General features: G+C 63.6%; 50 protein-coding genes, 1 tRNA gene and 1 pseudogene (2 of these 52 only partly in view). 29 read left to right on the top strand and 23 right to left on the bottom strand.

The annotated features are described in order from the left end of the window. From ACIPK7_RS25335 to cyoE, 8 genes are all read left to right on the top strand, one after another. Positions 1–7 carry the 3' portion of a type I secretion system permease/ATPase gene (locus ACIPK7_RS25335; protein WP_401090927.1) on the top strand. It extends 2,183 nt beyond the left edge of the window, so 7 of the gene's 2,190 nt are visible here — the last part of the coding sequence; the start codon falls outside the window, past its left edge; its stop codon occupies positions 5–7. 7 nt (positions 8–14) lie between these two features. Then, complete coding sequence (locus tag ACIPK7_RS25330; RefSeq protein WP_192431668.1) at positions 15–1,319, top strand: HlyD family type I secretion periplasmic adaptor subunit; 1,305 nt, start codon at positions 15–17, stop codon at positions 1,317–1,319. A 5-nt stretch (positions 1,320–1,324) separates the two neighbouring features. Further along, complete coding sequence (locus tag ACIPK7_RS25325) at positions 1,325–2,905, top strand: TolC family protein (RefSeq protein ID WP_192431667.1); 1,581 nt, start codon at positions 1,325–1,327, stop codon at positions 2,903–2,905. A 929-nt stretch (positions 2,906–3,834) separates the two neighbouring features. Continuing rightward, positions 3,835–4,830, top strand: a complete 996-nt coding sequence (gene cyoA / locus ACIPK7_RS25320) for a ubiquinol oxidase subunit II (protein ID WP_192431666.1) — start codon at positions 3,835–3,837, stop codon at positions 4,828–4,830. 6 nt (positions 4,831–4,836) lie between these two features. After that, positions 4,837–6,819 carry a cytochrome o ubiquinol oxidase subunit I gene (cyoB, locus tag ACIPK7_RS25315; RefSeq protein ID WP_081517363.1) on the top strand — a complete coding sequence of 661 codons (1,983 nt, stop codon included), beginning with the start codon at positions 4,837–4,839 and terminating at the stop codon, positions 6,817–6,819. 4 nt (positions 6,820–6,823) lie between these two features. Further along, complete coding sequence (cyoC, locus tag ACIPK7_RS25310) at positions 6,824–7,453, top strand: cytochrome o ubiquinol oxidase subunit III (protein WP_015475724.1); 630 nt, start codon at positions 6,824–6,826, stop codon at positions 7,451–7,453. After that, on the top strand, positions 7,453–7,815 hold the full coding sequence (gene cyoD / locus ACIPK7_RS25305) for a cytochrome o ubiquinol oxidase subunit IV (protein ID WP_081517365.1): 363 nt from the start codon (positions 7,453–7,455) through the stop codon (positions 7,813–7,815). The genes cyoC and cyoD overlap by 1 nt, the downstream gene beginning before the upstream one ends. 11 nt (positions 7,816–7,826) lie before the next feature. Continuing rightward, on the top strand, positions 7,827–8,714 hold the full coding sequence (gene cyoE, locus ACIPK7_RS25300) for a heme o synthase (RefSeq protein ID WP_192431665.1): 888 nt from the start codon (positions 7,827–7,829) through the stop codon (positions 8,712–8,714). A 132-nt stretch (positions 8,715–8,846) separates the two neighbouring features. On the opposite strand, the gene ACIPK7_RS25295 is transcribed toward cyoE, so the two are convergent. From ACIPK7_RS25295 to ACIPK7_RS25285, 3 genes are all read right to left on the bottom strand, one after another. Next, a complete protein-coding gene (locus tag ACIPK7_RS25295; RefSeq protein ID WP_401090924.1) occupies positions 8,847–10,145 on the bottom strand; it encodes an NAD(P)/FAD-dependent oxidoreductase in 1,299 nt (432 codons plus the stop codon). A gap of 53 nt (positions 10,146–10,198) precedes the next feature. Next, complete coding sequence (locus ACIPK7_RS25290) at positions 10,199–10,369, bottom strand: DUF3094 domain-containing protein (RefSeq protein WP_017516731.1); 171 nt, start codon at positions 10,367–10,369, stop codon at positions 10,199–10,201. A 94-nt stretch (positions 10,370–10,463) separates the two neighbouring features. Then, entirely contained in the window at positions 10,464–11,093 is a 630-nt protein-coding gene (locus ACIPK7_RS25285; protein WP_401090922.1) for a DUF1780 domain-containing protein, read from the bottom strand. 91 nt (positions 11,094–11,184) lie between these two features. Here ACIPK7_RS25285 and ACIPK7_RS25280 point away from each other — a divergent pair, with 91 nt between their 5' ends. The 3 genes from ACIPK7_RS25280 (at position 11,185) to ACIPK7_RS25270 (ending at position 12,657) form a co-directional block, all read left to right on the top strand. Beyond that, complete coding sequence (locus ACIPK7_RS25280) at positions 11,185–11,649, top strand: FAD/FMN-containing dehydrogenase (protein WP_401090920.1); 465 nt, start codon at positions 11,185–11,187, stop codon at positions 11,647–11,649. Then, complete coding sequence (locus ACIPK7_RS25275) at positions 11,646–12,335, top strand: energy-coupling factor ABC transporter permease (RefSeq protein ID WP_192431663.1); 690 nt, start codon at positions 11,646–11,648, stop codon at positions 12,333–12,335. Before ACIPK7_RS25280 ends, ACIPK7_RS25275 begins: the two co-directional genes overlap by 4 nt. A gap of 106 nt (positions 12,336–12,441) precedes the next feature. Beyond that, complete coding sequence (locus tag ACIPK7_RS25270; RefSeq protein WP_401090918.1) at positions 12,442–12,657, top strand: hypothetical protein; 216 nt, start codon at positions 12,442–12,444, stop codon at positions 12,655–12,657. 44 nt (positions 12,658–12,701) lie between these two features. On the opposite strand, the gene ACIPK7_RS25265 is transcribed toward ACIPK7_RS25270, so the two are convergent. The 6 genes from ACIPK7_RS25265 to pilB form a co-directional block, all read right to left on the bottom strand. Next, positions 12,702–14,642, bottom strand: coding sequence for a sulfatase-like hydrolase/transferase (locus tag ACIPK7_RS25265; RefSeq protein ID WP_401090916.1), 1,941 nt, complete (start codon positions 14,640–14,642; stop codon positions 12,702–12,704). Positions 14,643–14,851: 209 nt separating this feature from the next. Beyond that, positions 14,852–15,061 carry a DNA gyrase inhibitor YacG gene (yacG, locus tag ACIPK7_RS25260; RefSeq protein WP_401090914.1) on the bottom strand — a complete coding sequence of 70 codons (210 nt, stop codon included), beginning with the start codon at positions 15,059–15,061 and terminating at the stop codon, positions 14,852–14,854. Next, positions 15,058–15,666 carry a dephospho-CoA kinase gene (gene coaE, locus ACIPK7_RS25255; protein WP_401090912.1) on the bottom strand — a complete coding sequence of 203 codons (609 nt, stop codon included), beginning with the start codon at positions 15,664–15,666 and terminating at the stop codon, positions 15,058–15,060. Before coaE ends, yacG begins: the two co-directional genes overlap by 4 nt. A 65-nt stretch (positions 15,667–15,731) precedes the next feature. After that, positions 15,732–16,604, bottom strand: coding sequence for a prepilin peptidase (locus ACIPK7_RS25250; protein WP_401090910.1), 873 nt, complete (start codon positions 16,602–16,604; stop codon positions 15,732–15,734). 3 nt (positions 16,605–16,607) lie between these two features. Next, positions 16,608–17,825: a type II secretion system F family protein gene (locus ACIPK7_RS25245; RefSeq protein WP_401090908.1), complete on the bottom strand. Its 1,218-nt coding sequence runs from the start codon at positions 17,823–17,825 to the stop codon at positions 16,608–16,610. A 3-nt stretch (positions 17,826–17,828) separates the two neighbouring features. Further along, positions 17,829–19,532 carry a type IV-A pilus assembly ATPase PilB gene (gene pilB / locus ACIPK7_RS25240; protein ID WP_401090906.1) on the bottom strand — a complete coding sequence of 568 codons (1,704 nt, stop codon included), beginning with the start codon at positions 19,530–19,532 and terminating at the stop codon, positions 17,829–17,831. A 228-nt stretch (positions 19,533–19,760) separates the two neighbouring features. Here pilB and ACIPK7_RS25235 point away from each other — a divergent pair, with 228 nt between their 5' ends. The 5 genes from ACIPK7_RS25235 (at position 19,761) to ACIPK7_RS25215 (ending at position 24,230) form a co-directional block, all read left to right on the top strand. Continuing rightward, the gene (locus tag ACIPK7_RS25235) at positions 19,761–20,159 is read left to right on the top strand and encodes a prepilin-type N-terminal cleavage/methylation domain-containing protein (RefSeq protein ID WP_401090904.1); all 399 of its coding nucleotides are present in this window, start codon (positions 19,761–19,763) and stop codon (positions 20,157–20,159) included. 72 nt (positions 20,160–20,231) lie between these two features. Next, positions 20,232–22,109, top strand: coding sequence for a hypothetical protein (locus ACIPK7_RS25230; RefSeq protein WP_401090902.1), 1,878 nt, complete (start codon positions 20,232–20,234; stop codon positions 22,107–22,109). Positions 22,110–22,123: 14 nt separating this feature from the next. Continuing rightward, positions 22,124–22,552: a GtrA family protein gene (locus tag ACIPK7_RS25225; protein WP_401090900.1), complete on the top strand. Its 429-nt coding sequence runs from the start codon at positions 22,124–22,126 to the stop codon at positions 22,550–22,552. After that, on the top strand, positions 22,549–24,099 hold the full coding sequence (locus ACIPK7_RS25220) for an NAD(P)/FAD-dependent oxidoreductase (RefSeq protein WP_401090898.1): 1,551 nt from the start codon (positions 22,549–22,551) through the stop codon (positions 24,097–24,099). The genes ACIPK7_RS25225 and ACIPK7_RS25220 overlap by 4 nt, the downstream gene beginning before the upstream one ends. Before the next feature lie 55 nt (positions 24,100–24,154). Continuing rightward, a tRNA-Thr gene (locus ACIPK7_RS25215) sits at positions 24,155–24,230 on the top strand. Positions 24,231–24,289: 59 nt separating this feature from the next. Here ACIPK7_RS25215 and galE read toward each other — a convergent pair. Both galE and nadC read right to left on the bottom strand, forming a co-directional pair. Further along, positions 24,290–25,306 (bottom strand): UDP-glucose 4-epimerase GalE, encoded by a 1,017-nt coding sequence (galE, locus tag ACIPK7_RS25210; RefSeq protein WP_401090896.1) that lies wholly within the window; start codon positions 25,304–25,306, stop codon positions 24,290–24,292. 108 nt (positions 25,307–25,414) lie between these two features. Next, positions 25,415–26,263, bottom strand: coding sequence for a carboxylating nicotinate-nucleotide diphosphorylase (gene nadC / locus ACIPK7_RS25205; RefSeq protein WP_401090894.1), 849 nt, complete (start codon positions 26,261–26,263; stop codon positions 25,415–25,417). Positions 26,264–26,541: 278 nt separating this feature from the next. On the opposite strand from nadC, the gene ACIPK7_RS25200 reads away from it, so the two are divergent. The 5 genes and pseudogenes from ACIPK7_RS25200 (at position 26,542) to ACIPK7_RS25180 (ending at position 32,669) form a co-directional block, all read left to right on the top strand. Next, positions 26,542–28,836: a DUF1631 domain-containing protein gene (locus ACIPK7_RS25200; RefSeq protein WP_401090892.1), complete on the top strand. Its 2,295-nt coding sequence runs from the start codon at positions 26,542–26,544 to the stop codon at positions 28,834–28,836. A 164-nt stretch (positions 28,837–29,000) separates the two neighbouring features. Continuing rightward, a complete protein-coding gene (gene ampD / locus ACIPK7_RS25195; RefSeq protein WP_192431645.1) occupies positions 29,001–29,573 on the top strand; it encodes a 1,6-anhydro-N-acetylmuramyl-L-alanine amidase AmpD in 573 nt (190 codons plus the stop codon). Beyond that, positions 29,570–30,412, top strand: a complete 843-nt coding sequence (gene ampE, locus ACIPK7_RS25190; protein WP_192431644.1) for a regulatory signaling modulator protein AmpE — start codon at positions 29,570–29,572, stop codon at positions 30,410–30,412. Before ampD ends, ampE begins: the two co-directional genes overlap by 4 nt. Positions 30,413–30,671: 259 nt before the next feature. Then, positions 30,672–31,811: pseudogene (locus ACIPK7_RS25185) on the top strand (HAMP domain-containing protein); the annotation flags it as partial. Between the two features lie 144 nt (positions 31,812–31,955). Continuing rightward, positions 31,956–32,669 (top strand): methyl-accepting chemotaxis protein, encoded by a 714-nt coding sequence (locus ACIPK7_RS25180; protein WP_401091001.1) that lies wholly within the window; start codon positions 31,956–31,958, stop codon positions 32,667–32,669. Between the two features lie 156 nt (positions 32,670–32,825). On the opposite strand, the gene ACIPK7_RS25175 is transcribed toward ACIPK7_RS25180, so the two are convergent. Then, a complete protein-coding gene (locus ACIPK7_RS25175; RefSeq protein WP_401090890.1) occupies positions 32,826–33,605 on the bottom strand; it encodes a TatD family hydrolase in 780 nt (259 codons plus the stop codon). A gap of 4 nt (positions 33,606–33,609) precedes the next feature. Next, positions 33,610–34,602 carry a catabolite repressor/activator gene (cra, locus tag ACIPK7_RS25170; RefSeq protein ID WP_192431641.1) on the bottom strand — a complete coding sequence of 331 codons (993 nt, stop codon included), beginning with the start codon at positions 34,600–34,602 and terminating at the stop codon, positions 33,610–33,612. A 204-nt stretch (positions 34,603–34,806) separates the two neighbouring features. Between cra and ptsP the strand changes: the two genes are divergently transcribed. The 3 genes from ptsP to ACIPK7_RS25155 are packed head-to-tail and all read left to right on the top strand — an operon-like array spanning position 34,807 to position 40,414. After that, a complete protein-coding gene (gene ptsP, locus ACIPK7_RS25165; RefSeq protein WP_401090888.1) occupies positions 34,807–37,701 on the top strand; it encodes a phosphoenolpyruvate--protein phosphotransferase in 2,895 nt (964 codons plus the stop codon). Continuing rightward, entirely contained in the window at positions 37,701–38,648 is a 948-nt protein-coding gene (gene pfkB / locus ACIPK7_RS25160; protein ID WP_401090886.1) for a 1-phosphofructokinase, read from the top strand. The genes ptsP and pfkB overlap by 1 nt, the downstream gene beginning before the upstream one ends. Before the next feature lie 26 nt (positions 38,649–38,674). Further along, the gene (locus tag ACIPK7_RS25155; protein ID WP_192431638.1) at positions 38,675–40,414 is read left to right on the top strand and encodes a PTS fructose-like transporter subunit IIB; all 1,740 of its coding nucleotides are present in this window, start codon (positions 38,675–38,677) and stop codon (positions 40,412–40,414) included. 57 nt (positions 40,415–40,471) lie between these two features. Here the strand turns inward: ACIPK7_RS25155 and ACIPK7_RS25150 are convergent, their stop codons facing one another. The 8 genes from ACIPK7_RS25150 to arnB are packed head-to-tail and all read right to left on the bottom strand — an operon-like array spanning position 40,472 to position 49,354. Continuing rightward, complete coding sequence (locus ACIPK7_RS25150; RefSeq protein ID WP_401090884.1) at positions 40,472–41,854, bottom strand: UDP-glucose dehydrogenase family protein; 1,383 nt, start codon at positions 41,852–41,854, stop codon at positions 40,472–40,474. Positions 41,855–41,894: 40 nt separating this feature from the next. Continuing rightward, positions 41,895–42,323: a 4-amino-4-deoxy-L-arabinose-phosphoundecaprenol flippase subunit ArnF gene (gene arnF / locus ACIPK7_RS25145; protein WP_192431636.1), complete on the bottom strand. Its 429-nt coding sequence runs from the start codon at positions 42,321–42,323 to the stop codon at positions 41,895–41,897. Further along, positions 42,320–42,664 (bottom strand): 4-amino-4-deoxy-L-arabinose-phosphoundecaprenol flippase subunit ArnE, encoded by a 345-nt coding sequence (arnE, locus tag ACIPK7_RS25140; RefSeq protein ID WP_192431635.1) that lies wholly within the window; start codon positions 42,662–42,664, stop codon positions 42,320–42,322. Before arnE ends, arnF begins: the two co-directional genes overlap by 4 nt. Continuing rightward, positions 42,661–44,307 (bottom strand): lipid IV(A) 4-amino-4-deoxy-L-arabinosyltransferase, encoded by a 1,647-nt coding sequence (arnT, locus tag ACIPK7_RS25135; protein ID WP_401090882.1) that lies wholly within the window; start codon positions 44,305–44,307, stop codon positions 42,661–42,663. Before arnT ends, arnE begins: the two co-directional genes overlap by 4 nt. Beyond that, a complete protein-coding gene (gene arnD, locus ACIPK7_RS25130) occupies positions 44,304–45,191 on the bottom strand; it encodes a 4-deoxy-4-formamido-L-arabinose-phosphoundecaprenol deformylase (protein WP_401091000.1) in 888 nt (295 codons plus the stop codon). The genes arnT and arnD overlap by 4 nt, the downstream gene beginning before the upstream one ends. Next, a complete protein-coding gene (gene arnA / locus ACIPK7_RS25125) occupies positions 45,188–47,206 on the bottom strand; it encodes a bifunctional UDP-4-amino-4-deoxy-L-arabinose formyltransferase/UDP-glucuronic acid oxidase ArnA (RefSeq protein ID WP_401090880.1) in 2,019 nt (672 codons plus the stop codon). The genes arnD and arnA overlap by 4 nt, the downstream gene beginning before the upstream one ends. Continuing rightward, on the bottom strand, positions 47,203–48,207 hold the full coding sequence (arnC, locus tag ACIPK7_RS25120) for an undecaprenyl-phosphate 4-deoxy-4-formamido-L-arabinose transferase (RefSeq protein WP_192431631.1): 1,005 nt from the start codon (positions 48,205–48,207) through the stop codon (positions 47,203–47,205). The genes arnA and arnC overlap by 4 nt, the downstream gene beginning before the upstream one ends. A gap of 7 nt (positions 48,208–48,214) precedes the next feature. After that, on the bottom strand, positions 48,215–49,354 hold the full coding sequence (gene arnB / locus ACIPK7_RS25115; protein ID WP_192431630.1) for a UDP-4-amino-4-deoxy-L-arabinose aminotransferase: 1,140 nt from the start codon (positions 49,352–49,354) through the stop codon (positions 48,215–48,217). Between the two features lie 279 nt (positions 49,355–49,633). Between arnB and ACIPK7_RS25110 the strand changes: the two genes are divergently transcribed. The 4 genes from ACIPK7_RS25110 to ACIPK7_RS25095 all read left to right on the top strand — a co-directional run bounded on the left by ACIPK7_RS25110 (position 49,634) and on the right by ACIPK7_RS25095 (position 54,075). Next, on the top strand, positions 49,634–51,673 hold the full coding sequence (locus tag ACIPK7_RS25110) for an aminotransferase class I/II-fold pyridoxal phosphate-dependent enzyme (protein ID WP_401090878.1): 2,040 nt from the start codon (positions 49,634–49,636) through the stop codon (positions 51,671–51,673). A 70-nt stretch (positions 51,674–51,743) separates the two neighbouring features. Continuing rightward, positions 51,744–52,529, top strand: coding sequence for a transporter substrate-binding domain-containing protein (locus ACIPK7_RS25105; protein ID WP_401090876.1), 786 nt, complete (start codon positions 51,744–51,746; stop codon positions 52,527–52,529). Positions 52,530–52,601: 72 nt separating this feature from the next. Beyond that, on the top strand, positions 52,602–53,312 hold the full coding sequence (locus tag ACIPK7_RS25100) for an ABC transporter permease (protein ID WP_401090874.1): 711 nt from the start codon (positions 52,602–52,604) through the stop codon (positions 53,310–53,312). A 13-nt stretch (positions 53,313–53,325) separates the two neighbouring features. After that, entirely contained in the window at positions 53,326–54,075 is a 750-nt protein-coding gene (locus tag ACIPK7_RS25095) for an ABC transporter permease (RefSeq protein ID WP_401090872.1), read from the top strand. Between the two features lie 57 nt (positions 54,076–54,132). Here ACIPK7_RS25095 and ACIPK7_RS25090 read toward each other — a convergent pair whose 3' ends face one another. After that, a complete protein-coding gene (locus tag ACIPK7_RS25090; RefSeq protein WP_192431625.1) occupies positions 54,133–54,756 on the bottom strand; it encodes a TetR/AcrR family transcriptional regulator in 624 nt (207 codons plus the stop codon). A gap of 128 nt (positions 54,757–54,884) precedes the next feature. On the opposite strand from ACIPK7_RS25090, the gene ACIPK7_RS25085 reads away from it, so the two are divergent. Further along, positions 54,885–55,898 (top strand): succinylglutamate desuccinylase/aspartoacylase family protein, encoded by a 1,014-nt coding sequence (locus tag ACIPK7_RS25085; protein ID WP_401090870.1) that lies wholly within the window; start codon positions 54,885–54,887, stop codon positions 55,896–55,898. 80 nt (positions 55,899–55,978) lie between these two features. Here the strand turns inward: ACIPK7_RS25085 and ACIPK7_RS25080 are convergent, their stop codons facing one another. Continuing rightward, positions 55,979–56,044 carry the end of a peptide chain release factor 3 gene (locus tag ACIPK7_RS25080; RefSeq protein WP_017517575.1) on the bottom strand. The gene runs 1,518 nt beyond the window's last position, so 66 of the gene's 1,584 nt are visible here — the last part of the coding sequence; the start codon falls outside the window, past its right edge; its stop codon occupies positions 55,979–55,981.

The following is a 56,044-nucleotide window of genomic DNA, read 5'->3' as shown; positions in this document are numbered from 1 at the left end:
TTGGTGAGTAGGTCATGACTGATACCCCCAACCCGCAGGCGGCTGTCCCCGCCGTCGTCGAGCCCTCGAAGGCGCCGGCGCCTCAGGTCTCGCCCTATGCGAAGGAAGTGGCGCGGCTGCGCGACAATGACATTGCCTATGTCTCGGACCTTCAGGCTGCGCTGATTTCCCAGAAAACCACGGCGAGCACGGTGGTGCTGCTGCTGATCGCGGCGGTGTTCTCCGGCCTCATCGTCTGGGCCTACTTTGCCCGAGTCGAAGAGATCACCAAGGGAGAGGGCAAGGTGATTCCCTCCAGCCGCGAGCAGGTCATCCAGAGTCTGGAGGGCGGCATCCTCGAGCAGATGAACGTCAAGGAAGGCGACGTGGTGGAGGCGGGGCAGGTTCTCCTGAAGATCGATCCGACCCGCGCTGGCGCCAGTTTCCGTGAGGCGCAGTCCAAGACGCTGGCGCTCAAGGGCCAGTTGGTGCGCCTTCGTTCGGAGGCGTATGGCAAACCGCTGGTGTTCCCACCGGATGTGCTCGCCGTGGAATCGATCGTGGAGGCCGAGACCGAGGCCTACAACGCCCGCAAGCATGCGCTGGACGAAGGTGTTGCCGGGCTGCAGAAGAGCCTGTCGCTGGCCCAGGGCGAGCTGAATGTATCGGAGCGACTGGCCAAGCAAGGATTGATCTCGGACGTCGAGATCCTTCGCATGCGCCGCCAGGCAAACGAATTCAACCTGCAGATCAGTGAGCGCCGCAACAAGTATCGGTCGGAAGCCAACGCCGAGCTGACGCGGGTCGAGAGCGAGCTTGCGCAGGCGTTGGAAAGCGCGGCGGGTCGCGAGGATGTGATGAAACGCACCATCATCACTGCACCGCTAAAGGGCATCGTGAAGAACGTGCGGGCCAACACCATCGGTGGGGTCATCCAGCAAGGCCAGGACATCATGGAGATCGTCCCGCTGGAGGATCAGTTGCTGGTGGAGGCGAAGATCCGCCCGGCTGACGTGGCGTTCCTGCGCCCCGGTCTTGCCGCCACCGTGAAGATTTCGGCCTATGACTTCGCTATTTACGGCGGCTTGAAAGGCAGGATCGAGCTCATCAGCCCCGACACTATCAAGGACGACGAGATGGCTCGCCAGGGCCGCCCGGATACCTCCTTCTACCGCGTGCTGATTCGTACCGACCAGGCCGATCTGACCATGGGCGACAAGCATTTCCCGATCATTCCCGGTATGACCGCGACCGCCGAGATCCGCACCGGGGAAAAAACCATTCTGGATTACATACTCAAGCCCGCGCTGAAAGCGCGTGAAGCGTTCCGTGAGAGATAATTGAAATGAAAAACCGTAAGCCTTACGCAACTAGCAAACGTTGGCGCTTCGGCCATTCGGCCATGGTGCTGACGATGGCTTCACTCAGTTCCTTGGCCAAGGCGAATGACCTTGGCAGTTCACTGAGCTTCTACTCCAAGCCCCAACAGACCGCTGTCGACGTGGCCGCTCCAATGCCTCGTGACGCTCAAGCTACCTCCATGAACCAGGACCGGCCGTCAGCGGCCCCGCAAGCCGAACTCGGATTGCGTGCTACCACAGCCAGCGCCGTGCCGGTCGCCAAGCCACAACCGGCCAAGCGGTCTTCCGGGCTAGATCTGAGCCTGCCGGCGGAGCTGAAAACGGAGGTGTCGGCGTCGAGCCTGGGGCAGGGGCAGTCGTCGCTGGCCTATCTGCGTGAACTGGTGGGCACAGCGCTGAACATCAGCCCCGAGCTGAAGCAGGCGGATGCCGGTTGGCAGGCTGCCAAGGGTGATGTGGAACAGGCCAAGGGCGCGCGCTGGCCGCAAGTTCAGATCAGCGCCAACTCGAAGCAGTTGCAGAGCGGCGGCAGTAAGTATGACAACGGTGGCACTACCTCCGTGCAGGTGGTGACGCCGGTCTATGACTTCGGTGCGATCCGGCACACGATCGACAGCCGCAGCAAAACTGCCAATGCGCAGGAAGAGGCGAAAGGGCAGACCGAGGTGACGGTTGCCTACAACACCGCTTCGGGGGTGCTGGAACTGGCTCACCAGCAGGAAGCGTTGGACATCAGCGATCGCTATGTCATGCGCATGCGTGAGCTGGTGAATATGCTCGGGCAGATCGCTGAGACCGACCCGGGTCGCCGTAGCGAGCTCGTTCAGGCTCGAGCTCGTTTGTTGCAGGCGGAAACTGCCCGCGATCTGGTGCAGTCGAAGCTGCAGGAGCAGAAGACCACCCTGGCCAAGCTCGTGGGGAAGGACGTGAGTGTGCCGGCGAACGCCAAGTGGGACTGGGCACCGATGCCTTTGGATCGGGCGCTGGAGCTCATGGGCGATCAGCCCGCTCTGCGCCAGGCGCGCTGGGAGAAAGACGCCGCACTGGCCAATGCCGAATCCGTGAAGTCTTCGCGCATGCCGAAGTTGAACTGGGTCGTCGGTCGTAATACAGGCGACAATATGTTCGACAACGAAGAGCCATGGTCGACCGGCCTCGCTGTGCAGTGGGCGGCGTTTTCCGGTGGTTCCGCATCGGCCGCGCAACGCGCCGCCTATGCCCGAGCTGATGCGGCGGAGCAGAAAATGGAAGCTACCCGTCGTGAGTCGGAGTATCGCATTCGCAACCTGGTCGAGCAGCGCGACCTGTCGACTGCCCGTGTTGGCGATTACACCGCCCTGTTGGCGGAGTCTGATCGGGTACGCAAGATGTTCTATGACCAGTGGTACCACCTGGGTAAGCGTACCCTTCTGGACGTGTTGATTGCCGAGAACGACTACTACTCGCAGCAGATCGCGGCAGCCGATACCTACTACAGCGCCAAGGCGTCCGATTTGCGCATCCGAGCGGAAGCTAGCGATCTGATGGCGTGGCTGTCGAACTCTGGCGAAGCGGCCAGCTTCTGATCCTTGCGGGCAGCGTAACTAGCGTCCCGCCACTCTTGTCTCTTTCTTCCCGGCATGCCCGCTTCGGTGGTCGTGAAAACCATGCTCGCCTGTTCATCGAGGCGAGCATGCCGCGGAAAGCTTCCCCTGTGCACTCTGCACGATCGTCATAATTTGAATGACTTTGCCTCTTGCCAAAGTCACTGTGCGTCGATGTGTCGCAGGGTGCGCAGGGGGAATACGCGACTTTCGCAAAGGATCTTGATCGCCATCATGGCAAGGACTTTGCCGAAGGCGTTGAGGTCGCTTTTCGGATCTGGGGAAGCGCGCTGAAAGCCCCGTCGTTCATGGTTCTGACACATTCCCATGGCGCGCCTGTGCAAGCCCCTGGCAGGGAGGGAATAACCCTGCACAATTCCTGTGAATTGGTTGTTTTGTGAGCGAATTTGCACGGGACTGTTTCTCTGACTGAGAAAATATCTTGTTAAAAATGGGCGGAATGGGCCTTGAAAGGGGTTTCTGAAATGCTTTGTAATACCCGCCGTCCATTTCCTACCCCCAAATCGCTGAGTCGCACTGACGTAGATCAAAGCCAGTGCTCACCCTTCGGTGCAGCGGCATAACAACAGGGGGCTGCCATCGGTGGGCTCCTGTCATCAAGACGAGTCGGGCAATCCGCTCGTGCATCCGGTGTGCGACGCGCGCGCTTCAACGAGCCGCCAGTCCAGACACCACACGCTGAATAACACGGAACGAATCAGCTGACGAAATCGGTTTCGCATCGCGAAGACCGGGCGACCTCCCTTTGCCTGGAATCCGTGCGGCCGCGTTCGTGAATCCATGACAGCCCTGGCAGGCGGCTTGGAAAAGTCGCGGGTAACGAGTCGTCGAGCAGTGCGTGGCGAAGGCTCGTGGGCGGTGAAGCGATTTTCATCCACTAAGGCCGCAAGATGAAAAAAGAGCAGTACACAGGAATTTTGAAGAGACTTGCGTGGCTGCCGATGCTGATGCTCGGTGGTTGCAACATGGCGCTGTTCGACCCGAAAGGGCAGGTCGGCGCTGACGAGAAGTCCCTGATCATCACGGCAACCCTGCTGATGCTGATCGTGGTGGTGCCGGTCATCCTGATGACCTTCGGGTTCGCTTGGAAATACCGGGCTTCGAACACCAAGGCCACCTACATGCCGGACTGGTCTCACTCGACCAAGATCGAGCTGGTGGTATGGCTGGTTCCCTGCCTGATCATCGCCGTGCTCGGCTGGATCACCTGGGAGAGCACTCACAAGCTGGACCCGTACCGTCCGCTGGACTCCGAGGTCAAGCCGGTGACCATCCAGGCCATCTCGCTGGACTGGAAGTGGCTGTTCATCTACCCGGAACAGGGTATCGCCACCGTCAACGAAATCGCCTTCCCGAAAGACACCCCGGTGAACTTCCAGATCACCTCGGATTCGGTGATGAACTCCTTCTTCATTCCGCAGCTGGGTAGCCAGATCTACTCCATGGCCGGAATGATGACCAAGCTGCATCTGATCGCCAACGAAGAAGGCGTGTTCGACGGCATCTCCGCGAACTACAGCGGCGGCGGCTTCTCGGGCATGAAGTTCAAGGCCATCTCCACCTCCGAGCAGGGCTTCCAGGATTGGGTCGCGAAGGTCAAGGCCTCGCAGCAGACCCTGAACCTGGATCAGTACCCGGAGCTGGTCAAGCCGACCGAGAACGTCCCGGCGACTTACTTCGCAACCGTCAGCCCCGAGCTGTTCTCTCACGTGCTGAACAAGTGGGAACACGCTGGCCACGCGATGGCCAAGGCCCACGAAGCCAAAGAACAGGCCGAGAAGGGCGAGCACGGCGAAGCAGCGCATGACGAGACCGCCATGGCGGGCCACGACATGAGCAACATGCAAGGCATGCCTGGCATGCAAACGAATCCGAGCCAGGAGTAACCGCAGATGTTCGGGAAACTGACACTGTCGGCCGTGCCGTATCACGAGCCGATCATCGTCATCACGCTGGCCGTCGTCGCCCTGTTGGGCCTCGGTGTGTTCGGCGCGATCACCTACTACCGTAAGTGGACCTACCTGTGGACCGAATGGCTGACGTCCATCGACCACAAGAAAATCGGCGTGATGTACATCATCGTCGCCCTGGTCATGCTCCTGCGCGGCTTCGCCGACGCCATCATGATGCGCGGCCAGCTCGCGCTGGCTGAAGGCGCCAACCACGGCTACCTGCCGCCGGAACACTACGACCAGATATTCACCGCTCACGGCGTGATCATGATCATCTTCATGGCCATGCCCTTCATGACCGGTCTGATGAACCTGGCCGTGCCGCTGCAGATCGGCGCGCGCGACGTGGCGTTCCCCTTCCTGAACTCCCTGAGCTTCTGGCTGCTGGTCGTCAGCGCCATGCTGGTGAACGTCTCGCTGGGCCTGGGTGAGTTCGCCCGTACCGGCTGGGTCGCTTACCCGCCGCTGTCCGAGCTGGCCTACAGCCCGGGCGTGGGTGTGGACTACTACATCTGGGCACTACAGATATCGGGTATGGGTACCTTGCTCACGGGTATCAACTTCCTGGTGACCGTGTTCAAGATGCGCACTCCCGGCATGAAGCTGATGCAGATGCCGATCTTCACCTGGACCTGCACCTTCGCCAACATCCTGATCGTTGCGTCGTTCCCGATCCTGACCGCGGCCCTGGGCCTGCTGTCGCTGGACCGTTACTTCGACATGCACTTCTTCACCAACGAGCTGGGCGGCAACGCCATGATGTACATCAACCTCTTCTGGGCCTGGGGCCATCCTGAGGTGTACATCCTGATCCTGCCGGCTTTCGGTATCTTCTCCGAAGTCACCGCGACCTTCGCCGGCAAGCGCATGTTCGGCTACACCTCGATGGTGTGGGCGAGCGCCGCGATCACCTTCCTCGGCTTCACCGTGTGGCTGCACCACTTCTTCACCATGGGTTCGGGCGGCGACGTCAACGGCTTCTTCGGCGTTGCGACCATGCTGATCTCCATCCCGACCGGGGTGAAACTGTTCAACTGGCTGTTCACCATCTACCGTGGCCGCCTGCGCTTCGACACCCCGATCCTGTGGACCCTGGGCTTCATCGTCACCTTCACCATCGGTGGCATGACCGGCGTTCTGCTGGCCATTCCGGGTGCTGACTACCTGCTGCACAACAGCCTGTTCCTGATCGCTCACTTCCACAACACCATCATCGGTGGTGCGGTGTTCGGCTACCTGGCCGGCTTCGTCTTCTGGTTCCCGAAAGCCTTCGGCTTCAAGCTGGACGAGAAGTGGGGCAAGCGTTCCTTCTGGTGCTGGCTGGTCGGCTTCTACATGGCCTTCATGCCGCTGTACATCCTCGGCTTCATGGGCATGACCCGTCGCCTGAACCACTACGAAAACCCGATGTGGCAGCCGTACATGGTGGTGGCGTTCTGCGGCGCCGTGCTGATCTTCTTCGGTATCGCCTGTCAGCTGATCCAGCTGTTCGTGTCGATCAAGAACCGCGAGAAGCTGGCCGACCTGACTGGCGACCCGTGGGGTGGCCGTACCCTGGAATGGTCTACTTCCTCGCCGCCGCCGTACTACAACTTCGCCGAACTGCCGAAGGTCAACGACATCGACGCGTTCCACGACATGAAGCAGACCGGTACCGCGTACCGCAAGCTGCCGGCCTATGCGCCGATCCACATGCCGAAGAACACCGCCGCTGGCTTCTCCATCGCCGTGTTCGCCTTCCTCTTCGGCTTCGCCGCCATCTGGCACATCTGGTGGCTGGTGGGTGTTGGCTTCGTCGGCATGATTGCTTCGGTCATCGTGCGCAGCTACGTCACCGACCTGGACTACTACGTCCAGCCGGATGAGATCGAGCGCATCGAAAACGCCAACTTCCAGAAACTCGCCACCGCGCAGCAGGTATAAAACCATGTCGACGGCAGTACTGAATCAACACCTGGTCGATACGCACGAAGCGGCGCATGACCATGACCACGCCCACGACAGCGGCGGTATGACGGTCTTCGGCTTCTGGCTGTACCTGATGACCGACTGCATCCTGTTCGCGAGCGTCTTCGCCACCTACGCCGTGCTGGTCAACCACACGGCCGGCGGCCCGAGCGGCAAGGACATCTTCGAACTGCCCTACGTGGCCGTCGAAACCGCGATCCTGCTGATCTCCTCCTGCACCTACGGCCTGGCCATGCTGGCTGCGCACAAAGGTGCCAAGGGCAAGGCCATCGCCTGGCTGGGCGTGACCTTCCTCTGCGGTGCCGCGTTCATCGGCATGGAACTCAACGAGTTCCATCACCTGATCGTCGAAGGCTTCGGCCCGAGCCGCAGCGCCTTCCTGTCGTCCTTCTTCACCCTGGTCGGCATGCACGGCCTGCACGTAAGTGCCGGCCTGCTGTGGATGCTGGTGCTGATGGCGCAGATCGGCACCCGTGGCCTGACCGCGCAGAACAACACCCGCATGATGTGCCTGAGCCTGTTCTGGCACTTCCTGGACATCGTCTGGATCTGCGTATTCACCGTCGTCTACCTGATGGGGGCTCTGTAATGACCGCTGCTGCACATCATCACGACTCCCACGGTGCCGGCCACGGCGACCACGGCGCCGGTCACGGCAGCCTGGGTTCGTACGCCATCGGCTTCGTGCTCTCGGTGATCCTGACCGCGATCCCGTTCTACATGGTCATCGACGGTGGCTTCTCGCGTCACGCCACCCTGCTGACCATGGTGATCCTGGGCCTGGTTCAGGTCGTCGTGCACCTGATCTGCTTCCTGCACATGAACTTCAGCTCCGAAGGCCGCTGGAACGTCATGGCATTCATCTTCACCGCCATCATCATCCTGCTGGTGGTCGGTCTGTCGCTGTGGATCATCTACACCGCAGACACCCTGATGATGCCGATGCCCTGAGGGCCGATGCCGTGAAACTCAAGCGTTATCTCCTGGTCGCCAAGCCGGGCATCATCTTCGGAAACCTGATCGCGGTGGCGGGAGGATACTTCCTCGCCGCTCGCGGCAGCGTTGACCCGATGCTGCTGCTGGCCACCGTGATCGGCCTGTCCCTGGTCGTTGCCAGCGGTTGTGTGTTCAACAACTGCATCGACCGCGACATCGATCGCTTCATGGAGCGTACCCGCAGCCGTGTCACCGTGACCGGGCAGATCTCGCTGAAGGCCGCCCTGGCCCACGGCCTGGTCCTTGGCGCGGCGGGCTTCGGCCTGTTGGCATGGAAGACCAATGTGCAGGCGACCCTGCTCGCCGCGTTCGGCTTCTTCGTCTACGTCGTGCTCTACAGCCTCTGGCTCAAGCGCAGTTCGGTCTACGGCACGCTGGTCGGCAGCCTCTCCGGAGCCATGCCGCCGGTGGTGGGCTACTGCGCCGCCAGCGGTCACTTCGACATGGGCGCGGCGGTGCTGCTGCTGATCTTCTGCCTCTGGCAGATGCCGCACAGCTACGCCATCGCGATCTTCCGCCTCAACGACTACCGCGCCGCCGGGATTCCCGTGCTGCCGGTGGAGCGGGGCATCGACGCGACCAAGAAGCAGATCCTGTACTACGTCGTGGCCTTCGGCCTGGCGACCCTGCTGCTGACCGTGACCGGCTTCGCCGGCTACGGTTACCTGGTGGTGGCGCTGGCCGTCAGCGCCTGGTGGCTGTTCATCGCGGTGAAAGGCTTCAGTGCCGAAGATGACCGCCGCTGGGCCCGCCAGCTGTTCGCCTTCTCCATCATCGCGATCAGCGTGCTGAGCCTGATGATGTCCATCGACTTCCAGGCCCTCCCGGCCCAGTCGATGCTGGCGGCGCTGTAAGGCTGCTTTGCTGCAACGAAAAAGCCGCCCCTCGGGGCGGCTTTTTTGTGCCTGGTATTTATCGGCGATACAGCTCGCTCCTACAAGGGGCAATTCCCGCAGGAGCGGACCTAACCCGCCATTGCTACCCGATCAATGCAGCTTCAAGCGCGGCTCGGTACTGCGGCCGATGCGGTCCGCGATCATCAGCAGCGCGGTGCGGAACGGTCCGTACAGCGCCATCTGGTGCATGCGGTACAGCGACACGTAGAACATCCGCGCCAGCCAGCCTTCGAGCTTCACGCTGCCCATCAGGTTACCCATCAGGTTGCCCACCGCGCTGAAGCGCGACAGCGAGATCAGCGAGCCGTAGTCGGTGTAGCGATACTCCGGCAGCGGCTTGCCCTCCAGCCGCGCGACAATGGCCTTGGCCAGCAGCGAGGCCTGCTGGTGCGCAGCCTGGGCGCGCGGCGGTACGGTGCGTTCGCTGCCATCGCCCATGGGGCAGGCGGCGCAGTCACCGAAGGCGAAGATGTCGTCGTCGCGGGTGGTCTGCAGGGTAGGGCGGACCACCAGCTGGTTGATGCGGTTGGTCTCCAGGCCGTCGATCTCCTTGAGCAGGCTCGGCGCGCGGATGCCCGCCGCCCAGACCTTCAGGCTCGCCGGAATGAACTCGCCCACCGCCGTGCGCAGGCCTTCTGCGGTCACTTCCTGCACCGCCGAACCGGTGAGCACGCGCACGCCGAGCTTCTCCAGCGTCTGGTGCACCGGGCGGCTGATGCGCTCGGGTAGCGCCGGCAGCACGCGCGGGCCGGCCTCGATCAGGGTGATGCGCATGTTCTGCGGCTGGATGCCGGTCAGGCCGTAGGCCGACAGTTCCTGCGCGGCGTGATGCAGCTCGGCGGACAGCTCGACGCCCGTGGCGCCGGCGCCAACGATGGCGACGCTGATCTGGTCGTCCTTGTCCTGCCCGGCATGGGCTCGCAGGTAGTGGGTCAGCAACTGCTTGTGGAAGCGCTCGGCCTGCTCGCGGGTATCCAGGAAGATGCAGTGGTCCGCGGCGCCCTGGGTGCCGAAGTCATTGGTGGTGCTGCCGATGGCCAGGACCAGGCTGTCGTATTCGAGTCCACGCGCCGGCACCAGTTCTTCGCCCTGCTCATCAAGCGTGGCGGCGAGCTGGATGCGTTTGCTCGCGCGGTCCAGGCCGCAGAGGCGGCCGAGCTGGAATTCGAAGTGGTTCCATTTCGCCTGGGCGACGTAGTTCAGCTCATCCTCGGAGGAGTTGAGCGAGCCAGCGGCGACTTCGTGCAGCAGGGGTTTCCATATGTGGGTGAGGTTGGCGTCGACGAGCGTAATGCGCGCCTTGCCCTTTTTACCCAGGGTGCGGCCGAGACGGGTCGCGAGCTCCAGCCCGCCGGCGCCGCCGCCGACGATCACGATACGATGGGACATGGTGCATTCTCATAGCTTAAGGAATCCTGTATCGGCCCGTGGCGGCACGGCGCTCACGCAAGGTAGGCCAGGAGGCGGCTCAGCAAACCCAGGGCGATGACCACAGCGAGCAAGGCTCCCATCATCAGCCAGGGTTTGAACGGCGCGCGTTGGACCTGGTGGACGGGAGAGCTGAGGTACTGATCGACCTTCTGCTGGTCTTCGGGGCTCAGGCGACTGGGCATGGGCGGCCTCCGTTTATAATGTCGAGCATTCTAGTAGGGCTTGGGCGGCCTCTCAATGCGCCGCCGATCAATGCAGCTTTGCGCCGGCGCCTATTTACAGGCCGACGCCCATGTCGAAAAGGATGCTGCGGCCCAGGCTGCCGCGCAGGAAGTCCGGCGCATCGCTATGGGCGAAAAGCACGCGGGCGAAGGTCGGCCCGACCACTGACAGCGAGCGCCAACCCTGGCGCAGGTACTCGGTGGGTGGCGGAAACGGTGTATTGAAGTCAGGCGTCTCGCGCTTGAGGCTGACGAAGGCGAGCAGGTCCAGCTCGCGCGGGTCGATGCCGCGCTCGGTGTAGTTGTGCGCCTTCTTGCGCAGCGTCGGTGCCAGGCGCGCCTGCAGTTCGGCGCAGGGAATCCGTCGCGGCCGCTGCTCGCGGCGGATCAACTGATTCAGGCTCTGGGCCATGCGCCGGCGCAGCAGTTCTTCCTTCCATTCCTCGTTGAGCCGGCGGCCCTGGTCGAGCACGAAGAACACCTCGAAGGTGGCGTCGCGGAACAGCACATCCGGCGGCTGCTGCGTGGGCGCAACGAAGTCTTCCTGGCGATACGGCACCTTCAGCGCCTGCAGCAGCCGCTGGCAGGCCCAGCACTCCCGCTCCCACTTGCGGGAGTTGGAGAGAAAGTCGTTGGCTTGTTCCGCCTGGCGCGTCAGCAGGCGCAGATAGTCGGACTCGTTCATGCCTCAAGCATAGTTGCTGGCAACCGCGGGCGGGCGACGGCGGCGGTGTAGACTGTTGCCAATCATTGGCGGTTCCGGGCAAGGGGGAAGCGTGAGACGAGTGCTGAGCGGGATGCTGTTGATGGTGCTGGCGAGCGTGGCGTTGGCGCAGGAGTCACCGGCCACTGGCTGGACGCTGCTGGATCAGTTCGACAAGCCCTATACGGCGGAAACTGATCTGAAAGTCCTGCTGGTCGCCCACGACATGGCCGGCTCGAAGCTGGTGAAAACGGTTCTGACCGAGCGCCCGACAGGCTATCTGGAGGCGCGCCATGCGGCCTTCGTCGCCGACATCAGCCGCATGCCCCCGCCCATCTCGAAGCTGTTCGCAATTCCCGCCATGCGCGACTACTCATACCGCGTGCTGCTCGACCGCGAGCCACGCGTGGCCAACCGCTTCCCGGCCCAGGCCGATGCGGTGACCTGGCTGCAACTCGAGCAGGGCAAGGTTGTCTCGACTCATCAGTTCGATTCCGTTGAGGCTTTGCGTCAGGCGCTGGAGCGGGGCGCGCCGTGATCGCCTCGCAGCTGCTGTCCGCGGAAACCCTGGAGCTTGGCTGGGCGATCTACTTGCCCGTCGTCGCCTGGGCCATCTGGCGCGCGCCGTGGCTGGAGCTCGTCAGCGACTTCCGCCGCCAGCACCTGGTGTTTGGCACCATGCTCGGGCTGTTCCTGCTCTGGTTGGTGCGGCGCGACTTCGCCTCCGGGGTGTCCTTCCACTTCATCGGCATGACCGCCGTGACCCTGCTGCTGGACTGGCCGCTGGCGGTGCTGGTCGGCCTCGTCGCGCAACTGGGACTGTGCGCCATTGGCCGGCAGGACTGGGCGGCCATCGGCGTCAACGGCATCCTGCTGGTGCTGATTCCGGTGGTCATCACCGAACTGGCGGCGATCTTCGTCGAGCGACGGCAGCCGCGGAACCTGTTCGTCTACATCTTCTGCTCGGGCTTCTTCCCGGCGGCGCTGGCGGCGGTCTGCAGCCTGCTGCTGGGCCTCGGCCTGCTGTGGATGGACGGGCTGTTCCCGATGCCGCCGTGGATCGAGGACTTCATCGGCTACCTCTGGCTGATCATGTTCCCCGAGGCCTTCATCAACGGCACCATCGTCACCGGGCTGGTGGTCTTCTATCCCGACTGGCTGGAAACCTTCAATCGCACGCGCTATCTGCAGGCGCCGTGGAAGGATGACGATGAACCACGCTGATGTTCGGCCATCTGCGAGGCCCATGGCCCCGGCGGTTTGATCCAGGTCAGTTCGGAAGACTCCCGGGATCAGGGAAGCTTGGCCCCCATTCGCAAGGAGACTGCAGATGAGCATTCACAGCTGGGCCGAACAACGCCTCCACGAACTGCTGATCGAAGCTGAAGCGGGCGGGCAGGACCCGCAACTGGTCGTGCGCGCGCTGCTCAGCGCGGTTGTGCAGGCCAACGCGCAGGTGCGCATGCAGGAAGACCTGGGGCATGAACTGCATTTCCTCGCCGACAACCTGGATGAGGAACGGGACTACGCCTTCATGCGTCCCTGAATGAAAAAGGCCCGCAGATGCGGGCCTTTGGGGCGTCGGTATCTCTATTGTGTCGGATTGACCGTTTTGGAGATCAACAAGTCGGCTCTGTCAAAAGCTGGAGGACGTTGAACCCTGTATCGGGAGTCCGAATAGTAGCGTTGCTGGCTCTCCCTCCAGAAGTCCCCGGTGGCGCGCATCTTTCTCAGGATGTCGGGGGACGCGGGGGCCAGATCAAGCATCTCCGCTTCGTCCTGGCTGAGGTTGTAGAGCTCTTCTTTCTTCACCGGATGCTCGGTTGCCAGATACTTCCACGGCCAATCGACAACCCCGAACTGTCTAACCATCGCGTTGGAATACATCAGTACCGGCCGATTAGGAAGTGGCGCGTTGAGCACTGGACGTCCCTGAAAGGAGTCCGGAGCCTCGATGCCGGCGAGCTGCGCGACCGTAGCTGCCAGATCGATATGGCTGATGGGTTTATCAATCTGTTGAGCGGGAATGTGAAGCGATTTGGGCGTCTTGATGATCGCCAATGTACGAACTGCTTCGTCGTACATAGGGCCGGAGTGATTTCCGAATCCATGTTCGTAAAAGCCTTCGCCGTTGTCACCCAGAACGACCAGCAGACATTCATCCCACAAGCCCTTTCGCTGCAAATCCTCGGCAAAGTCTGCGAGCAGCCTGTCAACGTTGGTAACTGCATTCAGGTATCGATTTCTGACCTGTGCTGCCTTTTCCTTGGGCCAGGAGTAATAGATGGCCTGAAAGCCAAGGTTAGCGGGTTGATGCGGTTCGATTCCACCTGCTGGGATGACGTAGCTGTAGTGGGTGTTCTGAAGGTTCATTCCCAAGAAGAAAGCCCGACCGTCTGTGTAATCGCGAATCCAGTCTCTGGCTATTTCGAGCGTCTGGCTATCCTCGACTTTCCCTGCGGTGGTGATACCCCTCTTGATCAGTGATGCAAGGCCGGGTTTATCGTCATGGTTTTCCCAGGTTGAGCCGCCAAAGTTCTCGGAATGGAAGAAGTAATCCAGGTCTGGAGTATCCAACCAGTTGATCATTTCTCCCCAGCGCTCGTTCTGGGACGAGATATAGGCGGTACCGTACCCTGCGTCTTTGAATGCGCCGAAGAGCGAATCTCCCCTCCAGGGGGCATCAATCGGATAGGACTCCTTTCCCGGACCGCGCAATGGGTACTGCGAATACCAGAACGCCAGATCAGTCAGATTCGAGTGCGATGCGGTGGCGTAGGCCCGATTGAAAGTTACGTTTTCATTTGCCAGTTTTTGCAGGAAGGGAATGTCCTGCGCGTAGGTGGTCAGTAGATCGTGGCGCAAGGACTCCACAAGAATCACAACTACGGGATACTTCCTTTCCGGCTTTATCGCTGAGGAGACGACCCGTGAGGGAAGGCGTTCCAGATAGTTGGTGACGGCCGGGTTCAGAAGTGGGGCGGCCGGCTCCGAGGCGCTCCATGGATAGTACCGGATCATTGCCAGCGCCAAGCTGAGAGTTGCTGCGCCTATGACGACAGCTTGGGCAGTGTGGAAATTCGTCACCTTGGCCAGGCGCTGTTTCATCCGGCTCATGATAAAGAAGGCAGCGGCACTCGATATCAAGACCGAGGTGATGCTCAACAGTGGAGCTGTCTGCAGTACATGTGCGGGGATCAGTTCGAGGTTGTGGCGCACGAAGGCCATTACTTCGGGGCTGGGCAGGCCGCCAAACTTTATGTAGGAGGCGCTGAGTGATATTGCAGTCAGAACTGCAACGGAAAGTGATGCGGTGCAAGCTAAGAGCAGTGGCACTCGAAGAAGGCTTGGAGCTTTGCGAGAGCCAATCAGAAATATTCCGAGTGCGGAAAAAAGCGCGACAATCGAGAGCATTCCCACGGCTAGGTGATATATGGCCTGGGGCTCACTGAGTACTCCCAAGAGAGTGAGGGGGATCAGGATCAGCGCTAGAAAGACCGGCCGGGTTTTTCTCTGTTTGTTGTTGTGCATTTCTACCCTTGTCTTCGTTGAGCTGTTTTCAAACAGGTACCGTGTCCTTTCCTGTTAGCACGATGTGACGCAGGGGGAGAATATTATTGAAGAGGGCTCAGGAGCGCCACGGTCCAGTGGTACCAGCCTTTCCGGATTGCATCACCGAGCGAGCTACGACATGAGGGGCCAGCAGAGTTTCTCTGCTGGCTCTGTCCGAGCCACAGGGATTACTGCTTGTGCAAGGAGGAGGCGTCCAGCTCAGTGGAGAAAACGTCATTTTCCAGCTCATCGCCAGGGATGGCGTGATCTTCCGCGGCCCAGGCACCGAGGTCGATCAGCTTGCAGCGGTGCGAACAGAAGGGACGGAACTCGCTCTTGGCGCTCCACTCCACGGGTGCGCCGCAGGTGGGGCATTCCACTGTCAGGGGTTGGCTCATGGTTGTCCTCCACGCAGGCCTAGATAGAACTGATGCAGGCGCTCGACCTGCTGGTGCAGGTGGGCGAGGTCGCCATCGTTGAGCAGCACGTCATCCGCGTGCTTGAGTCGGGCGTCGCGCAAAGCCTGGGCCTTTAGAATCGAGCGGACCTGTTCTTCGGACACCTGGTCGCGGCGCATGGTGCGCTCCAGTTGCAGGTGTTCGGGGGTATCCACCACCAGCACCCGCTGGGTCAGACGGTGCTGCCCGGACTCCACCAGTAGCGGCGAGACCAGGATGGCGTAGGGTGATTGCGCCTGCGCCAGGTTGCTGGCGATTTCCTGGCCGATCAGCGGGTGCAGCAGCTGTTCCAGCCAGCGGCGCTCGTCTTCGGCCTTGAAGATGCGCTCGCGCAGGGCGGCACGGTTGAGCTGGCCGTCCGGCAGCAGCATGGCCTCGCCGAAGCGCTCGACGATCTTCGCCAGGGCAGGGCGGCCGGGTTCCACTACCCAGCGCGCGGCGTGGTCGGCGTCAACCATGTGTATGCCCAGCGAAGCGAAATGCTCGGCGGCGGCACTCTTGCCGCTGCCAATGCCGCCGGTGAGGCCCAGGATCCAGGGTTTCATGGTTCTCCTTTCAGCCGGCCCGGTGGCCGTCCAGATGCGCCGACGAGACTCGGCGCAGGAGAAGGCTAGCGGAAACCGGCAAACTGCAGATAGGTCGCGGTTATTTGATCACCCCAGAGCAACGCAATCCAGCCGGCGATGGCCAGATAGGGGCCAAAGGGGATGGGCGTACTGGTTTCGGCGTTGCGAAGGCGCAGCATGATCACGCCCAACACCGCGCCCACCAGCGACGAGAACAGGATGGTCAGCGGCAGCACCTGCCAGCCGCCCCAGGCACCGAGCATGGCCAGCAGCTTGAAGTCGCCGTAACCCATGCCTTCCTTGCCGGTGATCAGCTTGAACAGCCAGTACACCGACCACAGGCTCAGGTAACCGAACACCGCGCCCCAGAGCGCGTCGCCCAGGCTGGTGAACAGCCCGAAGTAATTGACGATCAGCCCCAGCCAGAGCAGCGGCAGCACCAGCGCGTCCGGCAGCAGCTGATGATCGACGTCGATCATGCTCATCGCCAGCAGGCCCCAGGTCAGCAGCAGCATCGCGCCGGCCTGCCAGCCGAAGCCGTAATGCCAGGCGATGAAGGCCGACAGTACGCCACAGGTCAGCTCGATCAGCGGGTAACGCTTGCTGATCGGCGCCTTGCAGGACGAGCACTTGCCGCCCAGCGCCAGCCAGCTGACCACCGGGATGTTCTCCCAGGGCTTGATCTCGTGGGCGCACTGCGGGCACTGGGAGTTGGGCAGGACCAGGTTGTAGGTCGGGAGCTTCTCGCCCTCCGGCAGGCCCAGGGTTTCCCGCGCCTGCTGCTGCCAATCGAGTTCCATCATCCGTGGCAGGCGATGGATCACCACGTTGAGGAAGCTGCCGACCAGCAGGCCGAGGAGGGTGACGCATAAAACAAAGGCCAGCGGGGTGCTGGCCAGGAAGTCGAGAACAGGCATGGGTTATACGACGTTGCCCAGTTGGAAGATCGGTAGGTACATGGCGATGATAAGACCGCCTACGAGAACACCCAGGACCGCCATGATCATGGGCTCCATGAGGGTGGTGAGGTTGTCGACGGCGTTGTCGACTTCTTCCTCGTAGTAGGTCGCAACCTTGTCGAGCATGTTGTCCAGTGAGCCGGACTCTTCGCCGATGGCAGCCATCTGGATCGCCATGCTGGGGAATACGCCTGTGGTACGCATGGAAAAGTTTAGTTGCGTACCCGACGAGACATCTTGCTTGATCTTTCCGACGGCATTGCGGAACACAACGTTACCCGTGGCGCCGGATACCGAGTCCAGGGCTTCTACCAGCGGCACGCCAGCGGCAAATGTTGTCGAGAGTGTGCGGGCATAACGCGCAACGGCGGATTTATAAATGATGTCGCCAACAATCGGAGTTTTCAGCACGGCGCGATCTACGTTGTCGCGGAATCTCTCCGAACGACGATGAAACTCTCGAAGCGCGAAGGCTGCGGCGAAGAGCGCTATCAGTACGATCAACCACCACTCCTGCAGCACCTCCGACAGCGAAATGACCATTCGGGTGAAAGCTGGAAGCTCCGCGCCGAAGCTGGCAAATACCGATTGGAACTGGGGCACCACTTTAATCAGAAGGATTGCCGAAACCACGATAGCGACAATGACGACGGCGATTGGATAGGTCATGGCCTTCTTGATCTTGGCTTTGAGCGACTCAGTTTTCTCCTTGTAGGTGGCAACTCGGTCCAGCAAGGTCTCCAGGGCGCCGGACTGCTCGCCCGCATCGACAAGGTTGCAGTAAAGATCGTCAAAGTACTGGGGCTTCTTGCGCAGAGAGTTCGCCAAGCTGTTACCGGCGGCCACCTCCTGTTTTACTTCATCCACCAGCTTACGCATGTTCGGGTTGTCAAACCCTTCGCCAATGATGTCGAAAGACTGCAGTAGAGGTACGCCCGAACCCATCATCGTTGCCAGCTGGCGAGTGAACAAGGCGATGTCCATGGGCTTGATCTTCTTGCCCTTGCCCAGCAACGAGATGCCTTTCTTACGTACCTTGGTTGGATTGATGCCTTGCTTGCGCAACTGAGCCTTGACCAGCGCCGTGTTGGTCCCGGAAAGCTCCCCTTTGACTTTCCCGCCCTTTCGATCAGTACCTTCCCAGGTAAAGACACTGGTCCTTAATGCTTTTTCCGCCATGGATTAATCCTTGGTCACGCGGTTGACTTCTTCGAGGCTGGTGATGCCTTGCATGGCCTTCATCAGTCCCGAAGTGCGCAGATCGTTGAAGCCTTCTTTGCGGGCCTGTTCGGCGATCTGAATGGAGTTGCCTTCCTCCATGATAATCCGCTGCAGGGCTGGCGTGATTTTAACCACTTCATAAATACCCAAGCGTCCCTTGTATCCGCCCTTGCAATTGTCACACCCGACCGGTGAATACAATTTGAAGGTTCCGATCTTTTCCTCGGGGAAACCTTCATGGAGCAGGGCTTCCCGCGGAACGTCGTGTTCCTTCTTGCAGTGCGGGCAGAGTTTGCGAGCCAGGCGCTGGGCGATGATGAGGTTGGTGGACGTTGCCAGGTTGAAGGAGGCGACGCCCATGTTCAGCAGGCGGGTCAGGGTTTCGGCAGCGCTGTTGGTGTGCAGGGTCGACATCACCATGTGACCGGTTTGCGCGGCCTTGATGGCGATCTCGGCGGTTTCCAGGTCGCGGATCTCGCCGACCATGATCACGTCCGGGTCCTGACGCAGGAAGGCGCGTAGCGCCTGGGCGAAGTCCATGCCCTGCTTGGGGTTGACATTGACCTGGTTGATCCCTTCCAGGTTGATCTCCACGGGGTCTTCTGCTGTGGAGATATTGATATCCGGAGTGTTGAGAATATTGATGCCGGTGTAGAGTGAAACCGTCTTGCCCGAACCGGTCGGGCCAGTCACCAGAATCATGCCTTGCGGTTGCTTCAAGGCTTCCAGATAGAGCTGTTTTTGTGCCTCTTCATAACCCAGCGCATCGATCCCCATCTGTGCACTGGACGAGTCGAGAATCCGCATTACGATCTTCTCTCCCCATAGCGTAGGCAGAGTGTTGACGCGGAAGTCGATGGACTTGGTCTTGGAAACCCGCATCTTGATGCGCCCGTCCTGCGGCTTACGGCGCTCGGAGATGTCCAGACCGGCCATGACCTTCAGACGTGCGGAAATACGACTGGCCAATTGGATCGGCGGTTTGGCCGTCTCGTGAAGCATGCCGTCGGTACGGAAGCGCACGCGGTAGATTTTTTCGTAGGGCTCGAAGTGCAGGTCAGAAGAGCCGCCCTTGATGGCGTCCAGCAGCATCTTGTTGACGAAGCGAACTACTGGAGCGTCGTCAGCGGCGTCGCCAACAGCATCGTCCTTGGGCTCGGCATTACCGCTTTCGATGTCAAGTCCATCAAGGTCCACATCGCCCAGATCATCCAGGCCGCCGGCTACGCTCTCGAAGATCTTTTCGATCATCTCGCCGAGCTTGTCATCCTCGACCAGAATGGCTTCGGTGGTCAGGCCCGTACTGAACTGAACATCGGTAATTGCCTGATGATTGGTCGGGTCGGACAGGCCTACGAACAGCTTATTGCCGCGGCGCCAGAGTGGGATCACGCGATGCTGGCGGATGAGCTTCTCAGTGACCAGTTCCTTAGGAATTGACTCTCGGTCGATGCCAGAAAGGTCGCAATAGGCGATGCCGAACTGATCCGCAGCCAGTTCCGTCAGCGGACGGCTTTTTACCAGCTTGTTCTGCACAAGGTAGGTAACCAGCGACAGCTTGTTCCGTTGCGCCTGGAGTTGCGCCTGCTGGGCGCTCTTCTCGTCCAGCAGTTCGGAGTGCACCAGTTGGCGGGCGAGGCCGGAGAGCACGACTTGATCGTTCATACAGAGATGGCCGAATGATGTATTGCATGCCTTATATCGTAGATGCTCGGTGGAGCCAAACCGGGTTATTTGGAGTGCCAAAATTTGTCACTTGCTGCGAAAAATCGTACGGCACATGGCCGGTATTTCGTGCAGCGCCCGCCGGATGCGGTGTATGACGAGCTGGCATGGAACCTGCTTCTTTCAAGCTTAGGTCCTACGACCTCTTCTAAAAACCTGGAGAGAATTATGAAAGCTCAAAAAGGCTTCACTCTGATCGAACTGATGATCGTCGTGGCGATCATCGGCATCCTGGCCGCCATTGCCCTGCCGGCATATCAGGATTACACCAACAAAGCCAAAGTTTCCGAAGTAGTTCTGGCTGCAAGCTCGGCGCGTACCTGCGTGACTGAAATCGTTCAGTCCAGCAGCGCGTCCAACCTAGATTCCTGTGCTAGCAGCTTCACCGCGACCAAGTACGTTTCTGGTCTGAGTGTTGGTGCGACTTCGGGTATCGTAACTGCTACCGGTACTGGCTTCAGCGAGGCTGTCAGCGTCGTTCTGACTCCGACAATTACTGGCAACGCGATCAGCGAGTGGAAGTGCACCGGTACCCCGGTCAAGTGGATGCCGGGCTCCTGCCGTTAATCTCGGCTATGTAGATCGAAAGCCCCGCTCCGGCGGGGCTTTTTCTCATGTGTAAATCGCTGACGAACATCGATGTCGAAAGTTAATAGTCATTCGCTGAAATTCTGGCTCGCACTCGTCTTTCTTTTGGCGGTAACGCTCTATCTTCGGCCGTACTACGGCATTCGTCATGACAGTATTTTGTACTTGGGTCAAGCTTATCTGAACACTGCTCCCGACGTGTTCGGGCAGGACCTTTTCTTCCAGTATGGCAGTCAGGCCAGTTTCACGCTGTTCCCGGCAATGGCCGGCGCCTTGCTCTCCCACTTTAGTGCGCCGCCCTTGTTCCTGGGCCTGACGTTGTTCGGTTTGTTTGCGTTTGTCCTGGCCTCTGCCTTTTTCGCCCGGCATTTCTTTTCCTGGGAACGCACATGGTGGAGTTTGTTGGCACTGCTCATTCTGCCGGTTACGTATGGTGGGTTCAGGGTTTTCAGCTATTCTGAGAGTTTCTTTACTGCTCGTAGTCTGGCCGAGCCTTTGCTGATTGCCGCCATGGCATTTGGTGTTCGGCGCCGCTACTTGCTGGTCATACCGTTCTGGGGGCTGGCCGCCTTATTACATCCCTTGCAGGCACTGGCCGTACTGCTTGTTGCCTGGTGTTGGCTGCTCAGCTTCGATAAGCGCTGGGTTCTGGCGTTGCTACCGGTAATCCTGGGCACTGCCGCGTTGGCGGCTTTATATCCTGATTCGAGTGTCCTGGCTCGTTATGACGCCCAGTGGCTGGAGTGGATAGAGACGCCCAACAAGCAAGTATTCCTTTCCCTCTGGGACTTTTCATCCTGGTCGGCGTTGCTGGTCCAGCTGTTCCTGCTCATCCTTGTTTCTGTGAATTTTTCAGGGGCCGTCCGCCGAGTTTCGCTTGTGCTGTTTGCCGCCACTTTGCTGGGGTGTGGGCTGAGCCTTGCGTTGGTGGACGGGCTCAAGTTGGTGTTGCCGACCGGTCTGCAATTGTGGCGTGTAACCTGGGTCAGCCAATGGTGGGTTGCCCTGTTGTTGCCTCACCTTCTGCTGGTTTTCTACAGGAAGAGCGGCCGACTTTCTCCGGATATCGCTCTTGTAATCATTGCGGTGATTCTAGGGTTCACTCAGGGCGTCGCGCCGCCTTATGCGGTCCCTGCTCTCATTGCTGTTTACTTTGCCATGGATTATTGGGGAGCAGACCTCAGGCCGCGCTCGCTGCGCTTGGTCGAAATGGGGCTTTGGCTTGCTCTGCTAGTCATTGGCCTCAAGTACGCCTCCTTCGTCTGGAGTGTTCAAGACAAGGCCGAACTTTCTTGGGGGGGCGTTCGCCTTGGATACATGCTCTTGGCTTTTCCGTTGTTCTCCGGGTTCCTGGCTGTTGCGGCCATCGCGCTCTGGAAGCGTTCCGGAAAGATAGTTCAGGCGCTCTACGGCATTGTAGGTGTTCTTTTTCTGTTCTTTGCCATGAGCTCCTGGGATCAGCGGTCGGAGTGGACTCACTATGTGGAGTCCCAAGATGCACTGAACCCTTTTGGTGAAGAGCTTCGAATGGGAGTGCAGGTCTATTGGCAGGACGAGCTTCTGGCGCCTTGGCTGGTACTGAGACGGCCTAGTTACTTTAGTGGCGCGCAAAGTGCTGGGTTGTTGTTCAATCGCGGTACGGCCGAAGAGTTCTATCGCCGTAGCAGGGTTACGCAACTGCTTGAAATGCAGACGCAGGTGTGTGATCTGGTGAATGGTCTCAATAGCAGCGGGGCTTGCTTGATCGATGTATCTGCCCTGAAGGATGCCTGCAAGCGGGGAGAGGGCCAGCTCGGATACTTGGTCACATCTGCCAAGGTGGAAGGGTACGAAGGGGCTACATGGCGCCTTCGCCGCTCAGGGAAAAGCGACTTCGTCTATTACCTTTATGACTGTCAGGGATTGGCGCCAGGCTTAGCAAATCGCTGAGAAGGAGAAGCAACATGGAGTTGTTGGCAAGGCTTGATAGTTTTCGGCACTCGTTGGTGAGAGCTGAGTTCTTTCGCTACTTTCTGGTCTCGCTCGTAGCGTTTTTCGCGGACTACTCAATATTCTGGAGTTCACTGCGGGGGCTGGGCTTTGGCTGGGCGCTTTCGGCGTCGGTCGGGTTCGTTTTTGGTGTTGTTGTCGCCTACATCCTCAGTGTTTTCTGGGTTTTCCGATTTCGAGTCTATGAGAGTAACTACGCCAAGGAATTTCTGGGGTTCTTTCTGATCGGCGTGTTCGGCCTATTGGTGACTCAGGCGAGCTTGTGGATCGGAATCTACAAGGCTGAGTTGACTCCAGAGCGCTCTCGCCTCCTCGCGGCCGGTATTACCTTTGCTTTCAATTTCATCGTGCGCAAGATCTTTTTATTCGTGAGGAAGATATGAATAAGCAGCAGCCTGTAGTGATTGTCGGGGCTGGCCCAGCAGGCCTGACTGCTGCACTGGAGCTGCAGTCGGCTGGCTTTTCCAATGTGCTTGTCATTGAGGCGGATACACAGGTTGGCGGTATTTCTCGCACCGTCAACTACAAGGGCAATCGAATTGATATCGGCGGACATCGATTCTTCTCCAAGTCGGATTGGGTAATGCAATGGTGGAACCGTTTGCTTCCGCTTGCCCCGGATAATAGCGAGTCAGCAGTTCTGCAATATCAGGGCATGTCCAGACCGTTGCCAACATTCGTGGGGCTGGCCCGCGGGCCCGTTGAGAATCGCGACGATGTCATGCTGCTGCGCGAGCGCCTGTCGCGAATCTACTTTGGCAAACGCTTCTTCGATTATCCCCTGAAACTCAATCTGGACAGCCTGCGCAAGCTTGGTTTGCGCAAGACAGTGGTTTTTGGCATCAGCTATGTGCTGGCCAAGATCAATCCAGTGAAACCCGAGAACACGCTGCAGGATTTCCTCATCAACCGTTTCGGGCAGAAGCTATACCGACAGTTCTTCAAGGAATATACCGAGAAGGTCTGGGGAGTTGGCTGTGACGAGATCAGTGCTGAGTGGGGAGCTCAGCGGATCAAGAGCCTCTCCATTCTCGGTGCCCTCGCGCATGCGCTGAAGTCGATGCTCGGCCTTGAGGGCAAGACGAAGCACACTTCGCTGATCGAGAGTTTCATTTATCCCAAGTTCGGCCCTGGACAGATGTGGGAGCTGGCAGCGCGCCGCTTCGAGGAGGGTGGTGGGCGCTTGGAGATGCGTAGCCGAGTCACTGCGGTGAACTATCAAGATGATCGGGTCAACTCGGTGGAGTATGTCGACTCCAACGGCAATCTCCATCAGGTGGCCAGCGCCTACCTGATCTCTACAATGCCCGTCAAAGAATTGGTCCATGCGCTCCGAGGCGGCGTCGGTGAAGAGGCGCGCGCCATTGCGGCCGGCTTGGAGTACCGAGACTTTATTACCGTAGGGCTTCTCTACCACAAGGATGAACTGGTCAATCAGTTACAGGACAACTGGATCTACATTCAGGAGCCTGGAGTGAAGGTGGGGCGCGTCCAGGTTTTCAATAATTGGAGCCCCTATATGGTCGCCGACCATGACACCGTCTGGCTTGGGCTGGAGTTTTTCTGCAAAGACACCGATGAGTTGTGGGGCATGGACGACGAGACGCTCTCCGCACTCGCTCAACGGGAAATGCAGGAAATCGGTCTCACCAGATCTGGCGCTGCCCGCGATGCCGTCGTCATTCGTGTACCCAAGGCTTATCCCGGCTACTTTGGTGAGGCCTACCAGAAGTTCGACAGGCTGCGCGATAGTTTGGATGCGGTAGATAACCTCTTCCTGATCGGCCGTAATGGGATGCACCGTTACAATAACCAGGATCACTCCATGCTTACTGCCAGAGAGGCGGCCAGCCAGATATCGACAGGAAAGATCGATAAGTCGCGTATTTGGGCTATCAATATTGATGACGAATACCATGAGCAGAAGTAACGTCGGCAGGGGCATGGTTGCCTGGGCCTGGAAGAGCTGCTAGCTTACGCCCGCCGCCGGTGTAGCTCAGTCGGTAGAGCAGCTCATTCGTAATGAGAAGGTCGGGGGTTCGATTCCTCTTACCGGCACCAGCTTCAACAAAAAGCCCCGCTTTCGAGCGGGGCTTTTTGTTTTCCGATTCGAAGAAAAGTCAGGCGTAGCCGCTGGGGTTCTGGCTCTGCCAGTTCCAGGCGTCGCGGCACATGTCTTCGATGTCGCGGGTGGCGTTCCAACGCAATTCCGCGCCGGCCAAAGTTGGGTCGGCGTGATAGCTGGCAATGTCGCCATCGCGGCGGGGCAGGAACTGGAAGGGCAGTTCGCGGCCGCACGCCTTTTCGTAGGCGCGGATGATCTCCAGCACGCTGTAGCCACGGCCGGTACCGATGTTGAAGGTCTTCGCGCCGCTGGCGCCGTCCAGCCAGCGCAGGGCGCTGAGGTGGGCGTTGGCCAGGTCTACGACGTGCAGGTAGTCACGCACGCCAGTGCCGTCCGGGGTGGGGTAGTCGTTGCCGAAGACGCGGATGAAAGGCTGCTTGCCGGTGGCGACCTGGGAGATATAGGGCATCAGGTTGTTGGGGATGCCGTTGGGGTCTTCGCCGATGCGTCCGCTGGCGTGGGCACCCACCGGGTTGAAGTAGCGCAGGATGGCCATGGTCCACTGCGGGTCGGCGTGGGCGATGTCGCGCAGGGCGATTTCCGCCATCAGCTTGGATTGGCCGTAGGGGCTGGCCGGGCCGGTGGGGGCGTCCTCGCGGATCGGGCTTTCGGCTGCCAGGCCGTAGACCGTGGCTGAAGAGCTATAGATGAAGCGCTTCACGCCATGGCGTTGCATGACCTGGCAGAGGGTGACGGTGCCGGCGAAGTTGGTCTGGTAGTAGGCGATGGGATCGGCGACCGATTCGGCGACGGACTTCAGGCCGGCAAGGTGAATGGCGGCATCGATCTCGTGTTCACCAAACAGTCGGTCGAGGACGGCCTCGTCACGGACATCGCCTTTCACGAAAGGGATTGCCTGGCCGGTGAGTTGCTCGATGCGTTGCAGCGGGATGGGCGAGCTATTGCTGAGGTTGTCGAGGACGATGGGGTGGAAGCCCTGCTCGATCAGTTCCAGGCAGATGTGGGAGCCGATGTAGCCACAGCCACCAGTCAGCAGAATCCTTTTCGTCATGATCGCGCTCTTGCTCTCTTCGCTGTTTGCCGATTCGTGAGCGTCTGAGTATGTCAGAGGCACAGGAATCGGCACTATCAGGGGCGGCGTGAACGCGAGTAGGAAATTTTACAGGCTCAGCCGCATCGACAGATCCAGCGCCTTGACGTCCTTGGTCAGGGTGCCGATGGAGATGTAGTCCACGCCGGTCTCGGCGATGGTGCGCAGGCTGCTCTCGGTGATACCGCCCGAGGCTTCCAGCTTGGCGCGGCCGGCAGTGAGGGCGACGGCGGTGCGCATGTCGTCCAGGCTCAGCTCGTCGAGCATGACGATATCGGCGCCGGCCTCCAGCGCCTGGCGCAGCTCGTCCAAGTCTTCCACTTCGATCTCCACCGGTTTGCCGGGGGCGATCTGGTGAGCCGCTGCGATGGCCTGGGCGATGCCGCCGCAGGCGGCGATGTGGTTTTCCTTGATCAGGAAGGCGTCGTACAGGCCGATACGGTGGTTATGGCAGCCGCCACAGGTGATCGCGTACTTCTGCGCCAGGCGCAGGCCGGGCAGGGTCTTGCGGGTGTCGAGCAGCTTCACGCCGGTGCCATCCACCAGATCGGCATAGTGGCGGGCGCGGGTCGCGGTGCCGGAGAGCAGCTGGAGGAAGTTCAGCGCGCTGCGTTCGCCGGTGAGCAGGGCGCGGGCCGGGCCTTCCAGGGTGAACAGGGTCTGGTCCGCGCTGACCTGCTCGCCGTCGCGGACCTGCCATTTCACCTGTACGCGCGGGTCGGCCTGGCGGAATACCTCGTCGACCCAGGCGGTGCCGGCGATGACGGCGTTCTCGCGGGTGATGATGCGGGCGCTGGCGTCGCGCTCGGCGGGGATCAACTGGGCGGTGATGTCGCCGCTGCCGACGTCTTCGGCCAGTGCGGCGCGGACGTTGGCCTGGATTTCCCCGGAGAGCTCGGCGAGGGTGAGGTTCGGCATGGAAGGCTCCTGTTCGCAGTGGCGCGATTATACGGGCGACAGCGCGCGGCGTGCAGGGCAGGGTGTTTTTTGGACCTCCGTGCGAACTGTCGGACGGACGGCGGGCGCTTCAGTGTGAATTTCTTCAAGAATGCGTGAAATGTCTCTTGGTTGTGTAGGAAGCTTCCCTATAATGACGTTGAACCTTTCCGCTTTTTGACGCCACTAAATTGACGTTACGGATGACGCTTCGATGACTGTTGGTGCCGCCAGACAGGTCTGACGGCAGGAGACTTGCGATGCAGAACGACGCGAACGTAGTGCCGCTGAACAAGCCGGCCACGGAGCCCTCGCAGAATTCGTTCGCTGGACGCATTCCGGCGGGGCTCGTCGCTGTCCGCGATAAGGTCGCCGTCCAACTGCGTCATGCCATGCAGGCCCTGTTCGACAACGCCGATGACACCCTGTTCGAGATGGCCGATCGCGCCGCCAACAACGCGGAACAGAGCGCCTACTTCGAAGCCATGCGTGACCTGCGCCTCAAGCGCAAGGGTATCGAGCGTGGCGTGCTGCAGAAAGTCTTCGAGAACTTCGCCAACCTGAACCAGTACGAAATCGGCCGCGCGCCGGCGCTGGACACGGTTTCCTACGAGAATCTCACCCTGGTGCAGAACGACGAGCTGGAAGAGTCCGTCGCCCTGGATGCCATGGTTGCCAAGGTGATGAGCCGCGATGGTGTCGCCCTCACGCACCTCACCACCCGCTTCAATACTCTGGTCAGCAAGAAGGTCGAGGACAAGAACAACCCGCTGGGTCCGCGCCAGCTGTGTGAGGCCTTCCTCGATGCCTGCCGTGGTCTGGGCGTGGAGATCAAGGTCAAGCTGATCATCCTCAAGCTCTTCGAGAAGTACGTGCTGGCCGACGCCGAGCATCTGTACGCGGAAGCCAACCAGACGCTGATTGCGCTGGGCGTGCTGCCGGAGCTGAAATCCGTCCCTCTGCGCCGTCCGCCGCAACGTACCGTGCCCAGTGGCCAGGGTGCAGCGCCGTCCTCTGCCGCCGCTGATGCGGGCGAGCAGGGCGCCACCGGTCAGTACATGGATGCCGACAGCCAGGCGGCGTTCGCGGCGCTGCGCGACCTGCTCTCGCAAGTGCGCGGCAGTGCCGCCCCGACTCGCTCCATGCCCGCCGATGCGGTGCCGATTTCCAGCAATGACCTGATGCGCCTGTTGTCCCACCTGCAGTCGCATCTGCCGGCGCAAAGCATCGACGAGATCGACGTGCGTCAGCACCTGGATCACCTGCTGACCCGTGTCAGCAGCAAGAGTGGCCGTTCCCGCGTGGTCGGCCAGGTGGACGAGGACGTCATCAACCTCGTCTCCATGCTCTTTGAATTCATCCTCGACGATCGCACCCTGCCGGATTCGCTCAAGGCCCTGATCGGCCGCATGCAGATCCCGATGCTCAAGGTTGCAGTCCTCGACAAGACGTTCTTCAGCCGTGGCAGCCACCCGGCGCGTCGCCTGCTCAACGAGATCGCCTCGGCCGCCTTGGGCTGGGCCGAGCAGTCCGATGGCCAGCGCGACCACCTGTACCAGAAGATCGAGCAGGTGGTGATGCGCCTGCTGAACGACTTCGTCGATGACCCGGCCATCTTCTCCGAGCTGCTCGACGAGTTCATCTCCTTCACCGGCGACGAGCGCCGTCGCAGCGACCTGCTGGAGCAGCGCACCCGCGATGCTGAGGAAGGCCGTGCGCGCGCCGAACTGGCCCGCCAGGACGTGGAAGGCGTGCTAAATGAGCGCCTGCTGGGTCGCACCCTGCCCGAAGTGGTGGTGCGCCTGCTGCAGGAGGCCTGGAGCCAGGTCCTGCTGCTGACCTGCCTGAAGCACGGCACTCACTCCAGCGAGTGGGAAGCTGCGTTGGCGACCATGGATGGCCTGATCTGGAGCGTGGAGCCCCACGAAGATCCGGATTCGCGCCTGCGCCTGCTGGAAATGGTTCCGCAACTGCTCAAGTCGCTGCGCGAGGGTCTGGCTTCGGCCGCCTTCGATCCGTTCTCCACCGGCGAATTCTTCAGTCGCCTGGAGGGGCTGCATGTGCAGGCCTTCCAGCGCTACAAGCAGGTCGAGGAATCTCCGCTGCTCGATCTGGAAGACGACCTGCCGCTGCTCGACGACCCGCTGGATGCGCCGGCAGCCGTCGCGCCTGCTGCTGCACAGCCGGCCATGGTTGCCGTAGTCGAGGAGATTGTCCTCGCCTCGCCGGAGCCGACCTCTGCCCTAGAGCCTGAGGAGGCCTTTGCCGACGACGATGAGTCGCTGCGCAAGGTCGACGACCTGCGCGTCGGCAGTTGGGTGGAAATTCAGGAAGACGAAGAGCACAAGCTGCGCTGCAAGCTGGCTGCGGTAATTCGCCCGAGCGGTCGCTACATCTTCGTCAATCGCACCGGCATGAAGGTGCTGGAGAAGACCCGCATGAGCCTGGCCGTCGAGTTCCGCCGCAACGCCGTGCGCCTGCTCGACGACGCGCTGCTGTTCGATCGCGCCCTGGAGTCGGTGATCGGCAACCTGCGGCGCCTGAAGAACGCCTGAGAACCTGCTTGCGATCTGCTGCGCGTCGCCAACTGCGTTGAAATCGGTCTCGTTCTGCTCTAGCTCGCGAGATCGTAAGCAGGCTCTGAGCCCGCTGGCCGCGTGCCAGCGAGTTCATTTCCCCCGTCGCCTGCTTTAGAGTGGGGCTCTGCCAAGGAGTCTCCATGCAGATCGACCCCGAATCCGGCTGGTGCCTCGAAGCCCAGCGCTGCCCCTCGCCGAACTTCAACGCGCGCCCCGACGGCGAGGAAGTCTCGCTGCTGGTCATCCATAACATCAGCCTGCCGCCCGGCCAGTTCGGTACCTGCAAGGTGCAGGAGTTCTTCCAGAACCGCCTGGACGCCGATGAGCATCCGTACTTCGCCAGCATCTGCAGCCTGACCGTCTCGGCGCATTTCCTCATCGAGCGCGATGGTTCGCTGTTCCAGTTCGTTTCCTGCAACTCGCGCGCCTGGCATGCCGGCGTGTCGCGCTTCGACGGCCGGGAGAACTGCAACGACTTCTCCATCGGCATCGAGCTCGAAGGCACCGATACCGAGCCTTACAGCGAGCGTCAGTACGAGGTGCTGGCTCAGCTGACACGGCAATTGCGCAAGGTGTACCCGGCTATCACCCCGGAACGCATCCAGGGCCACTGCGATATTGCCCCGGAGCGCAAGACCGACCCGGGCGAGGCGTTCGACTGGACGCGCTACTTTGCCGATATTGGCGCCGGCCTGAAGAAGGAGCCGACATGAGTTTCCTGGTGCTGTTGCTGGTCCTGCTGGTCGAGAAGTTCTCCGGTTGGCGCGCAAAGGTTCAGCGCGACGGCTGGTGGCTCGGCTGGCTGGATGCCGTGGGCGGCGTGAAGTCGCTGGTGGCGCAACCCTGGCTCGGCCTGCTGGTGGCGGTCCTGCCGCCGCTGCTGTTGCTGGCGCTGCTGCTGACCCTTCTCGAACCGGTCGCCTATGGCCTGCTGGCGCTGCCGGTGCAGTTGCTGGTGGTGGTCTGGAGCCTGGGGCGCGGCGACGTGCTGCGGGCCATCGGGCCGTTCCGCGATGCCTGGCGCCGCGAGGATGCCCAGGCCGCCTATCACGTCGCCGAGCGCGACCTGGGCGTGCAGGTGCAGGCAGACGGTGACGACGACCTGCTGGCCGTGGTGCAGGGCACGCTGGTGTGGGAGGCCTACCAGGCCTTCTTCGCCGTGATCTTCTGGTACGCGCTGCTCGGCCCGGTGGCTGCGCTGGCCTACCGCCTGCTCGCCATCGCCGCCGAGCAGGCGCGCCAGCCGGAACTGCGCGAGCGCACCGTGCAACTGCGGCATGCCTTCGACTGGTTGCCGTCGCGCGCGCTGGTGCTGAGTTTCGCCCTCGTAGGCAACTTCGTCGCGGTGACCCGCACACTGCTGCATGACCTGCTTGCCTGGGACGTACCTGCCGCTCGTCTGCTGGCCCGCGCCGGCTATGTGGCCGAAGACTTCAACGAAGGTGGCCTGGGCGCCAAGGGCGTCGCCAGCCTGGATGCGCTGTGGCAGCTGCTGGTGCGCTCTGCCGTGCTCTGGTACGCCATCTTTGCGGTGTGGACGCTGCTGCTCTGATCCCGCGAATCGGGCCGGCGCCCGCCGGTCCGATGATGGCATTTTAACCTTAAGTTACAGAACTCCCCGCCGATATCAGGTACACATCGCACTCGAAGCGTGAGGTGACGGCCGCTGCACGACAGTGGCCGCTCTGGTGAGCGCGCGCGGCGACGACCCGTCCAGGGGCGCGCTGCACCATCCCCGACAAGCAACATAACAATAACGGGAACAGGAGACGTCTTTCGTGAGGACCGTGCTCTATCCGGCCATCGCGCTGATGAACCGTCTGAGCTTCGGTATGAAGTTCAGCCTGATCAGTGTGCTGTTCTTTCTGCCGATGCTGATTACCAACTTCTACCTGGTGCGCGACTCCTACGGGCAGTTCGTCAGTACCCGCGCCGAACTGGAAAGCCTGTCGCTGATCAGCGACGGCCTGAAGATTCGCCGCCACCTCGAGTCCTACAACGACCTGTTGCAGATCAATGGGATTCTCGGACAGTCCAACAAGTCCGCCGGCATCGATTCGCGTATCGGCCAATTGCACAAGGACCTGCAGGCACAGATCGGCGCTTTGCAGCCGGTCACGCAGGACGCCGAGCAGATCGCCGAGTTCAATGCCAAGCGCGACGAACTGCTGGCCAGCTTGAAGGGTGTGGACGCCGAGGGTTCGCTGCAGAGCAAGTCGGCCATGGCCGCGCGCCTGCTCAGCGAAGTGCAGGTCTTCAACAAGCTGCTGGTATCCCAGGCCGGCCTGAGCCAGGACGACGCCCGCGACCTGCGCCAGCTCGCCGAGCTGATCACCTCCGGTACCCCGCAGGTTACCGAAACCCTCAGCCAGGGGCGCACCATGGGGGCCAGCGCGCTGGGGCAGGGTTTCCTCAACTCTTCCACCAGCGGCAAGCTGGATGACCTGCTGCAGGAGCTGGAGAAGCTGCACGCCGAGTACGGGCTCAAGCTGCAGGAAGCCCTGGGCGCGAGCCCGGCGGCGCAGAGCGCGCTGTCCGACGACGCCCAGGCGAGCCGCGAAACGATCAAGAGCATGGGCAAACTGTTCGAGGACAAGGTGGTGATGGCCGACACCCTCGACACGCCGTGGCTCGACTTCTACGAGCAGGTCAGCAAGGCGATGGATCAGACCTATCGCCTGGATGACCATGTCCTGCAATTCTTTGATGGCCAGTTGCAGTCCCGCCTGGCCAGCAAGCAGCGGCAGATGGTGCTGCTGGTCGTCGCTCTGCTGGTGGTGTTCGTCTCCATCGTCTACCTCTACGGCGGCTTCTACGTTTCCACCCGCACCACCCTGAAGAGCCTGGGCAAGATGATGGAGCGGGTTGCCGCTGGCGACATGACCGTCAATTTCCAGGCCCAGAGCCGCGATGAGTTGGGTGAGCTGGGCGATGCTTTCAATCAGACCGTTTCGAAGATCCACGACCTGATCGAGCAGGTCGGTCGCACCGTCAGCGAGGTGGAGCGGCAGACCGTGCGAGTGGAGTCGGTGTCCGCTGAAAGCAACCAGGCGGTGGCCGGCCAGCGCAACCAGATCGAGCAGGTCGCCACGGCGATGAACCAGATGGCCGCGACCGCCCAGGAGGTCGCGCGCAGTGCCGCCGTGGCGGTGGGCAGCGCGCACAACGTGAACCAGGAAACCACCAGCGGCCGGGCCCTGGTGGAGTCCCAGGTGGGCAGCATCCAGCGCCTGGCTGGCGAGATCGACGAGTCGGTGGCGGTGATCAACCAACTGGCCGCCGACAGCGCCTCCATCAGCCGTGTATTGGACGTGATCAAGGGCATTGCCGAGCAGACCAACCTGTTGGCGCTCAACGCTGCCATCGAGGCTGCGCGCGCCGGTGAGCAGGGCAGGGGCTTCGCGGTCGTGGCCGACGAAGTACGTACCCTGGCCAAGCGCACCCAGCAGTCCACCGAAGAGATCGAGCAGATGATCGCGCGCCTGCAGAACGGCGTGGGCGCGGCGGTGAAGGCCATGGGCAGCAGTCACCAGACCGCTGACGGTACCGTCAGCCAGTCGGCCCAGGTACAGCAGGCGCTGGAGAACATCCTCCAGGCGGTGGGCGCCATCGTCGACCAGAACCAGCAGATCGCCGCCGCAGCCGAGCAGCAGACCGCCGTGGCCCATGACATCGACCAGAACATCGTCGAGATCAACCAAGCCGGCGAGCGCACCTCCGAAGGCGCCAGCGAGACAGAGCGTGCCAGCCGCGAACTGGCTGGGCAGGTGGTGGAACTCAAGCGACTGATCGGCGCGTTCCGCGTCTGATCGTCACTGACTCCGGGGCGGATGCTGTGATCCGCCCCGTTACCAGGTTTTCGCCAGCAGGCCGATGTCCGTGGGTCGCACGGATGCACCCCATCTCACGGGCATCGGTTTGTCGGTGAATCCGCTTGCCGGCTTCCTGTAGGAGCGAGCAACCGCTCAGCTCCAGCCGAACAATTCCATCGCATTGCGCGTGCTGGCGCTGGCCAGCTCATCCGCGCTGACGCCCTTGAGCTCCGCCAGCGCCGCGCAGATCTCCGGCAGGTGCTCCGGGCTGTTGCGCACGCCGGGGTACATCGACGGCGCCATGTCCGGCGAGTCGGTCTCCAGCACGATGGACTCCAGCGGAATCTCCGGCACCACCTTGCGCAGGCGGTTGGCCTGCGGCCAGGTCGGCGCGCCGCCCAGGCCCAGGCGGAAACCCAGCTTGAGGTATTCGCGGGCTTCCTCGCGGCTGCCGGCGAAGGCGTGGATGATGCCCTGGCGCGCGGGCCTGTAGCGCTTGAGCGTGGCGATCATCGCCGCGTGGGCGCGACGCACGTGCAGCAGCACCGGCAGCTCGAAATCGATGGCGATGCGCAGCTGTTCCTCGAAGATGGTCTGCTGGCCATCGCGGTCGAGGTCTTCCAGGTAATAGTCCAGCCCGATCTCGCCGACCGCGCAGAGCTTCGGGTGTCCGGCCAGGCGCTGCAGCCACTCGCGGAGCGCTGTCAGATGTTCCGGCCGGTGCTGTGCCAGGTAGATCGGGTGCAGTCCGAGGGCGGCGTACAGGTCAGGCTCGGTTTCCACCAGCGCCCAGACGTCCTCCCAGTTCTCGCGGAACACTCCCAGCAGCACCTGTCGCTCCACACCCAGCTCGCGGCTGCGCTGCAGCACGGCGGCGCGGTCCTGCTCGAAGTCCGGGCAGTCGAGGTGGTTGTGGGTATCGATCAGGCGCATCGGTTCACTCCGTGCGCAGCTTGAGGTTGCGCGGGATCGGGTGGACGCCAGGGGTGTAGCTGTTCTGTTCGATGGCGGCCAGCGCCAGGTCCAGCGCGCGCTCGGCGATCAGCGCGTGCTGCTGGGAAATGGCGTTGACCTTCAGCGGCACGAAGTCCAGCAGTTGGGTATCGCCGAAGGTGGCGATGCGCAAGTCCGCCGGCCAGCCGTTGGGCAGGGCCTGGAGCACGTCGAAGACGCCCTCGAGCAGCACGTAGGAGGTGGTGATCAGCGCGTCGGGCAACTGCCCCTGGCCGGCCAGCAGCTCTTCCATCAGGCGGCGGCCGCAGGGGCGGCTGAAGGTCTCGCCGTGCTCGATCAGCACCTGGCCCTGGTAGTCGCGCAGCGCACTGCGGAAGCCTGCGGCGCGCTCCTGGGAGATGATCAGCTCCGGTCGTGCGCCGAGCAGGGCGATGCTGCGCGGCGCCGGCTTGAGCAGGCTGGCGGTGAGACGCTGGCTGGCGTCGCGGTCGTCGCTCACCACCGAGCAGAAGCGTTGCGGGTCGAGTTGGCGGTCCACGGCAATGATCGGCACGCCGTCGGCCTGCAGGCGCGCGTGGCTGTCGTCCACACTGGGCAGGCAGCTGGCGACGATCAGTGCGTCGCAACGTCGCGCGCGGAACAGGTTGAGTACCTGGCGCTCGGTGTCCGGTTCGTCGTCGGAGCAGGCGATCAGCAGCTGGTAGCCGCGTGCCCGGGCGCCCTGTTCGAGCAGCTTGGCGAGCTTGGCGTAACTGGGGTTTTCCAGGTCCGGCAGGATGAAGCCCAGAGTGCGGGTCTGCCCGCGGCGCAGGCTGGCGGCCTGCTGGTCCGGGTGGTAGCCGTGCTCCTCGATCACCGCGCGCACGCGCTCCACCGTGGCGGCGCTGATGCGACGCTGGACGGCCTTGCCGTTGATCACGTAGCTGGCGGTGGTGACCGAAACACCGGCCAGGCGGGCGATATCAGTGAGTTTCAACGCGGGATGCTGCCGACAATTGGGGGCTTCAAGGATCACGCATTATCGAGTAACGTGCCAGTCTCAATAGGTGAAACGATTCAGCATTGCGCACGCAGTATTGCCTGAACCCTGTTCCTGCGCCGCAACTTCTAAGCTGATCACCGTACAAGCGGATAACCGCCCCAGCGCCGGCGCGTGCGAACGCCGGTGAGGAGACAAGCGATGCTCGAATTCAACGCGCAGCAGGTCCGCATGGGCCAGCGCGCTGCCGACAAGCAGGCCGCCCTGGCCATGCTCGGCTCTGCCCTCGAAGACGACGGCCTGGTTGCTCCGGGCTACCTCGCCGGGATACAGGCCCGCGAGGCGCAGGGCTCCACCTACCTCGGACAGGGCATCGCCATCCCCCACGGCACTCCGGACACGCGCCATCTGGTGCAGCGCACCGGCGTGCGCCTGATGCACTTCCCCGAGGGCGTGCAATGGGGCGACGGGCAGACCGTTCACCTGGCTATCGCCATTGCCGCCAAGTCCGACGAACACCTGCGCCTGCTGCAACTGCTCACCCGTGCGCTGGGTGACGGCGAGGTAGGTGCGGCGCTGCGTGCAGCGCAGAAGCCCGAAGACCTGCTGCAGTTGTTGCAAGGTGGGGCGTCGCAGCCGTTGTTGTTCGACGAGCAACTGGTCGGGCTCGGTGTCGCGGCCGAGGATTTCGACGAACTGGCGCTGGTCGGCGCCCGCCGCCTGAAGAAGGCCGGCTGCGTCGTGCCCGGCTTCGCTGCCGCGCTGCACGGCCAGGAAGCCCTGCCGCTGGGCGCCGGGCTCTGGTGGCAGGACAGCGAGCAATGCGTCACGCGACCCGGCCTCGTCTTCGTCACCCCCATGCGCGAGCTGAGCCACGCCGGCCAGCCGGTGCGCGGCCTGTTCTGCCTGGCTCGCCAGGGCGATGCCCATGAAGCGGTATTCGCGCGCCTGTGCGACCTGCTGGTGGATGGCCGTGCCGGCGAGCTGGCGGGTACCACTTCCGTTCGCGCGGTGCTTGAGGCCCTGGGCGGCGAATTGCCGGTGGACTGGCCGAGCATCCGTGTTCCGCTGGCGAACCCCCATGGTCTTCACGCCCGCCCGGCGCAGGTGCTGATGCTGCTGGCGCGGGACTTCAGCGGGGAAATCCGCGTGCGCATCGCCGAGGGCGACAGCGCCCCGGTGTCGATCCGTAGTCTGAGCAAGCTGCTCAGCCTCGGTGCGCGACGTGGGCAGATGCTGGAGTTCTTCGCCGAACCGGAGATCGCTGACGCTGCGCTGCTTGCCGTCCGCGTGGCAGTGGAACAGGGGCTGGGCGAAGAGGTCGAGCCGCTGCCGGAATCCCTCGAACCGGTCGTCGAAAGCGTCCAGTTGGACGAGCAGGAATTGCAGGCCGTGCGGGCTCCCGAAGCGGGCGCGCAGCTCCAGGCCATCCCCGCGTCGCCGGGGATTGCCCATGGCCCGGCCTACGTGCAGGTCGCCCGTGCCTTCGAGTTCGACGCGCGCGGCGAGTCAGCGGAAGCCGAACGCCGGCGCCTGGACGAGGCGCGCACGGCCATCAGCCGGGAGATCGAAACCCTGGTCGAGCGCAGCCAGGTCAAGGCGATCCGCGACATCTTCGTCACCCACCAGGCCCTGCTGGACGACCCCGAACTGCTCGCCGAGGTGCAGGCGTGGCTGGTCGAGGGCGCCAGCGCCGAAGCGGCCTGGAGCCAGGTGATCGAGCGCGTGGCCGGCGAGCAGGAGGCTCTGCGTGACGCGCTGCTGGCCGAGCGTGCGGCGGACCTGCGCGACGTCGGTCGGCGGGTGCTGGCGCGCCTGTGTGGCGTCGAGAGCGCCGTGGAACCCGGCGAGCCCTACATCCTGGTGATGGATGAAGTCGGCCCGTCCGACGTGGCGCGACTGGACCCGGAACGCGTGGCTGGCATCGTCACCGCGCGCGGCGGTGCGACTTCGCACAGCGCGATCATCGCTCGCGCGCTGGGCATTCCTGCATTGGTGGGCGCCGGGGCAAGCGTGCTGGCGCTGGAGTCCGGCACGGCCCTGCTGCTGGATGGCGAGAAGGGCGAGCTGAGCATCGCGCCGGATGCGCAAATGCTGCACGTCGCCGCGATCCAGCGCGACCTGCGCCAGCGCCGCGCTGAACAAGCCGAGGCGCGCCGTCATGAGCCGGCAGTCACCCGCGACGGCCATACCGTGGAAGTCTGCGCCAACCTCGGCGACACCGCCGGTGCAGCGAAAGCCGTGGAGCTGGGCGCTGAAGGCGTGGGCCTGCTGCGCACCGAGTTCGTCTTCATGGACAACCCACAGGCGCCGGACCAGGTGACCCAGGAGCTCGAATACCGCCGCGTCCTCGACGCCCTCGAAGGCCGCCCGCTGGTGGCGCGCACCCTGGATGTGGGTGGCGACAAGCCGCTGCCTTACTGGCCGATCCCCGAGGAAACCAACCCCTACCTGGGCATCCGTGGCGTGCGTCTCACGCTGCAGCGCCCGCAGATTTTTCGCACCCAGCTGCGCGCCTTGTTGACTGCCGCCGCCGGCCGCCCGCTGCGCATCATGTTCCCCATGGTCGGGCAGGTGGAAGAGTGGCGACAGGCCCGTGATCTCACCCTCGAACTCTGTGCGGAGCTGGGCGGCGAGCATGATCTGCAGCTGGGCATCATGGTCGAGGTGCCGTCCGCCGCGCTGCTGGCGCCGGTGCTGGCGCGCGAGGTGGACTTCTTCAGCGTCGGTACCAATGACCTGACCCAGTACGCGCTGGCCATCGACCGTGGCCACCCGAGCCTGTCCGCCCAGGCCGATGGCCTGCACCCGGCGGTGCTGCAACTGATCGACATGACCGTGCGTGCCGCCCATGCCCACGGCAAGTGGGTGGGGGTGTGCGGCGAGCTGGCTGCCGACCCGCTGGCGGTGCCATTGCTGGTTGGATTGGGAGTGGACGAGTTGAGCGTCTCGGCGCGCAGCATTCCCCTGGTGAAGGCGCGGGTCCGCGAGCTGGACCTGCCGACTTCCCGCGAACTGGCGCAAGCCGCCCTGACCCTGTGCTCGGCGGCGGACGTTCGCCAGAGTGTCGCCCTCGCGCTGCCGGAGATGCACTGATGGCCCGCATCCTGACCCTGACCCTGAACCCCGCACTGGACCTCACTGTGCGTCTGCCGACGCTTGCGCCCGGCGAGGTGAATCGCAGCGAGTCGGTGCTCAGCCAGGCCGCCGGCAAAGGTGTGAACGTCGCCCAGGTGCTGGCCGACCTTGGGCATTCCCTGACCGTCGCCGGCTTCCTCGGTGCGGACAACGCGCAGCCTTTCGAGGCGCTGTTTCGCCGACGCGGCTTCATCGACGCTTTCGTCCGTGTGCCGGGCGAAACCCGCAGCAACATCAAGATCGCCGAGGGCACCGGACGCATCACCGATATCAACGGGCCCGGCCCCGAGGTCGGTGAGGCGCTGCAGGACGCGTTGCTGGATCGCCTCGACCTGGTCGCCGCCGACTTCGAGATCGCCGTGGTTGCCGGCAGCCTGCCGCGCGGAGTCGATCCCCAGTGGCTGCGCGAGCTGTTGCTGCGCTTGCAGGGGCATGGCCTGAAGGTCGCCTTCGATTGCAGCGGCGCTGCGCTGCGCGCGGGCATCGAGGCCGCGCCCTGGCTGATCAAGCCCAACGACCAGGAGCTGGGCGAGGCCTGTGGGCAGCTCGCCGGCAGCACCGAGGAGTTGGCCGCGCAGGTCGAATCGCTGCGAGCTCGTGGCATTGAGCAGGTGGTGCTTTCCCAGGGCGCGGAGGGCGTGCGCTGGTTCGGCCCGCAGGGCGTCTGGCAGGCTGTGCCGCCGAAGGTGGAGGTGGCCAGTACGGTGGGCGCAGGTGATTCCCTGCTGGCCGGCATGGTCCATGGCCTGCTCGCAGGCTGGCCGGCCGAGCGCGTGTTGCGCCAGGCCACGGCGGTGGCGGCGCTGGCGGTCACTCAATTCCAGTTCGGCATCGGCGATGCGCAGCGGCTCCAGCGCATCGAAGACGCGGTGCAGGTTCAGGCGCTGGCTCCTGTCCAGTCCTGAGCGATAGAACAACAAGAGGTATGACGATGAACCTTGCCCTGATCACGGCCTGCCCCAACGGCCAGATTTCCAGTGTGCTCAGCGCTCGCCTGCTGCGTGCGGCGGCCGAGCGCCTGGGCTGGTCGGTGTGCGTCGAACAATGCGATCCGCAGCATCCGGAGCGCCAGTTGAGCGACGGCCAGATCGCCGCCGCCGATTGGGTGCTGGTGGTCAGTACGCAGCCGCTGGAGCTTTCGCGCTTCGCCGGCAAGCGCCTGGTCCAGGCCCGGCCTGCCGAGGCGCTGGCCGAGCCGGCCAGCTTCCTGCAGCGAGCGCAGGAAGAGGCGCAGGTCTGGCAGCCCGGTGAGTCTTCGAGCGCGCCGGCCGTAGCAGAGCGCGCAGCGAAGATCGTTGCCGTGACCGCCTGCCCGACGGGTGTGGCGCACACCTTCATGGCGGCCGAGGCGCTGCAGCAGACGGCGCAGCAGATGGGCATCGAGCTGCGGGTGGAAACCCAGGGCTCGGTGGGCGCGCGCAACCCGCTGACCGCGGAAGAAATCGCGGCCGCCGATGTGGTGCTGCTGGCGGCCGATATTGAGGTCAACCCCGAGCGGTTCGCCGGCAAGCGCATCTTCCGTTGTGGCACTGGCGTTGCGCTGAAGCAGCCGCAGGCGACTATCGAAGGCGCATTGAAGGAAGCGACGGTGGAGTCCGCTTCATCTGCCGGCAGCAGTGCGGCGCCAACCAGGAATGAGGCGCGTGGGGTCTACAAGCACCTGCTCACCGGCGTGTCCTTTATGCTGCCGATGGTGGTAGCGGGCGGCTTGCTGATCGCGCTGTCATTCGTCTTCGGCATCGAGGCCTTCAAGCAGCAAGGCACCCTGGCGGCGGCGCTGATGCAGATCGGCGGCGACGCGGCGTTCAAGCTGATGGTGCCGATGCTCGCGGGCTATATCGCCTGGTCCATCGCCGACCGTCCGGGCCTGGCGCCGGGGATGATCGGCGGGCTGTTGGCGAGCACGCTGGGCGCGGGCTTTCTTGGCGGCATAGTCGCCGGCCTGCTCGCGGGCTATTCGGCGCGGGCGATTGCCCAGTGGCTTCCACTGCCGACAAGCGTCGCGGCGCTCAAGCCGATCCTGATCATCCCCTTGCTGGCCAGCCTGTTCACCGGGTTGGTGATGATCTACGTGGTGGGTTCGCCGGTGGCGGCGATGATGGGTTCACTCACTGACTTTCTCGCGGGCATGGGCACCACCAACGCCATCCTGCTCGGCCTGCTGCTGGGCGGGATGATGTGCGTGGACCTGGGCGGGCCGATCAACAAGGCGGCCTACGCGTTCTCGGTGGGACTGCTCGCGTCGCAGAGTTATGCGCCGATGGCGGCGGTGATGGCCGGCGGGATGGTCCCGCCCATCGGGATGGGTATCGCCACGCTACTGGCGCGGCGCAAGTTCGCCCAGAGCGAGCGTGAGGCGGGCAAGGCGGCGCTGGTGTTGGGGCTGTGTTTCATTTCCGAGGGGGCGATTCCCTTCGCCGCCAAGGACCCGCTGCGGGTGATCCCGGCGAGCATCGCCGGCGGTGCGCTGACCGGTGCGTTGTCGATGCTGTTCGGCTGCAAGCTGCTTGCGCCCCACGGGGGGCTGTTCGTGCTGCTGATCCCCAATGCGATCAACCACGCGTTGCTCTACCTGCTGGCGATTGCCGCGGGCAGTGTGGTGACCGGGGTGCTCTATGCGCTGCTCAAGCGCGGCGAGGCGGCGCCGATGATGGCGATGGGGCAGGTGTAACGGAGCTTGCACTGACGCAGGAGCGGACGAAGTCCGCTCCTGCGGGGTCAGCTTGGGTCAGGCGCTGCGTCGGTGACGTTGCTCGGCGGCCTGCGCCGGCACCGGCAGGCGGTGCGAGTCGCCGCGGCCCATGGGGAAGTACTCGAAGCCATAGCGTGCCACGCGCTCGGGGTCGAATAGGTTGCGCCCGTCGAAGATCACCGGCGTCTTCAGGCGGCTGGCCACCAGCTCGAAATCCGGTGCCTTGAACTGCCGCCACTCGGTGCAGATCACCAGCGCATCGGCGCCGCCCAGGGTGGCTTCCGGCGTGCCCATCAGGGTCAGGCGTTCATCGTGGCCGTACAGGCGCTGCGCTTCGGGCATGGCTTCGGGGTCGAAGGCGCGGACCTTGGCGCCGGCTTCCCATAGGGCCTCCATCAGGGTGCGGCTGGGGGCGTCGCGCATGTCGTCGGTGTTGGGCTTGAACGACAGGCCCCAGAGCGCGAAGGTGCGGCCCTTGAGCTTGCCGCCGTAGTAGCTGCGGATGCGCTCGAACAGCTTGCTCTTCTGCCGCTGGTTCACCGCTTCCACGGCGCGCAGCAGGTCGCTGGAGCAGTGGGCTTCCTCGGCGCTCTGGATCAGAGCCTGGACGTCCTTGGGGAAGCACGAGCCGCCGTAGCCGCAGCCGGGGTAGATGAAGTGGTAGCCGATGCGCGGGTCGGCGCCCATGCCCTGGCGCACCGCTTCGATGTCGGCGCCCAGGTGTTCGGCCAGCTCGGCGATCTGGTTGATGAAACTGATCTTGGTGGCGAGCATGCAGTTGGCGGCGTACTTGGTCAGTTCCGCGCTGCGCAGGTTCATGGTCAGGATGCGGTCGTGGTTGCGGTTGAACGGCTCGTAGATCTCGCGCATCACGTCCAGCACCTCGGCGCTTTCGCAGCCGATGACGATGCGGTCGGGTTTGCGGCAGTCGGCCAGCGCCGAGCCTTCCTTGAGGAACTCGGGGTTGGAGACGATCTCGAAGTCCAGGCTGCGGCCTTCTTCGGCGAGCACCGCCAGCACCTTGGCCTTCACGCGATCGCCCGTGCCCACCGGCACGGTGGACTTCTCGACGATGATCACCGGCTGGGTGCGGTTGCGGGCGATGCCTTCGGCAACCGCCAGCACGGCGCGCAGGTCGGCGGAGCCATCGGGCAGCGGCGGGGTGCCGACGGCGATGAACTGCACGCGGCCATGGCCGGCGGCCTCGGCGACGTCGCTGGTGAAACGCAGGCGCCCGGCTTCCAGGTTGTCCTTTACCAGCTCGGCGAGACCCGGTTCGAAGATGCTGATCTGGCCGCGCTTGAGCTTGGCGATCTTGTCTTCGTCGATGTCCATGCACAGGACGTCGTGGCCCACTTCGGCCATGACCGCGGCCTGCACCAGGCCCACATAACCGATTCCGAATACGCTGATTTTCATGTTGTGCTCTCCCGGATAGGGACTCGAAGCGGGATTGGGGTCAGTCGAACTGCGCGCGCTCGGAGCGAGCGTCGCTGGGTTTGATGACGGTTGTTCTGTCAGGGCGGCGTGGTGCGTTGATTGCGATCACGCCGGCAATCACCAGGGCGACACCCAGGGTGCGCTGCAGGCTCAGGGGCTCGCCGAAGCCCGGCAGCAAGGCGGCGCCGAGGTAGACGAACGCATAGCTCAGGCTCAGCAACGAATAGGCGCGGCTCAGCGGCAGGTGTTTGAGGGCGAGCAGCCAGCTGAGCATCGACAGCGCATAGGCCAGGACCGCGCCGGCCAGCGCCGACAGGGCGGCAAGGTCCAGTTGCGCGAGGTCGAACGGCCAGTGCGACGGCAGGCGCGTCATGCTCCAGCGCATGCCCAGCTGCGCGCCGCTCACCAGCAGTACGCTGCCCAGAGCGAAAGCGATGCCGCGCTTCACGAGTGCATCCCCAGAAGGGCGACGCCGCCGACGATCAGCGCCACGCCGAACCAGTGGCGCGCATCGATGCGCTCGCCGAACAGGCGGCTTGCCAGCAGCGTCACCAGCACGAAGTTCAGGCTCAGCATGGGGTAGGCGACGCCCACTTCCAGGCGCTGCAGGACCAGCAGCCAGAGGAGCAGGCCGACCCCCAGGCAGGCGACGGCCAGCAGCAGCCAGGGCGAGAAGAGTTTCGCAGCCATGCTTGAAGGAGCATCGCGCCAGCTTTCCACGGCGAATTTCTGCGCCAGCTGGCCCATGCAGGTGAGCAGGCAGACTCCGGCCAGCAGCAGGGCGGTCATGGCTTGGCCTGCGGAATCAGCAGGACCACCAGGTGGTTCTGCCGGTAGCTGATGGCGTCGCTGGGCAGCATGGCCAGTTCGGCTTCGTCGCTGGCGCTGTTGACCCGCATGATCACGCCGATGGGGCCTTCGGCGCGCTCGCGCTCGATCCAGGCGTGGATGTCTTCAGGGGCTATGCTGCGGCCATGGCCTTCGGGATAACCCAGGCCGAACTTCAGCTCGCCTTCGGTGTTGAACAGCGTGATATCGCTGCGCTGGGTGCGCCAGGCAAGTGCGGTCGCGGCGCCCAGGTCGTTGCTCATGAGGCTGTGAGCGCCCTTGAGCTGCTCCAGGTGCTCGGCGATGAACTGGTCGGGCATCTTGCTGTTGACCATCTTGTTCGGCAGCGCATTGGGGACCAGTGCCACCAGCAGCCAGGCCGCAAAGGCCGGCGCCGCCCAGTAGCGATTGGGCTGCAGCAGCTGCAGCAGGCCGGCCAGCAGCCAGACGACGCAGACCAGGGCGATCATCAGCACGCTGGGCAGTTCGTCGTGGTACTGCGGGTGGCGAGCCTGCATGAACACCAGGCCGGCCAGCGCGCTGCTGCCCAGCAGCAGGTTGAGCGCGCCGTTGAGTTTCAGCGCGATCAGCCTGCGCTGCTGCAACGCACGGCCGATGGCATCGGCCATCAGCAGGGCGAGCGGGGCGAAGCAGGGCATGATGTAGGTCGGCAGCTTGCCCTTGGCCAGGCTGAAGAACAGGAACGGCATGACGAACCACAGCAGCAGGAATACCAGCTTGGAGTCGCGCCACCCCTGCATGCCGTTGCGCAGCGCCGGGATGATCAGCACCGCCCAAGGCAGTGCGCTGGCGAACAGCAGAGGCACGAAGAACCAGATCGGTCGACCGTGCTGGGCGTCTTCGGCGGCGAAGCGGCGAATGTGCTCGTTCCAGAAGAAGAAGTTCCAGAAGTCCGGCTCGCGGGCGTGGATCATCAGGGCCCAGGGCGCGCTCACCAGAATCGCTACCAGAACGGCCAGCAGACCGTAGCGCAGCAAATCGCCAAAGCGCTTCTGCAGCAATGCGTATGGAAGGCCGACGATCACCGGCAGCAGGAAGGCGAGGAAGCCCTTGGTCATGAGGCCGAAGGCACAGGCTGCGCCGATCAGGCTCCAGGCGGCGAAGCGTCCACGGGTGGTCCTGGCGTCGAAGGCGAACCACAGGGCACCGAGGCTGAGATTCACGCAGAAGGTGAACTGGGGATCGAGGTTGGCGTAGCCGGCTTGCCCGGCGATCAGCCCGAAACTCAGGTAGAACAGGCCCGCGGCCCAGGTGCGACGCGGGTCGTTCCACAACCGGCGGGCGATCAGGCTGACCAGCAAGGTGCTTAGGGCGGTGACCAGCGCCGAGCCGAAACGCACGCCGAAAAGGTTCTGGCCGAACACGGCCTGGCTGGCAGCGGTCAGCCAGTAGCCGCCGGTGGGCTTCTCGAAGTAACGCAGGCCAAGCAGATGCGGGGACACCCAGTCGCCACTCTGCAGCATGGCCTGGCTGATCTGCGCATTGCGCGACTCGTCGGGAATCCACAGCCCGTGGAAGGCCATCGGCAGCAGGATGCACAGTACGAAGGCGGCTAGCAGGGACGGGTAGGCCAGGCGCTTCATGCGTGCTGCACCCCCAGCCAGCCTTCGCGGCCGGCCAGTTCGCCGCGCACCAGGCTGGCGACGGGCAGGGTGGTCGGGTCGTCCGGCAGCAGACGGCCCAGCGGAACGAAGCGGATGCCGCCGGCCCGTGCCTGGGCCAGCAAGCGGCGGAAGTCGTGGGCCATGAGAATGCCTTCGACCTCGGCGTGAATGGTGTACACGTTCAAGGCGTCCATGTCGAAACGGGAAAGGATGTAGTCATTGAAGGCGGACGGCGCGACCTGCGGACCGACGACTTCGTCGAAGGTGGGCATATCCACCGGGATCTGCGGGGTGCCGACGCGGCCGTCGGCCAGGCGCGGGCGGAACAGAGAGCTCCCGCGGCAATCGCTGTTGTAGCGAAAGCCGAAGCGCTCCTTGGCTTCCACGGTGCGCTCGTCGGCGCGCCAGCCGGCCACCGCCGAGCACTCCACCGGGTTGCCGAGGATGTCGGCGAGGGTATCCACGCCACGGCGGATCTGCTGCTCCAGTTGCTGCGCGCTCCAGCGGCCGGCGTTGGCCTGCCAGCCATGGTGGTCCCAGGCGTGCAGGCCGACTTCGTGGCCGGCGTCCTGGGCGCGCCGCATCAGGTGGCCCAGGTCGCGGCCGATCGGCTTGCCCGGCCAGGCGGTGCCGGCCAGGAGAATGTCCCAGCCATAGAGCCCGGCGGCGTTGGAGCGCAGCATCTTCCACAGGAACTGCGGGCGGATCAGGCGCCACAGGTGGCGCCCCATGTTGTCGGGGCCGACGCTGAAGAAGAAGGTCGCCTTGACGTCGGCTTCCTCGAGCATGTCCAGCAGCCGCGGCACACCGTCACGGGTGCCGCGGTAGGTGTCGACATCGATGCGCAGTCCTGCCCGCATCAGGCGATGCTTTTCAGCGGGACGGCGTGAGGCTGGCCGCCGACGCGCTCGGCCAGGGCTTCGCGGAGGAAGAAGTCCAGGGTCTTGCCGATGGTCTCGGACAGCTCGACGGTGGGCTGCCAGTTCAGCAGGCGACGGGCATTCTCGATGCTCGGCTTGCGGTGCGACACGTCCTGGTAGCCGTCGCCATAGAAGCTGCGGCTTTCCACTTCGCGGAAGCCGGCGAAGGGCGGGAACTGGTCGCGCAGCGGGTGGGCCTCGAACTGGCGCAGCAGCTCTTCGCCCAACTGGCGGATGCTGGCTTCGTTATCCGGGTTGCCGATGTTGACGATCTGCCCGTCGCAGCGGCCGCCTTCGTTGTCGATGATGCGTGCCAGCGCCTCGATGCCGTCATCCACGTCGGTGAAGCAGCGCTTCTGCTCGCCGCCGTCTACCAGGCGGATCGGGGTGCCTTCCACGAGGTGCAGGATCAGCTGGGTAATGGCGCGGGAGCTGCCGATACGGGCCGAGTCCAGGCGGTCCAGGCGCGGGCCCATCCAGTTGAACGGACGGAACAGCGAGAACTTCAGGCCTTTCTGGCCGTAGGCCCAGATGACGCGGTCGAGCAATTGCTTGGAGACCGAGTAGATCCAGCGCTGCTTATTGATTGGGCCGACGATGAGGTTGGAGGTGTCCTCGTCGAAGTTGGCGTCGGTGCACATGCCGTACACCTCGGAGGTGGACGGGAAGATCACGCGCTTGTTGTATTTGACGCAGTAGCGGACCAGCTTGAGGTTTTCCTCGAAGTCCAGCTCGAACACGCGCAACGGGTTGCGGGTGTATTCGATCGGGGTGGCGATGGCCACCAGCGGCAGGACCACGTCGCACTTCTTGATGTGGTACTCGATCCACTCGGTGTGGATGCTGATGTCGCCTTCGACGAAGTGGAAGTCCGGGTTGCCCTTCAGGCGCTCGATGGCGTCGGAGCCGATGTCCAGGCCATAGACCTCGTAGTTGCCGTCACGCAGCAGGCGCTCGGACAGGTGGTTGCCGATGAAACCGTTGACGCCGAGGATCAGCACGCGGGTCTTGCGCTTGGGCTTGCCGACTGCGCCGTGCAGGCGCGAGCCATCCACCAGCCCCATCTCGCGGGCCAGCTGCGGGCCGGCGAGGAACAGGCCGCTGTCATTCTGCTGGCCGGAGAGAATTTCCAGCGAGTCTTCGCCGCAGGCAATGCGCAGAGGATCGACCGAGAGCACCGAGCCAGGCGCCATGCCGTTGTTGCCGGCCGCGACGCGCGAGCTCCAGACGATCAGCTTGCGATCGCCCACCGGGGCGAAGGCGCCGGGGTAGGGCTGGGTCACGGCGCGGACCAGGTTGTGCAGTTCGCGGGCCGGACGCTTCCAGTCGAGCAGGCCGTCCGCCGGGGTGCGGCGGCCGAAGTAGCTGGCGCGGGATTCGTCCTGGGCGACCTCCTGCAGCTCACCGCGCGCCAGGCGCGGCAGGGCGGAGCCGAGCAGCTCGCGGGTGGCTTCGCGCAGCTTGCCGTGCAGCACCAGGGCGGTGTCGTCGGCGCCGATGGCAACGCTCTGCTGGGCGAGGATGCCGCCGGCATCGGCGCGCTTGACCATGCGGTGCAGGGTCACGCCGGTCTCGGTCTCGCCGTTGACCAGCACCCAGTTGGCCGGGGCGCGGCCACGGTAGCGCGGCAGCAGCGAGCCATGCAAGTTGTAGGCGCCCTTGGCGGCGCAGGCCAGCAGTTCTTCGCTGAGCAGGTGGCGGTAGTAGAAGGAGAAGATGTACTGCGGCTGCAGCTCACGGATGCGTGCGACCCACAGCGGGTGGTTGACGTCTTCCGGGGCGTGTACCGGGATGCCCAGGCGCGCGCAGAGCTGCGCTACGGAGCCATAGAAGCGGTTTTCCTTGGGATCGTCGGCGTGAGTGAAGACGGCGTCGATCTGGTAACCGGCGGCGAGCAGCGCTTCGATGCCGGCGCAGCCGAAGTCGTGGTAGGCGAAGACGATGGTCTGCTGGGTCATGGCTGGATGGACTCGAGAGAAGGGGAAGAAGTGGTGATCTGGGCGCGCGGTGTCTCGGTGCGGACGATGCGCTCGATGAAGAAGCGGGGACGGGCTCGCACGTCGTTGTACATGCGGCCCAGGTACTCGCCGAGCAGGCCCATGCCGACCAGTTGCACGCCGGTGAACATGAACAACACGGCGAACAGCACGAACACGCCGTGGCCGGCCCAGGCGGCGCCGAACAGCAGGCGCAGTACCAGCAGCATCAGGGCGAAGGCGAAGCCGGCCACCGCCATGCCCCCGCCGACGAAGGACAGCAGGCGCAGCGGCGAGGTGGTCATGCAGGTGACCAGGTCGAACATCAGGTTGATCAGGCGCAGGAAGTCGTACTTCGACTCGCCGTGCTCGCGCTCGGCGTGGGCGACGAGGATCTCGCTGGTGTGGCGGGCGAAGCTGTTGGCCAGGATCGGGATGAAGGTGCTGCGTTCGCGGCAGGCGAGCATCGCCTTGACGATGCTCGAGCGATAAGCGCGCAGCATGCAGCCGTAGTCGTTCATCGCCACGCCGGTCGAGCGCTGCACGGCGAGGTTGATCAGCTTCGACGGCCAGCGGCGCAGAGCGGAGTCCTGGCGTTTCTGGCGCACGCTGCCGACGACGTCGTAGCCCTTGGCGGCTTCGGCCACCAGGCGCGGGATTTCTTCCGGCGGATTCTGCAGGTCGGCGTCGAGGGTGATCACCAGGTCGCCCTGGCACTGCTCGAAGCCGGCCATGATCGCCGCGTGCTGGCCGTAGTTGCGGTTGAGGATCACCGCAACCACGTGGCTGCCCGGCGCCTGTGCGGCTTCCTGCAGCAGGTCGGCGGAGCTGTCGCGGCTGCCGTCGTCGATCAGCACGATCTCGTAGTCGCGGCCCAGCTGTTCGCAGGCGGCGGTGGTGCGGCGCAGCAGCTCGGGCAGGCTGGCCTCTTCGTTGTACACCGGGATGACGATGGACACACGATTGATCGGATAGGGTTTCACGGTGGCGTTACCGGAGCAGGGTTTCGATGGCGTCGACCACACGGTCCTGGTCGGCCTGGGTCATGTCGGGGAACAGCGGGATGGAGACGATCCGCGAGGAGTTCCACTCGGTGTTGGGCAGTTGCACGTGCGGGTAGCGCTGGCGGTAGTAGCTGTGCAGGTGGCTGCCGATGAAGTGAATGCCGCTGCCGATGCCGCGTTGCTGCAGGCCCTGCATGAAGGCTTCGCGGTCGATGCCGCAGCGCTCCTGGTCGATGCGCAGGACGTACAGGTGCCAGGCGTGATGCTGCGGGTAGTCCGGCACCACCAGCGGTTGCACGGGCAGGTGCGCCAGGCGCTCGGCGTAGCCGGCGGCCAGTTCGGCGCGGCGGGCGTTGATCGCTTCGAGCTTGGGCAACTGGACCAGGGCAATGGCGGCGTTGATGTCGGTGAGGTTGTACTTGAAGCCCGGCTCCACCACCTGAGCCTGCGGCTTGCGGCCGTGGGTCAGGCGGTCGTAAGCGTCGACGCCCAGGCCATGGAACTTCAGGGTGCGTACGCGATTGGCCAGGACTTCGTCATCGGTGACGAACATGGCGCCCTCGGCGCAGGTGAGGTTCTTGATCGCGTGGAAGGAGAAGATCGCGGTGCCGCGCTGGCCAACCGGGCGGCCACGGTAGAAGGTGCCGGCAGCGTGGGCGGCGTCCTCGATCACGGGGATGCCATGGCGCAGGGCGAGTTCGTCGATCGGGTCCATGTCGCAGGCGGCGCCGGCGTAGTGCACCGGGATGATGGCGCGGGTACGCGGGGTGATCGCGGCCTCGATGCGCGCGGCGTCGGTCATCAAGGTGTCACGGTCGACATCGACGAACACCGGCGTGGCGCCCAGCAGGCTGATCATGTTGACGGTGGAAACCCAGGTTTGCGACGGGGTGATCACCTCGTCACCTGGGCCGATGCCCAGGGCCAGCAGCGCCAGATGCATGCCGCCGGTCGCGGAAGACAGTGCCACGGCGTGGCGGCAGCCGATCGACTGGGCAAAGCGTTGTTCCAGTTCGGCGTTCTTCGGTCCGGTAGTGATCCAGCCAGAGCGCAGGACTTCATTGACTGCCTGGATCTCCTCCTCGCCTATGCTGGGGCGGGAGAAGGGGAGGAAGGGCATTTCCATGTGGTGTTCCAAAGGCCGTCACGGCTCTGTCAGGGGGTGAGAGAACGCTACGGGGGAGATCGTTAAGAAGCCGTTAAGTGGATGTCGTGATTCCGTTCGTCGGTCGAACTTGCGACACGCAGTACCCGAAGAATGAGCGGGAGGCGTGAGAACGGTCTGAAAACGACATGGCTGATGTCGGAAAACGCTGTTGAACACTCGTTCATCCTTGGCTATGGTGGCCCAACGCTCCTGCGGACCCTTCTGCAGGACATTCCGTCATTCGGATGAGGCCCTTGCATGCGTTATTCGTCGCTTGTGGACAGGATGGTCGGACCCGGCGTCGCCGCCTGGGACATTCACTACGCCGCCATCGCTGCCCAGCGAGCCGGCCGCGACGTGATAGTGCTCAGCGTCGGCGACCCCGATTTCGCTACTCCGGACTTCATCACCGATGCCGCCGTTTCCGCGTTGCGCGATGGCGACACCCATTACAGTGATGTAGCCGGCAAACCCGCACTGCGCGAGGCGATCGCGGCTTTACATGAACGGCGTTTCGGCCAAAAGGCCGGGCCCGAAAACGTCATCGTCGTCGCCGGTGCTCAAAACGGCCTGTTTGCTGCCGCGATGTGCCTGCTGGAGCAGGGCGACGAGGTCATCACCTTCGACCCGGTCTACGTCACCTACGAAGCCACGCTGAAAGCCACCGGCGCCGTGCTGGTCGGGGTTCCGACCCGCCCGGAAAACGGCTTCCGCCCGCTGGCCGGAGATATCGCCGCAGCGATCACCGCACGGACCAAGGCGATCTTCCTCGCGAATCCAAGCAACCCCACCGGTGTCGTGCTGGACCGCGACGAGCTACTGGCCATTGCCGCGCTGGCGGAGGCCCATGATCTCTGGGTAGTAGTGGATGAGGTCTACGAGGGCCTCACCTTCGAGCGCGAACACCAGAGCTTTGCGGCGCTGCCCGGCATGGCCGAGCGCACCCTGAGCATCGGCAGCCTGTCGAAATCCCACGCCATGACCGGCTGGCGCGCCGGCTGGATCGTCGCCAACCCGACGCTGGTCGGGCACCTGGAAAACCTCGCGCTGAACATGTTCTACGGCCTGCCGGGCTTCGTGCAGGAGGCCGCCCTCGCGGCGGTGGAGCGTCACGACGAGGTTGTCACGACAATGCGCGAGATCTACCGCCGCCGCCGAGACCTGGTGGTTGCCGCGCTGAGCGATTGCCCACGACTGAAGGTGCTGTCGCCCGAGGCCGGCATGTTCGTCATGGTCGATGTGCGCGACACCGGCCTCAGCTCGCTGGACTTCTCCTGGCAGCTGTTCCACGCCACCGGCGTCTCGGTGCTCGATGCGGCGGCCTTCGGCCCGCAGGCGGAGGGCTTTGTGCGGCTGTCCTTCGGGTTGAGCGACGAGAGCATGGCGGAGGCCTGTGCGCGGATCATCCGTTTTGTCGAAACTCTTCCGGCGAAGGCCAACGCCGTAGGAGCAGACTCCGTCCGTGATGTGGCCCGTGTCGAGGCGGGTCGCGGCCATGACTCGCTCCTACAAGAGCCGCAAGCGCAGTCCAGGCCGGTCATCGAAGTGCGCGATATCCACAAGCGCTTCGGCGACTTCGAGGTGCTCAAGGGCGTGTCGCTGTCGGCGCGCGAGGGCGAGGTGATCTCGCTGATCGGCGCCAGCGGCTCGGGCAAGAGCACCCTGCTGCGCTGCATCAACATGCTGGAGATTCCCAACCAGGGCTCGGTCACGGTCAATGGCGAGACCATCGGCCTGACCCAGAACCGCCACGGCGAGCCGATGGTGGCCGACCAGAAGCAGCTCACCCGCATCCGCTCACAGCTGGGCATGGTGTTCCAGAGCTTCAACCTGTGGCCGCACCGCACCGTGCTGGAGAACCTGATCGAGGCGCCGACCTTTGTCCTCCACGAGAGCAAGGCCGAGGCCCGCGAGCGCGCCGAGGCGCTGTTGGAGCGCGTCGGCCTGGCTGAGAAGCGCCACGAGTACCCGGCCTTCCTTTCCGGCGGCCAGCAGCAGCGCGTGGCCATTGCCCGCGCGCTGGCCGTGCGGCCGAAAGTGATGCTGTTCGACGAGCCGACCTCGGCGCTGGACCCGGAGCTGGTGGGTGAAGTGCTGAAGGTGATCCGCTCGCTGGCAGAGGAGGGGCGGACCATGATCCTGGTCACCCACGAGATGGCTTTCGCCCGCGACGTTTCCAGCCATGTGGCGTTCCTCCACAAGGGCCTGATCGAGGAAGAAGGCACCGCCGAGGAAGTCTTCTCGCGGCCGCGCAGCGAGCGCTGCCGGCAGTTCGTCAACGCGCACCAGAATCGCTGACCGATGCCGCGCTGTCGGCGCATCGATGAGCGTGACCCAACACTGAAAAAAAACAATGCAGGGGATCACGATGAACAAGAAAGGTCTGTGCAATCTGATGGTGGGTGCGGCGATGCTGATGGCCGGCGTGGCGAGTGCCCATGCCGAGACGATCCGTTTCGCCCTGGCCGCCGAACCCTACCCGCCGTTCTCGCAGAAGCAGCCCGATGGCAGCTGGGTCGGCTTCGAGCCGGACCTGATCCGCAAGGTCTGCACCGAGATGAAAGCCACCTGCGAGATCGACGAGGTGGCCTGGGATGGCATCATCCCGGCGCTGCTGGCGAAGAAGATCGACGTGATTTTCAACTCCCTGTCGATCACCGATGAGCGCGAGAAGCAGATCGCCTTCAGCCGCCCCTACTACGACACCCCGGTGGCCGTCGCCGCGCCCCAGGCGGTGGACGTGCAGATCAGCCCCGAGGGCCTGAAGGGCAAGACCATCGGCGTGCAGATTTCCACCGTCAGCTCCAACTACCTGAAGAAGTACTACGAGAAGATCGCAGACGTGCGCTACTACGACACCCAGGACTCGGTGAACGCCGACCTGGTGGCCGGGCGCATCGACCTGATGATGGCCGACGGCATCGCCGTGGCGTCCTTCGTCAAGTCGCCGGACGCCCAGGCGGCCGGTATCGTCAACAAGGGCGAGGTGAAGTACGACCCGCTGTTCGGCCGCGGCGTCGGCGCTGGTCTGCGTAAGGGCGATACCGAGCTGAAGGCGAAGATGGACGAGGCCATCGGTAAGCTGCTCGCCAGCGACGACTACAAGGCGCTGTCGGACAAGTACTTCGGCATGAGCGTCGCGCCCAAGCAGTGATCCCGGCCTGAGCTGGACCCGTGCCCGCTGCGGGCACGGGGATGACCCTGAGCCTCCCTTCTGGAGACGGCCATGCAAAGCATCTTCGACCTGATCGGCTTCGGCCCCACCGGCTGGGGCCCGGCCCTGCTCAAGGGGCTGATGGTCACCCTGCAGATATCTGTCGGCGCCTTCCTAGTCGGCCTGCTCATCGGCCTGGCAGCGGCCAGCGCCAAGATCAGCGGACCGCGCCCGCTGGCGATGCTAGCGCGGGGCTACACCACGCTGTGCCGGGCGGTGCCGGAGCTGCTGCTGATCCTGCTGCTGTTCTACGTAGGCTCCATGGGCCTGAACCAGTTCTTCGAATGGCTCGGCTATGGCCAGGTGAAGCTCAACGGCATGATGGTGGCCATCGTCGTGCTCGGCCTGGTGCAGGGCGCCTACGCCTCGGAAATCTTCCGTGGCGCCATCCAGTCGATTCCCTATGGCCAGATCGAAGCGGCTCGCGCCTACGGCATGCACGGCTTCGGCCTGTTCCGCCGGGTGACCCTGCCGATGATGGCGCCCAACGCGCTGGCCGGCATGGCCAACCTGTGGGTCAACCTGATCAAGGACAGCGCGCTGATCAGCGTGGTGGGCACCAACGAGTTGCTCTACACCGCCAAGCAGGCCGCCGGATCGACCCGCCACTACCTGACCTTCTACCTCACCGCGGCGGCGCTGTATTACGTGCTCACCGTGCTTTCCAACCTGTTCGCGGGCTACCTGGAGCGGCGCTTCCGCCGCTGGATTCCGGCGGTCTGAACGAGGCACGGCGATGAACGAACACTGGCTATTCGTCTACGGTGCCCTGTTGCTCAAGGGCCTGGGCACCACCCTGGTGATCCTGCTGATTTCCGCCACGCTGGGCTTCGTCCTGGCGCTGGGCGTGGCGCTGGCGCGGATGTCGCGCAACTTCCTGGTCTCGCGCCTGGCGCTGGCGTACACCAGCGTGATTCGCGGCACCCCGCTGCTGGTGCAGATCTACATCTTCTACTACGGCCTGGGCAGCCTGTTCGCGCAGTTCCCGCTGATCCGCGGCAGCTTCCTCTGGCCGTATCTGCGCGATGGTTTCTGGTACATCGTCATCGCACTGATCCTCTCGGTCGGCGCCTACGTTGGCGAGGTGGTGCGCGGCGGCCTCAAGGCCGTGCCGCGCGGCGAACTGGAGGCGGCTTCGGCATTCGGCATGAACCGCAGGTTGGTGCTCTACCGCGTGTGGCTGCCGCGCGCGATTCGCCTGCTGCTGCCGACCCTGGCGGGGGAGAGCGTGATGCTGCTCAAGTCCACCGCGCTGGCTTCTACCATCGCCGTGGTCGACCTGCTCGGCGCCGCCAACGTGGTGCGCGCGCAGACCTTCCAGGTCTACCAGCCGCTGCTGCTGGTGGCGGCAATCTACATCTGCCTGACCTTCATCATCGAGGCGCTGTTCGCCATGCTGGAGCGCACCACGCCGGTTCGCCGCGAGGCGCAGAAGATGACGCAGCGTTCATGGCTGGCTAAGCGCCGTGCAAGGACGGCAGTTTGAGATTTCATTACTCGCCCAACGACATCCAGCCAACGCGCGGCAGATCCTTGCCGTACCTCACGCGTAGGCGCCGCGGCGGAGTCCTTCCACCCAGCAGCGGCTGAGTTCCAGGCCATCGGCGGCACTGAAGTTGGTTGGGTTCAGGCACCACTCCAGCCACAGTCCGTCGAGCATGGCGGAGAGTCCGATGGCTGCCAGGCGCGGGCGCGCCACGCTGAAGCCTTCGGCGCTGGCGAGTTCGCTGATGAGTTTTTCCAGGATGGCGAGATAGCTGTGGTAGCCGCGCTCGTGCGCCTCGTTCACCGGCGGTGAATGGCGGATCAGGCTCCAGAACACTACCCAGGGGCTGAGCAGGTCGGGGTCCAGCACCTGGGGCGAGAAGGAGCCGGTGAGGAAGGCTTCCATGCGTGCGGCGGGGTCGTTGCCGACTGCGTCGACCTGCTGGTAGAGCGCCTGGGTGACCTCGCTGGCAAGGGTTTCGTAGGCCTGGGCGACCAGCGCGTCGATGCTGCCGAAATGGTGGTTCACCAAGCCCACGGCGACGCCAGCCTCCTTGGCGATGCGACGCACCGAGATGCCCGCATGGCCATCGGCGACCAGGCACTTGAGGCAGGCGCGCACGAGGTGATCGCGGCGTTCCTCGGGGGTGGCACGCTGGGCTTTCTGGCGGGGGATATCCAAGGGGGCGTCCTGTGTTGCGTGGTGCCGGCGAGCGGCGAACGGTTTCGATACTAGGAGGCGACGAGGAAGATTTCCACGGGCCTTTTGGATAGAGAGCAGACAGAGGCCAGACAGAGGAGAGAAGACAGATGATCGAGGACGTATCCTTCGCCGTACCCGGTGATTCCGGTGCCGAACTGCGTGTGCGCGCCTGGCGTATCGACGGCGGCAGACCGGGGCCGAAGGTGCACCTGCAGGCCGGCGTGCACGCCGATGAAATCGCCGGGATGCTGGTGCTTCACGAGCTGCTGCCACGCCTGCGCGAAGCCGCCGAACGCAGTGCGCTCAATGGCAGCGTGACGGTGGTGCCGCAGGCCAATCCCATCGGCATCGGGCAATTCCGCCAGGGACGGATTCTCGGTCGGAACCACGACGCGACCTCCCGCAACTTCAATCGTGGCTTCATCGCCTCGGCGGCTGCCAGCGGCACCCTGGACAACCTCACGCTGTGGCAGAAACGCCTGGCCGAACTGGCCGCGCCGGCGGACATCGTGCTCGACTTGCACACCGACGACGAGGCGCTGCAGTACGTCTACATCCACGAGTGTTTCTGGCCTGCCGCGCAGGACCTCGCCGCTGCGCTGTGCGCGGAGCTGGCGATCATCTGGGAAGGCGATGGCGACGGCGCGTTCGAAGAGGTGGTAATCGCCCCGTGGCAGGCCGAGCAGCGCTTCGCCGGACGCCTGGTGGCGACCGTCGAGCTGCGTGGCCAGGGCGACGTGAGCGACGCGCTGGCGCAGCAGGATGCCGACGGTCTCTACCGCTTCCTGGGAGCCCGTGGCGTGGTGAACGATGCCGGGCCGTTGCCGGAGTGGAAGGGCATAGCCACGCCCATGGGCTTCATGGAAACCGTGTTCGCCCCGGCGGCCGGCGTGCTGGTTTTCGAACGCGAGCTGGGCGAGTACATCGAGGCGGGCGAGCGCTTCGCGCGCATCATTGCCCGTCCCGGCGATGCCAGCAGCGAGCACATCCTGCACGCACCGCAGAGCGGGCTGCTTGCCACACGCTATCGCGACCGGCTGATCCCTCTGGGCGCCATCGCCGCCAAGCTGACCGGCAGTGCGACGTCCAGTACCTGGAGTTCGGGCGCACTTGATCCGTAACGCAGAATTGCTCCTGCGAGAATCCGATCGGCGCAAATGAAAACGCCCGCACAAGGCGGGCGTTTTCGGGAGCGGCGAACTCAGTGGTGTTCGCGGGTGGCGCGGAAGGTGATGTCCGGCCAACGCTCTTCCATCAGGCTCAGGTT

Source organism: Pseudomonas sp. NPDC086581 (assembly GCF_044746165.1).
GTDB lineage: Bacteria > Pseudomonadota > Gammaproteobacteria > Pseudomonadales > Pseudomonadaceae > Pseudomonas.
Note: the sequence above shows the minus strand (reverse complement) of the source record. Positions and strands in the feature narration are given on the sequence as shown.

What these genes read in the sequence shown, in the direction of transcription:
- ACIPK7_RS25330 (WP_192431668.1), top strand. Translation starts at nt 15, where the DNA reads ATGACTGATACCCCCAACCCGCAGGCGGCTGTCCCCGCCGTCGTCGAG.
- ACIPK7_RS25325 (WP_192431667.1), top strand. Translation starts at nt 1,325, where the DNA reads ATGAAAAACCGTAAGCCTTACGCAACTAGCAAACGTTGGCGCTTCGGC.
- cyoA (WP_192431666.1), top strand. Translation starts at nt 3,835, where the DNA reads ATGAAAAAAGAGCAGTACACAGGAATTTTGAAGAGACTTGCGTGGCTG.
- cyoB (WP_081517363.1), top strand. Translation starts at nt 4,837, where the DNA reads ATGTTCGGGAAACTGACACTGTCGGCCGTGCCGTATCACGAGCCGATC.
- cyoC (WP_015475724.1), top strand. Translation starts at nt 6,824, where the DNA reads ATGTCGACGGCAGTACTGAATCAACACCTGGTCGATACGCACGAAGCG.
- cyoD (WP_081517365.1), top strand. Translation starts at nt 7,453, where the DNA reads ATGACCGCTGCTGCACATCATCACGACTCCCACGGTGCCGGCCACGGC.
- ACIPK7_RS25295 (WP_401090924.1), bottom strand. Translation starts at nt 10,145, where the DNA reads ATGTCCCATCGTATCGTGATCGTCGGCGGCGGCGCCGGCGGGCTGGAG.
- ACIPK7_RS25290 (WP_017516731.1), bottom strand. Translation starts at nt 10,369, where the DNA reads ATGCCCAGTCGCCTGAGCCCCGAAGACCAGCAGAAGGTCGATCAGTAC.
- ACIPK7_RS25285 (WP_401090922.1), bottom strand. Translation starts at nt 11,093, where the DNA reads ATGAACGAGTCCGACTATCTGCGCCTGCTGACGCGCCAGGCGGAACAA.
- ACIPK7_RS25270 (WP_401090918.1), top strand. Translation starts at nt 12,442, where the DNA reads ATGAGCATTCACAGCTGGGCCGAACAACGCCTCCACGAACTGCTGATC.
- ACIPK7_RS25265 (WP_401090916.1), bottom strand. Translation starts at nt 14,642, where the DNA reads ATGCACAACAACAAACAGAGAAAAACCCGGCCGGTCTTTCTAGCGCTG.
- yacG (WP_401090914.1), bottom strand. Translation starts at nt 15,061, where the DNA reads ATGAGCCAACCCCTGACAGTGGAATGCCCCACCTGCGGCGCACCCGTG.
- coaE (WP_401090912.1), bottom strand. Translation starts at nt 15,666, where the DNA reads ATGAAACCCTGGATCCTGGGCCTCACCGGCGGCATTGGCAGCGGCAAG.
- ACIPK7_RS25250 (WP_401090910.1), bottom strand. Translation starts at nt 16,604, where the DNA reads ATGCCTGTTCTCGACTTCCTGGCCAGCACCCCGCTGGCCTTTGTTTTA.
- ACIPK7_RS25245 (WP_401090908.1), bottom strand. Translation starts at nt 17,825, where the DNA reads ATGGCGGAAAAAGCATTAAGGACCAGTGTCTTTACCTGGGAAGGTACT.
- pilB (WP_401090906.1), bottom strand. Translation starts at nt 19,532, where the DNA reads ATGAACGATCAAGTCGTGCTCTCCGGCCTCGCCCGCCAACTGGTGCAC.
- ACIPK7_RS25235 (WP_401090904.1), top strand. Translation starts at nt 19,761, where the DNA reads ATGAAAGCTCAAAAAGGCTTCACTCTGATCGAACTGATGATCGTCGTG.
- ACIPK7_RS25230 (WP_401090902.1), top strand. Translation starts at nt 20,232, where the DNA reads ATGTCGAAAGTTAATAGTCATTCGCTGAAATTCTGGCTCGCACTCGTC.
- ACIPK7_RS25225 (WP_401090900.1), top strand. Translation starts at nt 22,124, where the DNA reads ATGGAGTTGTTGGCAAGGCTTGATAGTTTTCGGCACTCGTTGGTGAGA.
- ACIPK7_RS25220 (WP_401090898.1), top strand. Translation starts at nt 22,549, where the DNA reads ATGAATAAGCAGCAGCCTGTAGTGATTGTCGGGGCTGGCCCAGCAGGC.
- galE (WP_401090896.1), bottom strand. Translation starts at nt 25,306, where the DNA reads ATGACGAAAAGGATTCTGCTGACTGGTGGCTGTGGCTACATCGGCTCC.
- nadC (WP_401090894.1), bottom strand. Translation starts at nt 26,263, where the DNA reads ATGCCGAACCTCACCCTCGCCGAGCTCTCCGGGGAAATCCAGGCCAAC.
- ACIPK7_RS25200 (WP_401090892.1), top strand. Translation starts at nt 26,542, where the DNA reads ATGCAGAACGACGCGAACGTAGTGCCGCTGAACAAGCCGGCCACGGAG.
- ampD (WP_192431645.1), top strand. Translation starts at nt 29,001, where the DNA reads ATGCAGATCGACCCCGAATCCGGCTGGTGCCTCGAAGCCCAGCGCTGC.
- ampE (WP_192431644.1), top strand. Translation starts at nt 29,570, where the DNA reads ATGAGTTTCCTGGTGCTGTTGCTGGTCCTGCTGGTCGAGAAGTTCTCC.
- ACIPK7_RS25180 (WP_401091001.1), top strand. Translation starts at nt 31,956, where the DNA reads ATGAACCAGATGGCCGCGACCGCCCAGGAGGTCGCGCGCAGTGCCGCC.
- ACIPK7_RS25175 (WP_401090890.1), bottom strand. Translation starts at nt 33,605, where the DNA reads ATGCGCCTGATCGATACCCACAACCACCTCGACTGCCCGGACTTCGAG.
- ptsP (WP_401090888.1), top strand. Translation starts at nt 34,807, where the DNA reads ATGCTCGAATTCAACGCGCAGCAGGTCCGCATGGGCCAGCGCGCTGCC.
- pfkB (WP_401090886.1), top strand. Translation starts at nt 37,701, where the DNA reads ATGGCCCGCATCCTGACCCTGACCCTGAACCCCGCACTGGACCTCACT.
- ACIPK7_RS25155 (WP_192431638.1), top strand. Translation starts at nt 38,675, where the DNA reads ATGAACCTTGCCCTGATCACGGCCTGCCCCAACGGCCAGATTTCCAGT.
- ACIPK7_RS25150 (WP_401090884.1), bottom strand. Translation starts at nt 41,854, where the DNA reads ATGAAAATCAGCGTATTCGGAATCGGTTATGTGGGCCTGGTGCAGGCC.
- arnE (WP_192431635.1), bottom strand. Translation starts at nt 42,664, where the DNA reads ATGACCGCCCTGCTGCTGGCCGGAGTCTGCCTGCTCACCTGCATGGGC.
- arnT (WP_401090882.1), bottom strand. Translation starts at nt 44,307, where the DNA reads ATGAAGCGCCTGGCCTACCCGTCCCTGCTAGCCGCCTTCGTACTGTGC.
- arnA (WP_401090880.1), bottom strand. Translation starts at nt 47,206, where the DNA reads ATGACCCAGCAGACCATCGTCTTCGCCTACCACGACTTCGGCTGCGCC.
- arnB (WP_192431630.1), bottom strand. Translation starts at nt 49,354, where the DNA reads ATGGAAATGCCCTTCCTCCCCTTCTCCCGCCCCAGCATAGGCGAGGAG.
- ACIPK7_RS25110 (WP_401090878.1), top strand. Translation starts at nt 49,634, where the DNA reads ATGCGTTATTCGTCGCTTGTGGACAGGATGGTCGGACCCGGCGTCGCC.
- ACIPK7_RS25105 (WP_401090876.1), top strand. Translation starts at nt 51,744, where the DNA reads ATGAACAAGAAAGGTCTGTGCAATCTGATGGTGGGTGCGGCGATGCTG.
- ACIPK7_RS25100 (WP_401090874.1), top strand. Translation starts at nt 52,602, where the DNA reads ATGCAAAGCATCTTCGACCTGATCGGCTTCGGCCCCACCGGCTGGGGC.
- ACIPK7_RS25095 (WP_401090872.1), top strand. Translation starts at nt 53,326, where the DNA reads ATGAACGAACACTGGCTATTCGTCTACGGTGCCCTGTTGCTCAAGGGC.
- ACIPK7_RS25085 (WP_401090870.1), top strand. Translation starts at nt 54,885, where the DNA reads ATGATCGAGGACGTATCCTTCGCCGTACCCGGTGATTCCGGTGCCGAA.